The organism is Aeromonas encheleia, assembly GCF_900637545.1.
Taxonomy (GTDB): Bacteria; Pseudomonadota; Gammaproteobacteria; order Enterobacterales; family Aeromonadaceae; genus Aeromonas; species Aeromonas encheleia.
On sequence record NZ_LR134376.1, the window covers coordinates 3,892,724 to 3,948,312 of the forward strand.

General features: G+C 64.5%; 53 protein-coding genes (2 of these 53 running past the window's edge). 25 read left to right on the top strand and 28 right to left on the bottom strand.

All coding sequences use genetic code 11. From position 1 onward, the window contains the following. From nudC to EL255_RS17985, 3 genes are all read right to left on the bottom strand, one after another. Positions 1-390, bottom strand: the beginning of a protein-coding gene (gene nudC / locus EL255_RS17975; protein ID WP_042653077.1) for an NAD(+) diphosphatase. 396 nt of this gene lie to the left of the window's left edge; only the first 390 of its 786 coding nucleotides appear in the window; its start codon is at positions 388-390; its stop codon lies off the left edge, out of view. Positions 391-543: 153 nt separating this feature from the next. Next, positions 544-1,149, bottom strand: a complete 606-nt coding sequence (locus EL255_RS17980; protein WP_042653078.1) for a TIGR04211 family SH3 domain-containing protein — start codon at positions 1,147-1,149, stop codon at positions 544-546. Between the two features lie 151 nt (positions 1,150-1,300). Continuing rightward, a complete protein-coding gene (locus EL255_RS17985; RefSeq protein ID WP_042653079.1) occupies positions 1,301-2,053 on the bottom strand; it encodes a potassium channel family protein in 753 nt (250 codons plus the stop codon). Between the two features lie 99 nt (positions 2,054-2,152). Between EL255_RS17985 and EL255_RS17990 the strand changes: the two genes are divergently transcribed. From EL255_RS17990 to glnE, 3 genes are all read left to right on the top strand, one after another. After that, positions 2,153-3,403 (top strand): methyl-accepting chemotaxis protein, encoded by a 1,251-nt coding sequence (locus EL255_RS17990; RefSeq protein WP_042653080.1) that lies wholly within the window; start codon positions 2,153-2,155, stop codon positions 3,401-3,403. A 206-nt stretch (positions 3,404-3,609) separates the two neighbouring features. After that, entirely contained in the window at positions 3,610-4,056 is a 447-nt protein-coding gene (locus tag EL255_RS17995) for a GNAT family N-acetyltransferase (protein WP_042653081.1), read from the top strand. Positions 4,057-4,200: 144 nt separating this feature from the next. Then, the gene (gene glnE / locus EL255_RS18000) at positions 4,201-7,077 is read left to right on the top strand and encodes a bifunctional [glutamate--ammonia ligase]-adenylyl-L-tyrosine phosphorylase/[glutamate--ammonia-ligase] adenylyltransferase (protein ID WP_042653082.1); all 2,877 of its coding nucleotides are present in this window, start codon (positions 4,201-4,203) and stop codon (positions 7,075-7,077) included. A gap of 61 nt (positions 7,078-7,138) precedes the next feature. On the opposite strand, the gene EL255_RS18005 is transcribed toward glnE, so the two are convergent. Further along, positions 7,139-7,873 (bottom strand): SDR family oxidoreductase, encoded by a 735-nt coding sequence (locus tag EL255_RS18005; RefSeq protein ID WP_042653083.1) that lies wholly within the window; start codon positions 7,871-7,873, stop codon positions 7,139-7,141. 321 nt (positions 7,874-8,194) lie between these two features. Between EL255_RS18005 and EL255_RS18010 the strand changes: the two genes are divergently transcribed. Continuing rightward, positions 8,195-8,422, top strand: coding sequence for a hypothetical protein (locus EL255_RS18010; RefSeq protein WP_042653084.1), 228 nt, complete (start codon positions 8,195-8,197; stop codon positions 8,420-8,422). Positions 8,423-8,584: 162 nt separating this feature from the next. Here EL255_RS18010 and EL255_RS18015 read toward each other — a convergent pair whose 3' ends face one another. After that, positions 8,585-10,759, bottom strand: a complete 2,175-nt coding sequence (locus EL255_RS18015) for an AsmA family protein (protein ID WP_042653085.1) — start codon at positions 10,757-10,759, stop codon at positions 8,585-8,587. A 150-nt stretch (positions 10,760-10,909) separates the two neighbouring features. Further along, positions 10,910-13,063: a prolyl oligopeptidase family serine peptidase gene (locus tag EL255_RS18020; protein ID WP_042653086.1), complete on the bottom strand. Its 2,154-nt coding sequence runs from the start codon at positions 13,061-13,063 to the stop codon at positions 10,910-10,912. A 229-nt stretch (positions 13,064-13,292) separates the two neighbouring features. Between EL255_RS18020 and EL255_RS18025 the strand changes: the two genes are divergently transcribed. The 10 genes from EL255_RS18025 (at position 13,293) to EL255_RS18075 (ending at position 21,015) form a co-directional block, all read left to right on the top strand. Then, positions 13,293-14,504, top strand: coding sequence for a threonine synthase (locus EL255_RS18025; RefSeq protein ID WP_042653087.1), 1,212 nt, complete (start codon positions 13,293-13,295; stop codon positions 14,502-14,504). Next, positions 14,501-15,166, top strand: coding sequence for an amino acid ABC transporter permease (locus EL255_RS18030; RefSeq protein WP_042653088.1), 666 nt, complete (start codon positions 14,501-14,503; stop codon positions 15,164-15,166). The genes EL255_RS18025 and EL255_RS18030 overlap by 4 nt, the downstream gene beginning before the upstream one ends. A gap of 199 nt (positions 15,167-15,365) precedes the next feature. Then, on the top strand, positions 15,366-16,028 hold the full coding sequence (locus EL255_RS18035) for an amino acid ABC transporter permease (protein ID WP_042653313.1): 663 nt from the start codon (positions 15,366-15,368) through the stop codon (positions 16,026-16,028). Next, positions 16,025-16,786, top strand: coding sequence for an amino acid ABC transporter ATP-binding protein (locus EL255_RS18040; RefSeq protein WP_042653089.1), 762 nt, complete (start codon positions 16,025-16,027; stop codon positions 16,784-16,786). Before EL255_RS18035 ends, EL255_RS18040 begins: the two co-directional genes overlap by 4 nt. Next, on the top strand, positions 16,783-17,619 hold the full coding sequence (locus EL255_RS18045) for a transporter substrate-binding domain-containing protein (protein ID WP_042653090.1): 837 nt from the start codon (positions 16,783-16,785) through the stop codon (positions 17,617-17,619). The genes EL255_RS18040 and EL255_RS18045 overlap by 4 nt, the downstream gene beginning before the upstream one ends. Positions 17,620-17,827: 208 nt before the next feature. Further along, positions 17,828-19,078: an MgtC/SapB family protein gene (locus tag EL255_RS18050; protein WP_042653091.1), complete on the top strand. Its 1,251-nt coding sequence runs from the start codon at positions 17,828-17,830 to the stop codon at positions 19,076-19,078. A gap of 84 nt (positions 19,079-19,162) precedes the next feature. Next, a complete protein-coding gene (locus EL255_RS18055) occupies positions 19,163-19,753 on the top strand; it encodes a sugar O-acetyltransferase (protein ID WP_042653092.1) in 591 nt (196 codons plus the stop codon). Positions 19,754-19,859: 106 nt separating this feature from the next. Then, positions 19,860-20,201: a DUF1294 domain-containing protein gene (locus EL255_RS18065; RefSeq protein WP_042653093.1), complete on the top strand. Its 342-nt coding sequence runs from the start codon at positions 19,860-19,862 to the stop codon at positions 20,199-20,201. Positions 20,202-20,303: 102 nt separating this feature from the next. Further along, positions 20,304-20,516 carry a hypothetical protein gene (locus EL255_RS18070; RefSeq protein WP_042653094.1) on the top strand — a complete coding sequence of 71 codons (213 nt, stop codon included), beginning with the start codon at positions 20,304-20,306 and terminating at the stop codon, positions 20,514-20,516. Positions 20,517-20,553: 37 nt separating this feature from the next. Further along, complete coding sequence (locus EL255_RS18075; protein WP_042653095.1) at positions 20,554-21,015, top strand: GNAT family N-acetyltransferase; 462 nt, start codon at positions 20,554-20,556, stop codon at positions 21,013-21,015. Between the two features lie 146 nt (positions 21,016-21,161). On the opposite strand, the gene EL255_RS18080 is transcribed toward EL255_RS18075, so the two are convergent. The 6 genes from EL255_RS18080 to argC all read right to left on the bottom strand — a co-directional run bounded on the left by EL255_RS18080 (position 21,162) and on the right by argC (position 27,561). Next, positions 21,162-21,797: an FMN-binding negative transcriptional regulator gene (locus tag EL255_RS18080; RefSeq protein ID WP_042653096.1), complete on the bottom strand. Its 636-nt coding sequence runs from the start codon at positions 21,795-21,797 to the stop codon at positions 21,162-21,164. A 145-nt stretch (positions 21,798-21,942) separates the two neighbouring features. Next, a complete protein-coding gene (gene argH / locus EL255_RS18085; protein ID WP_042653097.1) occupies positions 21,943-23,325 on the bottom strand; it encodes an argininosuccinate lyase in 1,383 nt (460 codons plus the stop codon). A 197-nt stretch (positions 23,326-23,522) separates the two neighbouring features. Further along, complete coding sequence (locus tag EL255_RS18090; protein WP_042653098.1) at positions 23,523-24,758, bottom strand: argininosuccinate synthase; 1,236 nt, start codon at positions 24,756-24,758, stop codon at positions 23,523-23,525. A gap of 55 nt (positions 24,759-24,813) precedes the next feature. Next, positions 24,814-25,725 carry an ornithine carbamoyltransferase gene (locus EL255_RS18095; RefSeq protein WP_042653099.1) on the bottom strand — a complete coding sequence of 304 codons (912 nt, stop codon included), beginning with the start codon at positions 25,723-25,725 and terminating at the stop codon, positions 24,814-24,816. A 25-nt stretch (positions 25,726-25,750) separates the two neighbouring features. After that, positions 25,751-26,530: an acetylglutamate kinase gene (gene argB / locus EL255_RS18100; protein WP_042653100.1), complete on the bottom strand. Its 780-nt coding sequence runs from the start codon at positions 26,528-26,530 to the stop codon at positions 25,751-25,753. A gap of 23 nt (positions 26,531-26,553) precedes the next feature. After that, positions 26,554-27,561: an N-acetyl-gamma-glutamyl-phosphate reductase gene (argC, locus tag EL255_RS18105; protein ID WP_042653101.1), complete on the bottom strand. Its 1,008-nt coding sequence runs from the start codon at positions 27,559-27,561 to the stop codon at positions 26,554-26,556. A gap of 261 nt (positions 27,562-27,822) precedes the next feature. On the opposite strand from argC, the gene argE reads away from it, so the two are divergent. Beyond that, complete coding sequence (argE, locus tag EL255_RS18110) at positions 27,823-28,968, top strand: acetylornithine deacetylase (protein ID WP_042653102.1); 1,146 nt, start codon at positions 27,823-27,825, stop codon at positions 28,966-28,968. A gap of 215 nt (positions 28,969-29,183) precedes the next feature. Beyond that, positions 29,184-31,817 (top strand): phosphoenolpyruvate carboxylase, encoded by a 2,634-nt coding sequence (gene ppc / locus EL255_RS18115; protein WP_042653103.1) that lies wholly within the window; start codon positions 29,184-29,186, stop codon positions 31,815-31,817. 301 nt (positions 31,818-32,118) lie between these two features. Here ppc and EL255_RS18125 read toward each other — a convergent pair whose 3' ends face one another. Continuing rightward, positions 32,119-33,045, bottom strand: a complete 927-nt coding sequence (locus tag EL255_RS18125; protein ID WP_084228320.1) for a DUF2971 domain-containing protein — start codon at positions 33,043-33,045, stop codon at positions 32,119-32,121. Positions 33,046-33,375: 330 nt separating this feature from the next. Here EL255_RS18125 and ybaK point away from each other — a divergent pair, with 330 nt between their 5' ends. Next, on the top strand, positions 33,376-33,840 hold the full coding sequence (ybaK, locus tag EL255_RS18130; protein ID WP_033128898.1) for a Cys-tRNA(Pro) deacylase: 465 nt from the start codon (positions 33,376-33,378) through the stop codon (positions 33,838-33,840). A 137-nt stretch (positions 33,841-33,977) separates the two neighbouring features. On the opposite strand, the gene EL255_RS18135 is transcribed toward ybaK, so the two are convergent. Genes EL255_RS18135 through EL255_RS18145 form a run of 3 tightly spaced genes read right to left on the bottom strand, consistent with a single transcriptional unit; the run spans position 33,978 to position 35,624 of the window. Then, positions 33,978-34,718, bottom strand: coding sequence for a GNAT family N-acetyltransferase (locus EL255_RS18135; RefSeq protein WP_084228321.1), 741 nt, complete (start codon positions 34,716-34,718; stop codon positions 33,978-33,980). Beyond that, a complete protein-coding gene (locus tag EL255_RS18140) occupies positions 34,708-35,145 on the bottom strand; it encodes a rhodanese-like domain-containing protein (RefSeq protein ID WP_042653106.1) in 438 nt (145 codons plus the stop codon). Before EL255_RS18140 ends, EL255_RS18135 begins: the two co-directional genes overlap by 11 nt. Continuing rightward, on the bottom strand, positions 35,142-35,624 hold the full coding sequence (locus EL255_RS18145; RefSeq protein ID WP_042653107.1) for an OsmC family protein: 483 nt from the start codon (positions 35,622-35,624) through the stop codon (positions 35,142-35,144). The genes EL255_RS18140 and EL255_RS18145 overlap by 4 nt, the downstream gene beginning before the upstream one ends. 134 nt (positions 35,625-35,758) lie before the next feature. Here EL255_RS18145 and pdxR point away from each other — a divergent pair, with 134 nt between their 5' ends. Further along, a complete protein-coding gene (gene pdxR, locus EL255_RS18150; protein WP_042653108.1) occupies positions 35,759-37,183 on the top strand; it encodes a MocR-like pyridoxine biosynthesis transcription factor PdxR in 1,425 nt (474 codons plus the stop codon). A 4-nt stretch (positions 37,184-37,187) separates the two neighbouring features. Here the strand turns inward: pdxR and EL255_RS18155 are convergent, their stop codons facing one another. Next, entirely contained in the window at positions 37,188-38,066 is an 879-nt protein-coding gene (locus EL255_RS18155; RefSeq protein ID WP_042653109.1) for a LysR family transcriptional regulator, read from the bottom strand. 125 nt (positions 38,067-38,191) lie between these two features. On the opposite strand from EL255_RS18155, the gene EL255_RS18160 reads away from it, so the two are divergent. Together EL255_RS18160 and EL255_RS18165 are read left to right on the top strand one after the other, a co-directional pair. Beyond that, positions 38,192-38,593, top strand: coding sequence for a CidA/LrgA family protein (locus EL255_RS18160; protein WP_042653110.1), 402 nt, complete (start codon positions 38,192-38,194; stop codon positions 38,591-38,593). Further along, positions 38,586-39,275, top strand: coding sequence for an LrgB family protein (locus tag EL255_RS18165; RefSeq protein WP_042653111.1), 690 nt, complete (start codon positions 38,586-38,588; stop codon positions 39,273-39,275). Before EL255_RS18160 ends, EL255_RS18165 begins: the two co-directional genes overlap by 8 nt. Positions 39,276-39,344: 69 nt before the next feature. Here the strand turns inward: EL255_RS18165 and EL255_RS18170 are convergent, their stop codons facing one another. Further along, positions 39,345-41,798, bottom strand: a complete 2,454-nt coding sequence (locus tag EL255_RS18170) for a bifunctional aspartate kinase/homoserine dehydrogenase II (protein ID WP_042653112.1) — start codon at positions 41,796-41,798, stop codon at positions 39,345-39,347. Positions 41,799-41,848: 50 nt separating this feature from the next. Next, positions 41,849-43,012: a cystathionine gamma-synthase gene (metB, locus tag EL255_RS18175; protein ID WP_042653113.1), complete on the bottom strand. Its 1,164-nt coding sequence runs from the start codon at positions 43,010-43,012 to the stop codon at positions 41,849-41,851. A gap of 221 nt (positions 43,013-43,233) precedes the next feature. Between metB and metJ the strand changes: the two genes are divergently transcribed. The 3 genes from metJ (at position 43,234) to EL255_RS18190 (ending at position 44,770) form a co-directional block, all read left to right on the top strand. Next, positions 43,234-43,557: a met regulon transcriptional regulator MetJ gene (metJ, locus tag EL255_RS18180; RefSeq protein WP_033128908.1), complete on the top strand. Its 324-nt coding sequence runs from the start codon at positions 43,234-43,236 to the stop codon at positions 43,555-43,557. Between the two features lie 36 nt (positions 43,558-43,593). Beyond that, positions 43,594-44,352 (top strand): AraC family transcriptional regulator, encoded by a 759-nt coding sequence (locus tag EL255_RS18185; protein ID WP_042653114.1) that lies wholly within the window; start codon positions 43,594-43,596, stop codon positions 44,350-44,352. Positions 44,353-44,431: 79 nt separating this feature from the next. Continuing rightward, positions 44,432-44,770: a tRNA-binding protein gene (locus EL255_RS18190; protein ID WP_042653115.1), complete on the top strand. Its 339-nt coding sequence runs from the start codon at positions 44,432-44,434 to the stop codon at positions 44,768-44,770. 79 nt (positions 44,771-44,849) lie between these two features. Here the strand turns inward: EL255_RS18190 and EL255_RS18195 are convergent, their stop codons facing one another. The 3 genes from EL255_RS18195 to nudE all read right to left on the bottom strand — a co-directional run bounded on the left by EL255_RS18195 (position 44,850) and on the right by nudE (position 47,993). Continuing rightward, a complete protein-coding gene (locus EL255_RS18195; RefSeq protein WP_042653116.1) occupies positions 44,850-46,118 on the bottom strand; it encodes an aromatic amino acid transport family protein in 1,269 nt (422 codons plus the stop codon). 412 nt (positions 46,119-46,530) lie between these two features. Then, positions 46,531-47,343: a 3'(2'),5'-bisphosphate nucleotidase CysQ gene (cysQ, locus tag EL255_RS18200; protein ID WP_042653117.1), complete on the bottom strand. Its 813-nt coding sequence runs from the start codon at positions 47,341-47,343 to the stop codon at positions 46,531-46,533. Between the two features lie 35 nt (positions 47,344-47,378). Beyond that, positions 47,379-47,993 (bottom strand): ADP compounds hydrolase NudE, encoded by a 615-nt coding sequence (nudE, locus tag EL255_RS18205; RefSeq protein WP_042653118.1) that lies wholly within the window; start codon positions 47,991-47,993, stop codon positions 47,379-47,381. A 153-nt stretch (positions 47,994-48,146) separates the two neighbouring features. Here nudE and yrfG point away from each other — a divergent pair, with 153 nt between their 5' ends. Continuing rightward, positions 48,147-48,815, top strand: a complete 669-nt coding sequence (gene yrfG, locus EL255_RS18210; protein ID WP_042653119.1) for a GMP/IMP nucleotidase — start codon at positions 48,147-48,149, stop codon at positions 48,813-48,815. A 69-nt stretch (positions 48,816-48,884) separates the two neighbouring features. Here the strand turns inward: yrfG and tyrS are convergent, their stop codons facing one another. Next, the gene (tyrS, locus tag EL255_RS18215) at positions 48,885-50,144 is read right to left on the bottom strand and encodes a tyrosine--tRNA ligase (protein ID WP_042653120.1); all 1,260 of its coding nucleotides are present in this window, start codon (positions 50,142-50,144) and stop codon (positions 48,885-48,887) included. A gap of 143 nt (positions 50,145-50,287) precedes the next feature. Between tyrS and EL255_RS18220 the strand changes: the two genes are divergently transcribed. After that, positions 50,288-51,139 carry a helix-turn-helix transcriptional regulator gene (locus EL255_RS18220; RefSeq protein ID WP_042653121.1) on the top strand — a complete coding sequence of 284 codons (852 nt, stop codon included), beginning with the start codon at positions 50,288-50,290 and terminating at the stop codon, positions 51,137-51,139. Between the two features lie 50 nt (positions 51,140-51,189). Here EL255_RS18220 and exeN read toward each other — a convergent pair whose 3' ends face one another. The 5 genes from exeN to exeJ all read right to left on the bottom strand — a co-directional run. Next, the gene (exeN, locus tag EL255_RS18225; protein ID WP_042653122.1) at positions 51,190-51,948 is read right to left on the bottom strand and encodes a GspN family type II secretion system protein ExeN; all 759 of its coding nucleotides are present in this window, start codon (positions 51,946-51,948) and stop codon (positions 51,190-51,192) included. A 201-nt stretch (positions 51,949-52,149) separates the two neighbouring features. Further along, the gene (exeM, locus tag EL255_RS18230; protein WP_042653123.1) at positions 52,150-52,641 is read right to left on the bottom strand and encodes a GspM family type II secretion system protein ExeM; all 492 of its coding nucleotides are present in this window, start codon (positions 52,639-52,641) and stop codon (positions 52,150-52,152) included. Continuing rightward, positions 52,638-53,822 (bottom strand): GspL family type II secretion system protein ExeL, encoded by a 1,185-nt coding sequence (gene exeL, locus EL255_RS18235; RefSeq protein WP_126623407.1) that lies wholly within the window; start codon positions 53,820-53,822, stop codon positions 52,638-52,640. The genes exeM and exeL overlap by 4 nt, the downstream gene beginning before the upstream one ends. Before the next feature lie 156 nt (positions 53,823-53,978). Then, positions 53,979-54,989, bottom strand: a complete 1,011-nt coding sequence (exeK, locus tag EL255_RS18240) for a GspK family T2SS minor pseudopilin variant ExeK (protein WP_170176018.1) — start codon at positions 54,987-54,989, stop codon at positions 53,979-53,981. After that, positions 54,979-55,589, bottom strand: the 3' portion of a protein-coding gene (gene exeJ / locus EL255_RS18245; RefSeq protein WP_042653126.1) for a GspJ family T2SS minor pseudopilin variant ExeJ. The gene runs 43 nt beyond the window's last position; only the last 611 of its 654 coding nucleotides appear in the window; its start codon lies beyond the right edge, outside the window; it ends in the stop codon at positions 54,979-54,981. The genes exeK and exeJ overlap by 11 nt, the downstream gene beginning before the upstream one ends.

Genomic DNA, 55,589 nt, shown 5'->3' on the forward strand with positions numbered 1-55,589 from the left:
CGGGTAGACGACGTGGCCCTGCCGGCACACCTGTGCCCACTCCCCCGCCTTGGGGGCCATGGGGGTGCCGCACTCGCCGCAGAAGCGGTGGCTGCGACGGAAGGTGGCCAGCTGCCAGGCGCGGCCCGCGAGACGAAAGCCCTCCTCATCCCCCGCCACCATCAGCTGGCGCAGCGGCATCATGGCCGATGGCTCGCCCTCGGCCTCCGCCCCCAGATCCAGCAGATGGCAGGGCAGATCGTCCCATTGGTCGAAGCGCTCGAACGGGGCCTCATGCAGGTGGGCGGGGAGCTGGGCACGGGGGCCCTGTGGGATCTGCCCCTGTTCATCCAGCAGGACGAGATGATCGCCCCCCAGCACGAACCAGCGGGCCTGTTCGGTTAATGGCATGAGATGAAAGCTCTTGTTGAGATGGTGGTGCAGGGCACAGACAAGTGAGGCTCATCTTACGACCGGGCGGCCGTCGTGGCGACCAGATTGCCACCGCCATGCACAAAAAAAGGGCCGCCATGGCGACCCCTCTCATCCAACCGGCACAGCCGATCAGTTCATCCAGCGCTCGCTGCTCTTGCGACGACGCGGCAGCATGGGCAATAAGATACCAAGCAGGATGCCACCCCCCACCATGGCACCACCGCGGATGAACCAGTCCATCTGCATGTCGTGCTCCTGGTTGTCATAGCTCTGAGTCAGGGCGTCATTCTGCTCCTTGAGACTGCTCATCTCGGCGCTCTGGCTGCCGAGCTGGGTCTTCAGGCTGGCGATCTCCTTGGTCTGTTCGGCGATCTTGCCATCCTTCTCGGCGAAGCGTCGCTCGTTGTCGCCATTGAGGTTCAGCAGGCGGGCCTTGGCCTCTTCCAGCGCGGTTTCAACCTGGGGCAGACGCTCACGCAGGCTGATGTCGGCTTGCAGTTCGCTGTTTTTGATCCAGCCCTCGCGGCCACGGTCGTCTACCACCTGGGTAAAACCGGCCGCATTGTTCACCGCCTTGACCTCCAGCGGTTCACCGGCCTTGACGCTGCCGAGGATCCGGTACTGGGTGCCAGGACCGTTGTGGATAAAGGTAAAGATGTTGTCTGAAACATAACGGGTATCGGCCAGGGCCTGTTGGGCACACAAGCAGATCAAAATCCCGAGAAGGGCGCGCATGGTCGATCGATTCTCTTCGTTGAGTTAGGTGACAGGCCGAATGTTAAGCTGCTGGCGGGTCAAAGGACAAGCAAAGAAAAGCGCCTCCCCCCTCGCCGTGAGGCAGGTCGCCCCTTCCCCCGTTTGCCACGCGACCATTCCAGACGCCGGGCTACTTCTGTTTCAGTGCCTGCACCTCTTCCCGCAGTGCCTTGAGCTCCTGCAGCAACAGCGCCTGCTGTTCAGTCTGCTGGTGCCGCCACTTTGCGGTGTCATCGTTGGTCTTGCCGGGATGGACGAACAGGCTGGCCATGAAGCCGCTGAGGGCACCAAACAGGCCCACCCCGAACAGGATCAGCAGGCTGGCGACGAAACGCCCCTCTTCAGTCCTCGGCACCAGATCGCCGTAACCCACGGTAGAGAGCGTCACCAGCGTCCACCAGAAGGCGTCATAGGGTGTCTGGATCAGGCTGCCCGGCTTGTCCGCCTCTACCCAGAACATGACGCAGGACCCCACCCCCAGCAGCAGGAAGAACAGAAACAGGATGCCGGAGAGGGTGGTCTCGTTGCGCTCGCGCCGAAACATGCCGAGCAGATCCGGCCTGTCCCGCAGCAGCTGATAGACCCGCCACAGCTGGATCAGCCGCGCCCAGCGCAGCTGTTCCACCATGGGCAGGCTGCCGGGCAGGTAGAACCAGTTCGCCTTGAAGAAGGCCATCCGATCGGGGGCACGAACCCAGCCATAGGCGAAATGGGCGAGGAAGAAGTAACAGATCAGGCTGTCGATGTCATAGAACAGCTGCAGAGTCATCGGGCTCCACGAACCATGCCCCCACCAGCGGGCACAGACCAGAGCGACGGAGATCACCGACAGAAACGCCATCAGCAGATCCATGGCGCGCAGGTGAGTTAAGTGATGTTGCATGCATTTTCCTACTTTAGGCACGGAGCTAAGTAATAAAAGTGAAGATAATGCCGATAGTCATGATGACAAAGGGAAAATGGACCCTAGAAGGAGAAAACTATGCAGTTAAATTCGCTGGAACGGCGCATGAGCAACATTCGACTGGTGCCCAAGGTGGTGCTGCTCATGGTGTTCAGCACGCTGCTGTTGCTGGCCAAGCTCTGGTTCGATGCCAGCAATCTGGAGGCCACCCTGCTCGGCGAGGGGATCGAGGCCGCCAAGGCCAACGACATCGCCGATCGCCTGCTCTGGAGCGGCCTGATGGAGACCGCGCTGATGGGGGTCATCTTCGTCGTCCTGCTGCTGACCGGCTCCCGCCTCATGGTCAAGCAGGTGCACTACCTGGTGGGACTGCTTGAGCGGTTCGCTCGCAAGGATCTCAGCCACAGCGTCTTGCTCAAGTCCCGCGACGAGTTCGGCGACATCGCCAAGGCGGTCGCCCACTCCCAGGAGAACCTCAAGCAGGTGTTCGGCACCCAGCGCGTCGCCTGCAAGGAGCTCAACGACATCGCCTCCCAGGTCACCCTGTGCATGGAGGAGGCCAACGAGGCGATCAGCGAGGAGTTCGTCCAGATAGAACAGCTGGCCAGTGCCATGAACCAGATGGTCGGCGCCATTCGCGAGGTGGCCAATCATGCGGAGCAAGCCTCCCACGCCACCGCCGACGCCAGCCTGCTGGCCGAGGAGGGCAGTCGCTGCGTGGCGGCTACCGTCAGCACCATAGACACCCTGTCCGGCAACATCCAGCGCTCCTCCGCCGTGGTCAACGAGGTCGAGCACGGCGTCGATCGCATCGGCTCGGTGGTGGACACCATCCGCGGCATCTCGGAGCAGACCAACCTGCTGGCGCTCAACGCCGCCATCGAGGCCGCCCGTGCCGGCGAGGCGGGTCGCGGCTTCGCCGTGGTCGCCTCAGAGGTGCGCGAGCTGGCCAACAGAGCCCAGGCCGCCACCGTCGAGATCCAGAAGATGATCGAGCAGCTGCAGGGCAACGCCCGCCAGGCCGTCGGCCTTATGAGCGAGAGCGTTCAGCAGGCCGACAAGGGGGTGGCGCAGGTGACCCAGGCCGGCGATCAGCTCGCCACCATAGTGCAGCGGGTACGGGGGGTGGCAGACATGAACCGCCAGATCGCCGCCGCCTCCGAGCAACAGAGCGCCGTCGCCGAGGAGATGAGCGCCAACCTGGAGCAGGTCAAGCAGGTGGTGGAAGGATCCGTGGTGGTGCTGCGGGAGCTGCAGGAGGCCTCCGAACTGGTGGAGCACCACAGCCAGACCCTGGACACCCATATCCAGGCCTTCAAGCTGGCCTGATGGCATCAACCTGGTACGCACAAGGGCCCCGTCAGGGGCCTTTCTTATTGATATCACAGCAAGGTGTCAGAAAGGGGGAAGGACCACAGCTAGACCCTGGACATCCATGCCACCCAGGCCTTCAAGCTGGCCTGATGCCGTGATTTGAGTAAACTGGGAGGCCCCGCGAGGGGCCTTTCTTATTCATGTCACGGCAAGGAGCCAGGATGCAGACAGCACAACACTCTTCCCAACTGGAGATCAGCGACGACAAGGGGCGGCTCGACGTGTCGCTGATCCACCAGTTCCTGTCCGAGGAGGCCTACTGGTGCCTCGGCATTCCGCGCTCGACCCTGCAGCGCGCCATCAACCACTCCCTCTGCTTCGGCGGTTATCTGGCGGGCCAGCAGGTGGCCTTCGCCCGGGTCATCACCGACAGGGCCACCTTCGGCTACCTGGCGGATGTGTTCGTGCTGCCCGAGCATCGTGGCCAGGGCCACAGCAAGGCGCTGATCGCCGCCATCCTGGCTCACCCCGAGCTGCAGGGGCTGCGCCGCCTGAGCCTGGCCACCTCGGATGCCCAGGGCCTCTATGCCGGCTTTGGCTTCAAGCCACCGCGCACCCCGGCCAGCCTGATGGAAATCTACGATCCCGAGATCTATCGGCGCCCCTGAGCCCCTGCCGCGCCGGCAGCCCATTTTTCCCCGCGGGATCATGCTTCTCGCCCCCAGCCTGTGACGGGCCGGCGTGGCAATGGTAGATTGGCTGCCGGCGTTTTCATTCCCTCTGCAGATCCGTTAACCACAAGGACGGCAACCGTGGCCCAGCATTCACCTTCTCTCCCCTCTGCTCTGCCCCCCATTTTGCAAGATCAGGCCCTGCGCCAGTGGCAACGGCTGCTCGATCTGGCCCCCGTTTATGGCGATCTGCCCGCGGTGGAGCAGCAGACCCTGCTGACCCTGCTCGGCCTCTCCGACTTTGTCTCCGACTGCCTCATCAAGCAGCCGGAGCTGCTGGCACAGACCCTCGCCTCCGGAGATCTGGCGCGCGGCGAGCGCTGGCCCGCCTACCAGCCCGAGCTGGCGGCGCTGCTGGCCGAAGTCCATGACGAGGAGACCCTCAAGCGCGTGCTGCGCCAGTTCAGACGCAGCCGCATGCTGGTGATCGCCTGGCGCGAGCTGCTGGGTCAGGCCGAGGTAGAGGAGAGCTTTATCCATCTGACCAAGCTGGCGGATGCCCTCATCTGCGGCGCCCGTGACTGGCTCTACGCCAGGCAGTGCGTTGAGCTCGGCACCCCCATGGATGGCAATGGCGATCCCCAGCCGCTGCTGATCCTCGGCATGGGCAAGCTGGGGGGCGGCGAGCTGAACTTCAGCTCCGACATCGATCTCATCTTCACCTTCCCGGAGAACGGCTACACGGTCGGCGGACGGCGCGAGCTGGCCAATCAGCAGTTCTTCATCAAGCTCGGCCAGCGGCTGATCAATGCCCTGCACCAACCCACCCAGGATGGTCAGGTGTTCAGGGTCGACATGCGGCTGCGCCCGTTCGGCGAGGCGGGGCCGCTGGCCATCTCCTTCGCCGCCATGGAGGATTACTACCAGCACCACGGCCGCAACTGGGAACGCTACGCCATGGTCAAGGCGCGGGTGCTCGGCGCCCAGTGTGAGCAGGCCCAGGCCCTCACCGAGCTGCTGCGCCCCTTCGTGTTTCGCCGCTACATCGACTTCGGCGTCATCGACGGCCTGCGCCAGATGAAGGCGATGATCGCCGCCGAGGTGCGCCGCAAGGGGCTGGAGGGCAACATCAAGCTCGGCTCCGGCGGCATCCGCGAGGTGGAGTTCATCGCCCAGGCGCTGCAGCTCATCCGCGGTGGCCGCGAACCCGCCCTGCGGGTGTGCCACCTGCCCGAGGCGCTGGCCGCCATCGCCCAGAGCGGGGCACTCGAGGAGACCCGCTGTCAGCGGTTGCTGGAGGCTTACCGCTTCCTGCGCCGGGTCGAGAACATACTGCAGGAGATCGGCGATCAGCAGACCCAGACCCTGCCCACCGAGCAGCGGGATCGGCTGCGGCTGATCACGGCCATGGGCCTTGATGACTGGCAAGCCTTCATGGCCCGGCTGGACGAGGAGATGGCCGCGGTCCATCAGGAATTCGTCGCCGTGGTGGGGGAAGAGAAGGAGGCCCCGGCCCACCTGGAGCAGCTCTGGCTCGATCTGTGGCGCACCGAGCTCGATGCGGGCGAGCTGGAGCAACTGCTGACCGCCCAGGGGGTCGAGGATCCGACCCCGCTCTGCGCCGCTCTGCTGCGTTTCAAGGAGGAGTACCGGCGCCGCCAGGTCGGTCCCCAGGGGCGGATCGCCCTGGACTGGCTGATGCCGGAGCTGCTGCGACTGGTGGTGGCGAGCCAGGCGCCGGCCCGGCTGTTCGAGCGGGTCTGCACCCTGCTGACCCGCATCTTCACCCGCAGCGCCTACCTGCAACTGCTGGCGGAGAACCCCGCCGCCCTGCGCCAGCTGGTGCGGCTGTGTGACGCCAGCCACTTGGTGAGCGAACAGCTCGCCCGCTACCCCATCTTGCTGGACGAGCTGCTCGATCCCCAGCACCTCTACCACCCGACCCCGCTGGATCAGTACAAGCCCCAGCTGCGCCAGTTCCTGCTGCGCATCCCCGAGGAGGACGTGGAGCAGCAGATGGAGGCGCTGCGCCAGTTCAAGCAGGTGCAGCTGCTACGCATCGTCGCCGCCGACATCGCCGGCGCCCTGCCGCTGATGAAGGTGAGCGATCACCTCACCTGGCTGGCGGAGGCGATCACCGAGGAGGTGGTCAATCAGGCCTGGCTGCAGATGAGCGAACGCTACGGCGTGCCGCCCGAGGTGACGGCGAGCGGCCAGCGCGGCTTCGCGGTGGTGGCCTACGGCAAGCTCGGCGGCATCGAGCTCGGCTACGGCTCGGATCTGGATCTGGTGTTCCTGCACGGCGGCGATCCCAACCGCTACACCGATGGGCCCAAGTCCATCGACAGCCGCCAGTTCTACCTGCGCCTGGCCCAGCGCATCCTGCACCTGTTCAGCACCCGCACCCCGTCCGGCATCCTGTACGAGATCGATATGCGACTGCGCCCCTCCGGCGACGCCGGCCTGCTGGTCTCGTCCCTGGCCGCCTACGAGCAGTACCAGCAGAACGACGCCTGGACCTGGGAGCACCAGGCGCTGGTGCGGGCCCGCCCCATCTACGGCGACGACGTCATCCAGGCCGAGTTTGGCCGGGTGCGCCGCGCCGTGCTCGCCAAGGAGCGCGATCTCCCTACCCTGGCCAGGGAGGTGCGCGAGATGCGCCACAAGATGCGGGATCACCTGCTCAAGGCCGGCGAGGGGGAGTTCGATCTCAAACAGTCCCCCGGCGGCATGGTGGACATCGAGTTCATCGCCCAGTATCTGGTGCTGGCCCATGCCAACGGCGAGCCGGACGCGTTGACCCGCTGGTCCGATAACGTGCGCATCTTCGATGAGTGCGTGCTGGCGGGGGTGCTCAGCCTGGAGCAGGCCGAGGGGTTGAAGCAGGCCTACCTGGAGATCCGCAACCTCGGCCATCGCCTCAACCTGTCGGAGATCTCCCGCAAGGTGGGGGACGACCAGCTGCTGCCCGAGCGCGGCCATGTGCTGGCCGTCTGGCAGCAGCTGCTGGGGGAATGAGTAGCCAGGGAAGTAATGAGAAGGGGCGCCGCAGCGCCCCTTCTGCTTGCGTGGCCTGCCCCTATCGTCCACCGGCCAGATCGATAAAGGTGCCGGTGGCATAGGAGGCCTCGTCCGACAACAGCCAGGCGATGGCGGCGGCCACCTCGGCCGGCTGGCCGCCCCGCTGCAGCGGGATCTGGTTCTTCACCCGCTCCACTCGGCCGGGCTCGCCCCCATCAGCATGCATCTCGGTATGGATGAAGCCGGGCCGCACCCCGTTGACCCGGATCCCCTGCGCCGCCACCTCCAGCGACAGGCCTTTGGTCAACACGTCGATGGCCCCCTTGGAGGCGGCATAGTCGACATATTCCCCCGCGGCGCCGAGGCGGGCGGCGGCCGAGGAGACATTGACGATGGCGCAGCCCCTGGCCATGCGGCGCACCGCCTCGCGGCAGCAGAGGAAATAGCTGGTCACATTGGTGGTCAGGGTCTTGTTGATGCGCTCGGCACTCATCTCCAGCACCTTCATCTGTGGCTGCAAGATGCCGGCGTTGTTCACCAGATGGGTGATGACGCCCAGTCTCGCGTCCATCTCATCGAACAGCCGCACCACCTCGGCCTCGACGCTGACGTCCGCCTGCACGGCGATGCAATCCACCCCGTGGCGGGCCTGGAGCTCGGCCACCAGCGCCTCGGCCGCCGCCCGCTGCTGCCGGTAGTTGATGCAGAGCCGGTAGCCCTGCCCCGCCAGATGATGGGCCGTCGCCGCCCCTATGCCCCTGCTGCCACCGGTGATCAATGCGTTCCTGTTCATCGCGCCTCCTTGCCCATCGCTGTTGCTGGCCCCCGATACTACCCCATGGCCGGACAACTGCAACGGCCACCCGGACCAGGTCGCGCGCCGCTCAAAAAAGAGGCATTGCCCATGAATGGAAAAGGCCGTGGCGCCGGTCTTGTTGAATACGCGTCGTCAATGCCGTCCGGGATGATCCGGTTGCCCAACCGGATCGTAAACAGGATCCGTGAGTCACAGCCTCCGTGAGCGCAATGTCGGAGGTCCGCTCCTCACCAAGATGACGTCACACGGACACTCGACCAAGACTGGCCGGGTGCCGGAATGTCCAAGGAGTAGAAGATGCATGCAACCGGTAACACCATCAGCCGTCTGACTGGCGCCGCCCTGGCAATGGCGGCCGTTTTCCTGTCTGGCGCGGCGATGGCCGCCAACACGGGGCAACATGGCGAAGATCAGGTCCAGTGCTCGATGGCAAGCAGCTGCAAGGGTCAGAGTGCCTGCGAAGACCAGAGCGTTCGCAGCATGACCCGGGAAGAGTGCAACTCCAAGGGGGGCAAGGTCCGTTAAGCGGACGACGCCGTTCTTGTCATGGCCGACACCCGCTCAGGGTGCCGGCCTGTTTTTTTATGGCCATTTCCCCCTGGGCCTCACTCTCCCTTATCGGGTAAACCGCGCCAAACAAAACGGGCCCGATGGGCCCGTTGTCATGAGGATCACAGCTGACGCTGTTTACTTGAACAGCCCCTTGAGCAGCTGATCCGCCACCCCCTTGATCTGCTCATCGTCGGCCTTGTCCCCCAGCAGCTTCTTGAGACCGCGTTCGGCCTCCTTGCGCGCCTTGTCCTCCAGCACCTTGTTGCTGCTGAGCAGCTCCTTCACGTCCAGCCGGTAGCTGGGGGCCTGCCAGTGGCCGCCGATGCGCACCGGTATGGTGACGTCATTGAGCTCATCCACCGTCTTGCCGCCCTGGCCCTTGCTGCTCTCGACGATAGAGGTGAGGAACAGGAAATCGAGGCTCTCGGGCACCAGCGCGCTCTGGCCCTGGCCCTTCACCCGCAGGGCGGGGGCGGAGAGCTGGATGTCATCGCTGCTGGCCACGCCGTTCGCTATCTGGAAGCTGGCGCTGAGGTCGCTGAAGTCGGTCTTGCGCACCTCCTTCACCTGCTCGGCCCGCTGTCCCTTCAGGGTCGCCCTCGCCTCGCGGATCATCTCAGCCAAGTTGATGCCGTGCAGGGCGCCGTCGCTCATCTTGAGGCTGATCTTGCCCTGCATCTGTTTGCGCAACGCCAGTTGCGACAGCCCGGTGCCCTGCACCTGCACGTCGAGATCGCCCTTGCCTTCCAGCAGATCGCTCTGGGCCAGGGTCTGCAGCAGCGGGCGCACGTTCACCCCCAGCACCCGCTTGTGGGCCTGATAGCTGACGGGCTGCTGACGGGCATCGATCACCCCGTTGGCGCTCACCCGGCCACCGGCCACCCCGGCGTTGAACTGTTTGAGATCGAGCCGCCCGCCCGCCAGCACCAGCTGCAGGTCGACGGCGCTGAGATCCAGCCCCCGCACCCGCAGGCTGCCCAGTTGCAGCCGGCCGGCCAGATCGAGCTGCCTGAGGGCGCTCAGGTCCGGCTCCACCGCCGAGAGCGCCTGATCCACCTTGGCGGGGGCTGCCTTGTCGGCCGCGACCGGGGCAGCCGGAGCCGTCGTTGCAAGAGCAGATGCCGTCTTGGCCGGGGTCGCTTTGCCAAGCCAGGCGTCGAGATCCAGCTTGTCACCCTTGAGATCGAACTCGATCCTCGGCAGGGCCCCGAGCTGCACCACGGACTCGCCGCTCAGCAGTGCCTCATCGGCGCTCACCACCAGCTTGCTCAGGCTGACCCTCTGCTTGTCCAGCTCGGCGCGGGCGAAGCCCGCCAGCTTGAGGTTCATCTGCGGGCGTGGCAGGGCGTCGCCCTTGAGATTGGCCGAGAGCACCGCATCCGACAGCTCCACCAGCTTGAGATTCTTGTCGAGCCGCGCCTTGAGGGTTCCCTCCAGCGCACCGGTCAGGGCCGGTTTGTCCCCTTCCCCCTGGCCGCCGTTCAGGCTCACGCTGAGGCTGCTCCACTCCCCCAGCGCCAGTCGATCGGCCTTGAGGGTGAAGCTATCCAGTCGCCGGCCCGGCTCGCTGAGACTGCCGCTCAGGGTCAGATCCTTGAGCGCGCTGGCCAGCGTATCCCGGGCCGGCTTGAGCTCCCCCTGCCCCTTGAGATCGAAGGCGAGTTGGCCCTGACTCCCCTTGGCGGCAAGGGTCACCGGCACCCACTGCCCCAGGGTCAGCTTGCCCAGGCTGAGATCGAGGCGATCGAGGCGGGAGACTGTGCCCTTGCGATCGTCCCGCACCAGGGCGCTGGCCTGCTCCAGCACCACCCCCTGCAGATCGATCTGCCAGGGCTGGCCGTCGCTCGCGGGGGCCGGCGTGGCAGGGGCCTTGCTCTCGCCGCCTTGGGCGGCAGCCTTGTCAGACGGCGCCGCGGCATCCTTGATCAGGCCGCTCAGGTTGGAGCTGCCATCGGCCTTGGTCTGGATGAATAAATGGGCGCCATTCAGGGTCACGGCCCCTATCTCCAGCCGGTGGGAGAGCAGCGGCAGCAAGGCGACCGAGGCGTCCCCCTGCTCGAAGCGGATGAGATCCGGCTCGGCAAAGCCCGCCGGGTTGCGCAGCGCCACCTTCTCGAGGGAGAGGCCGAGGCTGGGCCAGAAACGCCAGCCGATGTCCCCCTCCATCACCAGCTCGCGGCCGGTGTTCTTCCTGACCTGCTCCGCCAGCTGGGGCTTGAACTGGTTGGGGTCAACCAGCGAAATCAGGGCGGCGATGGCCACCACGGCGGCCAGTGCCAACCCCAACAGTATGTAGATGATCTTCTTCACGACGAACTCCTCAATGCAGATCCTGTGGCTGACTATACCATCGGCGGCGCGGTGCAGGCTGTACCGGCCCCAAAACGGGCAACCGGCGAGACAGGGATGGTCGCGCCCGCCAGCCTCCATCATAAAAAAAGGGCCCCGCGGGGCCCAGTGTCAGGGAGTGACCGGCAACTGCCGGTAGCCCATCTCATAGAGAGTGAAGGCGTAGAGATCCGCACTCTGCTCGATCAACTTGGTCACCGGGGTGCCCGCGCCGTGGCCGGCGTTGGTCTCGATGCGGATGAGCTGGGGATGGGGCCCGCCGTTGTCGGCCTGCAGGGTGGCGGCAAACTTGAAGGAGTGGGCCGGCACCACCCGATCGTCGTGATCCGCCGTGGTCACCAGGGTCGAGGGGTAGCTCACCCCCTCGCGCAGGTTGTGCAGCGGCGAGTAGCCCTTCAGGTAGTCGAACATGGCCTCGCTGTCGGCGCTGGTGCCGTAGTCATAGGCCCAGCCCGCCCCGGCGGTGAAGCTGTGGTAGCGCAACATGTCGAGCACCCCCACCGCCGGCAGGGCGACCCGCACCAGATCCGGGCGCTGGGTCATGACGGCGCCCACCAGCAGGCCGCCGTTGGAGCCGCCCCGGATGGCCAGCCTGTCGGTGCTGGTGTAGCCCTCGGCCTTCAAATACTCTGCCGCCGCGATGAAGTCGTCGAACACGTTCTGCTTGTTCTGCCGGGTGCCCGCCAGATGCCAGGCCTGGCCGTACTCGCCGCCGCCGCGCAGGTTGGCCACCGCGTAGACGCCCCCCAGATCCAGCCAGTTCGCCACCGAGACGCTGAAGCTCGGGGTCAGGCTCACATCGAAACCGCCGTAGCCATAGAGGATGGTGGGATTGCTGCCATCCAGCCTGAGCCCCTTGCGGTAGCTGATGATGAGCGGCACCCGGGTGCCATCCTTGCTCTGGTAGAAGCGCTGCTCGGAGACGTAGTCCTCCGGCTTGAAGGGCGCCGCCGAGGCGCGATGCAGGCTGATGGCCCCGCTCCCGGGCTCGAACTGGTAGAGGGTCGGCGGCTGGGCGTAGTTCTCGAAGCCGAAGTAGAGCTCGGGATCGCCCCGCTTGCCGTTGAAGCCGCTGACGCTGCCGAGCCCAGGCAACGCTATCTCCCGTACTCGCTTGCCGTCATAGTCGAACTGCTCGACCCGGGCGGTGGCGTCCCGCATGTACTCCGCAAACAGGTAGCCGGCGCCGCTGTGCACCCTCAGCACCTGCGGGCGCTCGGGGATGAGGTCACGCCAGTGGACGGGGCCGGGATTGGCGGCATCCACCGTCACCAGCCGGCCGTTGGGTGCCCCCCGGTTGGTCAGCAGGTAGAGCGTGCTGCCCCGGTTGTCCACCAGATTCACATCCGCCTCCAGATCCCCCTGCACCGTCAGCAGCGGGGCGCTGTCCTGGCTCAGATCCTTCACATAGAGCCGGTTGCCGGAGGTGGAGTCCGCCGCCGAGATGAGCAGGTAGCGATCGTCCTCGGTCACCCGTGCCCCCACGTAGCGGTGCTGCTGGGCCGGGATGGCGCCGAACACCAGCCGATCCTCTTCCTGCGCCGTGCCGAGGCGATGGAAGTAGAGCTTGTGCCGATCCGTCCTAGCCGACAGCTCGCTGCCATCGGGCTTGTCATAGCTCGAATAGAAGAAGCCCTCGTCGCCGAGCCAGCTGATGCCGCTGAACTTCACATCCCTGAGGGGCGTCTCCAGCGGCTGCTTGCTCTCCACGTCCATCAGGTGGATCTCGCGCCAGTCGCTGCCGGCCAGCGACAGGGAATAGGCCAGGGTCTTGCCATCCCGGGAGAAGCTCAGCTTATCCAGCGCCGTGGTGCCGTCGGGGCTCAGGGTATTGGGATCGAGGAACACCTCGGCCGGTTTGCCCGCCTGCTGGCGCCACAGCACGTTCTGATTCTGCAGGCCGTCGTTCTTGAAGAAGTAGTGATAGCGCCCCTCGCGAAACGGCGCCCCCTCCTTGGCGTAGTTCCAGGAGGCCGCCAGCTTGGCCTTGATCGCCTCCCGGAACGGAATGCGGGCGAGATAATCCTGAGTCACGGCGTTCTGGGCCCTGACCCAGGCCTCGGTCTCGGGGCTGCGATCGTCCTCCAGCCAGCGATAGGGATCGGCCACGGCCTGACCGAAGTAGTGATCCACTTGCTCGCCCTGGCGGGTGACGGGGTACTGAAGGCGTTCTTTCCCTGACATGACATCCTCTCGGGTTGGGTCCGACTGGCCGCTGCAGGCACTCAGCAGTGACAGGGCCAGCAGGCTGACAATGGATCGCATCGATGCTAATTCCTGCGGTTCGGGTGAGGCGGGCAGGTTAGCAAAGAGTGCCGGATGGCCCAACCCCCCAGCGGGTGCTCGGCCCGCCACCATGCCAGAGCCCCTCGTTTCGAGCGGAGTCATATGAATTTTTTCGCTTAGGTTAGCCGCTTTATTTTGTTCGTTATCCGGCACTTGGGTCACAGGATGGCATCACCGACCGACCACTGCGACCCGCTCAGGATAACCCATGCCATACAGCTATCTCTCACATCTGCGCTGCAGCAAGACCGGCGAGATCTTTGATGCCGACCAGCCCCAGCAACTGAGCCGGGTGGGGGCACCGCTGCTGGCCAGCTACGATCTCGAGGCCCTGAAGAAGGCCTGGCATCCGGCCGCCCTGCTGGGGCGCCCCGCCAGCCTGTGGCGCTATCACGAGCTGCTGCCGGTGCGCGACCCCGCCCAGGTGGTGACCCTGGGGGAAGGGCTCACCCCGCTGCTGCCGCTGCCCACCCTGGGCAAGCAGATCGGCATCCCGGATCTCTGGATGAAGGATGAGAGCATCATCCCCACCGGCTCCTTCAAGGCCCGCGGCGCCGCGGTCGGCGTCTCCCGCGCCCGCGAGCTCGGCGTCACCCATTTCGCCATGCCCACCAACGGCAATGCCGGCGCGGCCTGGGCGCTCTACGGCGCCCGTGCCGGCCTGCGCAGCACCATAGTCATGCCCCAGGCGGCCCCCACCATCACCCGCTTGGAGACGTCGCTGGCCGGGGCCCGCCTCTACCTGGTGGACGGCCTCATCAGCGATGCCGGCCGTCAGGTGGCCCAGGCGGTGGCGGAGCAGTCCCTGTTCGACGCCTCCACCCTGAAGGAGCCCTACCGCATCGAGGGCAAGAAGACCATGGGGCTGGAGATCGCCGAGCAGCTCGGCTGGACGCTGCCGGACGTGATCCTCTACCCCACCGGCGGCGGGGTCGGCCTCATCGGCATCTACAAGGCGCTGTGGGAATTGCAGGAGCTGGGCTGGGTCAAGGGTGACCTGCCCAGGTTGGTGGCGGTGCAGGCGAGCGGCTGCGCCCCCATAGTCCAGGCCTGGCAGCAGGGGGCCAGCGAGTCGAGCTTCTGGCCCGACTCCCAGACCCTGGCCTTCGGCATCAATGTGCCCAAGGCGCTGGGGGATTTTCTGGTGCTCGACGCCCTCTATCGCACCCAGGGCTGCGCCATCGCGGTGGACGACAGGGCCATCCAGGCGGAGATCCGCCAGCTCGCCTCCCAGGAGGGCAGCTTCGTCTGCCCGGAAGGGGCGGCCGCCTTTGCCGCCGCCCGCCAGTTGCGGGAGGCGGGCTGGATCCAGGGGGGCGAGCGGGTGGTGGTGCTCAACACCGGCGCCGGCATCAAGTACCCGGACGCCATCACTGTGCTGCCCCAGCGGCTGCGATCCGACGGGAGGATCCCCGCATGACCTTCGACTGGGCCTTCATCCTCGGCACCCTTCCGGCCTTCGGCACATCGGTCTGGGTCACCCTGCAGCTCGGCGCCCTCGTCATCCTCACCTCGCTGGGGGTGGCCCTGCTCAACCTGACGCTGCTCAGCCTGAACAGGCCCTGGCTGAACAGGGTGATCCGCACCTATGTGGAGCTGGCCCGCAACACCCCGTTGCTGATCCAGCTGTTCTTCCTCTACTTCGGGCTGCCGGCGCTCGGCCTGTCGCTGTCCGGTTTCGCCACCGCGGTGATCGCCATGACCTTCCTCGGCGGCGGCTACCTGACCGAGGCGCTGCGGGCCGGGGTGCAGGCGGTGCCTCAGGGCCAGCTGGAGGCGGGCCAGGCCATAGGCCTCTCCCGCTGGCAGCTGCTGCGCCATGTGCAGCTGCCTCAGGCCTGGCTCGCCAGCCTGCCGGCGCTGTTTGCAAACTTCATCTTCCTGCTGAAAGAGACGACCGTGGCCTCCGCGGTGGCGGTGCCGGAGCTGCTCTACACCACCAAGAACTACATCGCCCTCTACTACAAGACCTACGAGATGCTGGCGGTGCTGACCCTGATGTGCGTGCTGATCTTCCTGCCGCTGTCCCTCGCCCTGCGTGTGTTGGAGAGGAGGCTGCAACATGGTCAGTTCGGTCACTGAGTCGCTGATGCAGGCGCGGATCCCGATATGGACACTGATCTTTCTGCCATTGCCATCGTCCACCCTGCACGCATGGGAAAGGAGGGTTCAATATGGTCAGTTCGGTCACTGAGTCGCTGATGCAGGCGCGGATCCCGATATGGACACTGATCTTTCTGCCGCTGCCGTCACCCGCACGTATTGGAAAGGAGGGAGCATGATGGCCACTCCGGTTTCTGAGTTGCTGGGCCAGGCCTTGCCCCTGATGGCGGTGGGCGCGGGCCAGACCCTCGCCATCTCATTGCTCGCCATCCTGTTTGCCACCCTCGGCGGCCTGGGTTACGGCGTGCTGGCGCAGCAAGGGGGCAAGCTGACCCAGGGTGTATTGCGGCTGTATCTCGAGCTGTTTCGGGTGGTGCCCGTGCTGGTGTGGCTCTATCTCTTCTTCTTCGGGCTGCCCATCGTCTTCGGCCTCGACATCCCGGCCTTCTGGTGCGCCGTGCTGGTGCTCTCCCTCTGGGGCGCCAGCGAGGTGGGGGAAGTGGTGCGCGGCGGGCTGGGATCCTTGGCCCGTGGTCAGCAGGAGGCCGGGCTGGCGCTGGGCCTCTCCCGCTGGCAGCTCTATCGCCATGTGCTACTGCCCCAGGCGCTGCAGCGGCTGACGCCGCCGACCATCAACATCCATACCCGCATCATCAAGACCAGCTCGCTGGCGGTGCTGATCGGGGTGGTGGAGGTGATCAAGGTGGGCCAGCAGATCATCGAGCGCACTTATGCCTCGCTGCTCATCTACGGTCTGCTGTTTCTGTTCTTCTTATCGGTCTGCTATCCGCTCTCGCTGGCCTCGCGCCGGCTGGAACAAAAATGGGGTAATGCGGTATGACGCCTCTGCTTGAACTGGGTTCTGTCAGCAAACAATTTGGCCAGCGGCTGGTGCTGGACAGGGTCAGCCTCAGGGTGGCCGCCGGGGAGGTGATCGTCATCCTGGGGCCGAGCGGCTGCGGCAAGAGCACCCTGCTGCGCACCCTCAACGGGCTCGAGCCCATCCAGGGTGGCGAGATCCGCTTCGACGGCCAGCGGCTGGACGCAAGCACCGACTGGCAGCGAGTGCGCCAGCGCATCGGCATGGTGTTCCAGAGCTATCACCTCTTCCCCAACCTGACGGTGCTGGAGAACGTGCTGCTCGGGCCCATCCAGGTGCAGCAACGGGAGCGGGGGGAGGCCCTGCTGCAGGCGGAGCAGCTATTGACCCGCATCGGCCTGTGGCAGCGGCGCCACGCCTATCCGCGCGAGCTCTCCGGCGGTCAGCAGCAGCGCATCGCCATAGTGCGGGCCCTGTGCATGAATCCCCAGGTGATGCTGTTTGACGAGGTCACCGCCGCCCTCGATCCCGAGATGGTGCAGGAGGTGTTGGAGGTGATCCGCGATCTCGCCGGCAGCGGCATGACCCTGCTCATCGTCACCCACGAGCTGGCGTTCGCCCGGGCGGTGGCGGATCGCATCCTCTTCATGGAGGAGGGCCAGATCCTGGAGCAGGCCCCTCCCCGCCAGTTCTTCGACAACCCCAGGAGCCCGCGTGCGCGCCAGTTCCTCGCCAAGTTTTCCTATACCGATGTCATCAAACGAAAGGAGTCAGCATGAAAAAAATCACCTCGGTGCTAATGAGCGCCCTGATCGGGCTCGGCCTCGCCAGCGGCGCCGCCCAGGCGGCGGACGGTTCCCTCGACAAGATCAAAGCGCGGGACAAGCTGATCGTCGGCGTCTTCACCGACAAGCCGCCCTTCGGCTACGTGGATGAGCAGGGGCGCTACGTGGGCTTCGATACCGACCTCGGCCGCCGCTTCGCCAAGGATCTGCTGGGGGACGAGAACAAGATCGAGTTCGTGGCGGTCGAGCCCGCCAGCCGCATCCCCTTCCTGCAGAGCGACAAGGTGGATCTGATCCTCGCCAACATGACGGTGACCCCGGAGCGGCGCGAGGTGGTGGACTTCACCAACCCGAACCTCAAGGTCGCGGTGCAGGTGCTGGTACCTGAAGGGAGCCCGGCCAAGGGGCTGGACGATCTGGCGAGCAAGACCCTGATCGTCACCACGGGCACCACGGCCGACATCTGGCTGACCCGCAATCACCCGGACTGGAAGCTGCTCAAGTTCGAGAAGAACAGCGAATCCCTGCAAGCCCTGGCCCAGGGCCGGGGCGATGCCTACGCCCAGGACAATCTGGTCTTGTTCAGCTGGGCCAAGGAAAACCCCGGCTACCGGGTGCTGCCCCAGAAGCTGGGCTCGGAAGACCCGATAGCGCCGGCGGTGAAGAAGGGCAATGTCGAGCTGCGTGACTGGGTCAACGATCGCCTCGCCAAGCTGGGGGAAGAGAAGTACCTGCTCAAGCTCTACGACCAGTATGTGCGCGACAAGTTGAGCGCCGACACCAATCCCAACGACGTGATAGTGGAAGGAGGCAAGTGGCAGGGCTAAGCCTGCCATGAGGAAGTGCTGAGTGTGAAGTCCAGGTTCCGTTGGTCCGCAAACCGCAAGGTTTGGTTTTCAGGCGTCCCCTTAGGGTGGCGCCTTTTTTTTGCCTGTGGGAAAGCGGCGACCCGCGCGCCCGCTCTGTGAGCCGGCTCCCCCTGCACCGGCGCGGCCTGTGCCATCCTGACATGGACAGCAATGAGAGGAGAGCAGCATGTGGATCGAGGCCGAACCCGTCTACGGCGCCCTGGTGTCACTGGCCATCGGCCTCATCATAGGGCTGGAGCGCGGCTGGCAGGTACGCCAGCTGGGGGACAACCAGCGCATCGCCGGGATGCGCACCTACGGCCTCATCGGCCTGCTCGGCGGTGTCTGCGCCCTGCTGCTGCCGGGCCTGGGCCCCTGGCTGCCGCTGCTCGGCCTGCTGGCGGTGGTGGCAGGCTGCGGCCTCTCGGTCTGGCTGGCCCAGCGCTGGCAGGGGGAGTTTGGCCTCACCAGCTCGGTGGCCATGGTGCTCACCTACCTGCTGGGGCTGATGTCGGTGTTGCTCAGTCCGCGCGAGGCGGTGGCCTGCGCCGTGCTGGCGGCCCTGCTGATGGGGCTCAAGGGCAAGATCCAGCAGGGCATGCTGTTTTTGAGCGAGGCCGAGTTCCACGCCACCCTGCGCTTCCTGCTCATCTCCCTGGTGCTGCTGCCGGTGCTGCCCGACGTCGAGATGGGCCCCCTCAACGCCTTCAACCCCTTCAAGATCTGGCTGATGGTGGTGGTGATCGCCGGCATCTCCTTCTCGGGCCACTTCGCGGTGCGCCTGCTCGGCACCCGCGCCGGGCTGGTGCTCACCAGCATGCTGGCGGGGCTCGCCTCCTCCACCGCCCTCACCCTGCAGTTTGCCCGCCTCAACAAGGCGCAGCCCGGGCTGGAGCGGCTGCTGGCCACCGGCATACTGCTGGCAGGCGCCACCATGTGGCTGCGCCTGCTGGTGCTGGTGCTGCTGATCCACAACGAGCTGGCGCTGCGCCTAGCCCTCCCCCTGCTGCTGCTGGCCGCCACCGTCTACGCCTTCGCGTTCTGGTTCTGGCGCCAGCGCGAGGAGATGAGCGACAACCCGGTGCAGCCGGAGACCAGCAATCCGCTGGATCTCGCGACCGCCATCAAGTTCGGCCTGCTGTTGGCGCTGATCGGCTTCATGGCCACACTGCTGCAGAGCAGGGTGGGCGACTCCGGGGTCTATTTGCTGGCGCTGGTGTCCGGCATCACCGACGTGGACGCCATCACCCTCTCCCTCTCCCAGCTCGCCCACAAGGATCTGGCGCTGGAGGTGGCGGCTAGAGGCATCCTGCTGGCCGGCCTGGTCAACTCCCTGGTGAAGGGGCTGCTGGCCCTGGTGATAGGAGGGCGCCGGCTGGGGATGCGGGTCATGCTGCCCTACCTGGTCTCGGCGCTGCTGATCCTGCCCCTGCTCTGAGCGGCCAAACCTGGCCAAGGGCTCCTGACGGCCCCCGCCAACAGGGGTATACTGGCGCCTCTTGGCACAGGAGGAGAGACGAGCATGGCAAGCGATTGGGACAAGGTACTGGCGGGCGGCGCCCTGGACAGCCAGAGCGAGGAGATAGCGAACGACCGCATTCGCGGCCAGGCCCTGCTGGCCAGCCTCAACGCCACCCCGGCGGGGGATCATGAGACGCGCCAGCGCCTGTGCGGTGAGCTGTTCGGCCAGTGCCCAAGCTCCTGCTGGATAAGCTCCCCCTTCATCTGCGAGTTCGGCCGCAACATCCATCTGGGCGAGAAGACCTTCTTCAACTTCAACGTCACCATACTGGACGTCGGCGAGGTGCACATCGGCAACAACGTGCTGCTGGCCCCGAACGTGCAGATCTACACCGCCACCCACAGCATGAACCACCTGGAGCGCCGCGACTGGACCGCCTACAACAAGCCGGTCCACATCGGCGATGACTGCTGGATCGGGGGCGGCGCCATCATCTGCCCCGGCGTCACCATAGGGCCACGCTCCATCATAGGGGCCGGCGCCGTGGTGACCCGCGACATTCCCGCGGATTCGCTGGCCGTGGGTAACCCGGCGCGGGTGATCCGCACCCTGAGCCAGGACGAGCCAAGGGATCCGGAGGCCATCCAATGAACCGACCGAGCGACATCCCCCCACCCGGCTCCCTGGCCGTGGGCAGCCCGGCGCGAGTGATCCGCACCCTCAACCCGGATGAGAGCCGGGATCCGGCGCTGCTGTCATGATGCTGCTGGCCCTGCTGCCTCTGATCGGTACCGCCTGGCTCGGCATCCAGGACGCCAACTGGTGGCCGCTGGCCCTGGTCACCACCATGAGCCTGCTCACCGCGCTCGCCTACGCCCACGACAAGCGCCAGGCCATCCGTGGCGGCTGGCGCATCCCGGAATCCCGCCTGCACCTGCTGGAGCTGCTCGGCGGCTGGCCCGGCGCCCTGGTCGCCCGTCACTGGCTGCGCCACAAGACCCAGAAGGGCAGCTACCGGTTGGTGTTCTGGTTTATCGTGCTGCTGCACCTCACCCTGTGGGGGCTCTGGGTCGGCCGGCCGCTCTGGCAGGGGATCTGAGCGGGCAGCCCCCTGGCAATGCCCGCGCGGGCATTGCCGCCAAGGGATCGCTATGAGACAACAAGGCCAGCGGGTTATCCCGCTCAGCGCAAGGAGGCACTTATGACCATGTGGACAGGCATAGTCCTGATCGTCTTTATCAGCGTGCTGTTTGGCTACCTCGGCAAACGCGCCCGCTACCAGCTGGGGGATGCCCGCATCACGGATCGCCTCGGCAAGCAGGATCTCGTCATCAAGCAGCTACAGGAGCGGGTCGCCAACCTGGAGGCCATCGTGTTGGAGCAGGAGAAGCTCAAGCCATTCAGGGAGCTTTGAGCCGGGCACCCAGTCTCCGTTATCCAGAGAGGAAACAATGAAAATCCGACGATTCAACATCGGGGATGAAGCCGCGTTATTTAAGGTTTTTTTATCGGCAGTGCATGAAGTTGCATCGGCAGACTACACAGCGGAGCAAATTCAGGCATGGGCGCCCGAGGATATTTCCCCGACACTGTGGGCTGACCATGTCAGGACATTACACCCCTTTGTCGCTGAAATTGATGGTGACATCGCCGGGTATGCTGACGTTCAGCCCAATGGCTATATCGACCACTTTTTCGTGTCTGGCTCTCATGCACGACAAGGGGTCGGCACCCGCTTGATGATGTGCCTTCATGAAGAGGCCAGGTTATTGGGTATTGGCGAACTGACGGCTGATGTGAGCAAGACGGCGGAACCCTTCTTCGCACTACATGGCTTTCATGTGGAGGAGAGAAGGTATCCAGTCCGCCGCAGCGTCATGATCCCCAATGCATTGATGCGCAAGAAATTGTAGTCCAGGCAGCCAGCCCCATAGCTGGTCGCGGAATGGAAGCTATGGCGCCAGCCACCTGGCCAATGATGCTCTGAACGGACACACCATCAACAACGGCAACCCATGGGTTGCCGTTTTGCTATCTCTCCACATAGTGGAATTTATCGCTATCGCGGCGAGAGTGGTGACTGTTGCATCGCCGCTGCCAGCGCCGTCTGGCCCTTGGCCTGCAAAGCATCGACGGCCCCCAGCCGGTCGCCCTCCTCCTTGTTCTGACTCAGCTTGAACTTGCCCACCAGCTGGCTGACCTCGATCTCTATGCCCACCACGGCCTGTACCATGGCCTCGATATAGTCTCTCGGCGCATCCGCCATCTTCCAGGGCGCGGGCTCGGCAGCCTCATGGACCCGGGTCAGGCTCGCCAGCAGGCGGCGCACGAAGCGGGCATCGTCCCGCACCCGGATACGGCCGTGGGCATGGACTACGGCATAGTTCCAGGTCGGCACCTGCTGGTGATGTGCCTGCTTGCTCGGATACCAGCTGGGGGAGACATAGCCGTCGACCGCCTTGAAGATCACCAGCACCTCGTCCCCCTCCTTCACCTCCTGCCAGAGCGGGTTGTTGCGCGCCACATGGGCGCGCAAGACGCCATGTTCCCCCTCCCCGGCATCGAACTCGAACGGCAGGTGATTGGCATCCAGCCCCAGCTCGCCACAGGTGATCAGGGCCCCCAGCGGATGGGCCCGCATCAGCTCATGCAGCGCCTCGGGTTCGGTAACGCCGAAGTGGGATGGCAGGTACATGCAGACTCCTTGTGCTGTGGTGGTGCGTCCGTGCAAGGGCACCAGGCTGGATGCCCATTCTCACCCGTTCGAAGGCGACGCGCGATAGCCCAACGAGGAATAAAAAAGAGGGCCTGGGCCCTCTCTTTCTCATCCAGGTCTGCCGTCAGCTGCGCTTGGCCAGCCAGGCTTCGGCGGTGCCGAGAGCCGCATCCACCAGCTCGCGGGCGACGCCGCCCTTGGCGACCCGCTTGGCCAGGGTCGCCTCCAGCTCCAGGTTGGGATAGACATCCTCGCCGACCACCGGGCTGAAGCGCTGGAACTCGCCGAGGGAGAGCTCCTCCAGCGGCTTCTTCACCGCTATGGCATGGACCACCACCTCACCGACGATATGGTGCGCCTCGCGGAACGGGATCCCCTTGGCCACCAGATAGTCCGCCAGCTCGGTGGCGTTGGCGTAGCCGCCCTGCGCCGCCGCCTTGGTGCGCTCGACGTTCACCTTGAGATCGATCAGCACCAGCGCCGCCATGTCGAGGCAGTCGTGCCAGGTGTCGAGGGCGTCGAACAGCCCCTCTTTGTCTTCCTGCATGTCCTTGTTGTAGGCCAGCGGCAGCGCCTTGAGGCTCATCAGCATGCCCATCTGGGCGCCGACCACCCGGCCTGTCTTGCCACGAATGAGCTCAAGCGCATCCGGGTTCTTCTTCTGGGGCATCAGGGAGGAGCCGGAGGTGACCGCATCGGACAGCTCGACGAAGCCCGCCTCGCCGGTGTTGTAGAAGATGAGGTCTTCGGCGAAGCGCGACAGATGGGTCATGGAGAGCGACGCCACATGCATCAGCTCCACCACGTGATCCCGGTCCGACACCGAATCCAGGCTGTTGCGGGTCGCGCCGGTGAAGCCCATGTCCAGCGCCAGCGCCTCGCGGTCGATGGCGTAGGCAGTGCCCGCCAGGGCGCCACAGCCGAGCGGGCTGGTGTCGAGCCGTTTCAGTGCATCCTGCAGACGGGAGTGATCCCGCTCCAGCATCTCCACATAGGCCAGCGCCCAGTGGGCGAAGGTAACCGGCTGGGCCCGCTGCAGGTGGGTGTAACCGGGCAGCACCGCGGCCTGGTTGGCACGCGCTGAGGCCACCAGCCCCTGTTGCAGGGCGGTGATGGAGGCGAGCAGCAGCTCACCCTGCGCCTTGCACCAGAGCTTGAGATCGGTGGCGACCTGATCGTTGCGCGAGCGGCCGGTGTGCAACTTCTTGCCCAGGGTGCCGACGGCATCGATGAGCTTGCCCTCGACCCAGGAGTGGATGTCTTCGGCATCCGAGCTCAGGATCTGCTGGGGATCCTGCTGCACCGAGGCGAGCAGCACCTCCATCGCCTGCTGCAACTGCGCCTGCTCATCGGCGGTCAAGACGCCCACTTTCACCAGCGCCTTGGCCCAGGCCATGGAGCCCTGGATATCCTGCTCCGCCAAGCGGTAATCGAAGCGCAGCGAATCGTTGAATTGCTTGAATCTGCTGTCTGCTCCCTGACTGAAGCGTCCACCCCAAAGTGCCATACTGCTCTCCTTGAATGCGTTGCCGGCGACGCCTGTGCGCCTGCCGAACTTGAAATCTGGCCTTGTTTATCTGCGAGCCTGTTATCTCACAGACGCGGCCAAGGCGCTGCCGCTGTCATCACAACCCGCTGCTTACCCGCCTGTTATAAGTGAGGGGGCCAAGCCCCCTCACCGGTATCAGCGAGTCAAGCCAGGGCTCAACCGTGGGTGTGATCACCACCGATCGCCTGCTGTTGCTCCTTCATGGCACGGATCCGGCTGGCCAGGGTGTAGAGACGGATGAAGCCTTCGGCGTGGCTCTGGTCGTACACCTCGTCGGCGCCGAAGGTGGCGAAGTCTTCGGAGTAGAGGCTGTTCGGCGACTTCTTCTGCACCGCGCTGACCTGGCCCTTGTACATCTTCAGCACCACTTCACCGTCGAGATCCTCGGCGATGGCGTTGGCGGAGGCGACAATGGCCTTGCACAGCGGGGTGAACCAGCGACCGTCATAGACCAGGTGGGAGAATTCGGCACCCAGCTTCTCGCGCCAGGCGCGAGTCGGTCTGTCCAGCACCAGCTCTTCCACGGCGCGCAGCGCGGCGACCATGACGGTGCCACCCGGGGTCTCGTAGCAGCCACGGGACTTCATGCCCACCATGCGGTTCTCGGTGATGTCGATGCGGCCCACGCCGTGCTTGCCGGCACGCTCGTTCAGGGTGGTCAGGATCTGGTGCGGGGTCAGCGGCTGGTCGTCAACGGCGACCACTTCACCCTGAGCCACGGTCAGCTTGACGTATTCCGGCTCGTTCGGTGCCTGCTCGGCCGGCACAGTCCACTGCCAGACCGCCTCGGACGGCTCGTTCCAGGTGCTCTCCAGCTCGCCACCCTCGGTGGAGATGTGCCAGGCGTTGGCATCACGGCTGTAGATCTTCTTCAGGGTCGCCTTGCAGGGGATGTCGCGGGCTTCCAGATAGGCCAGCAGATCTTCCCGGGAGCGCATGTCCCACAGACGCCAGGGGGCGATCACCTTCAGCTGCGGGGCCAGGGCGGCCACGGCGCCTTCGAAACGCACCTGATCGTTGCCCTTGCCGGTACAGCCGTGGGAGATGGCGTCGGCACCTTCCGCCAGGGCCGCTTCCACCATCGCCTTGGCAATGATGGGACGGGCCATGGAGGTGCCCAGCAGGTAGGTGCCTTCGTAGACGGCACCGGTCTTCAGGGTCGGGTAGACGTACTCTTTGACGAACTCTTCGCGCAAGTCCTTGACGATGCACTTGGTGGCACCGGAGGCAATGGCTTTCTGCTCGATCCCGTCCAGATCGTCACGCTCCTGACCGACGTCGGCGACGAAGGCGATGATTTCCGCATCGTAGTTCTCTTTCAGCCAGGGAATAATGGCCGAGGTATCCAGTCCGCCCGAGTAAGCCAGTACGATCTTGTTGATTCCGCTCATTTACTTCTCTCCATGATGATTCGATAAGGTGTTTGATTCAGGGTCGGTCGCCGGCTTATTTGTGACCCAGCAGGGTCAGCAGCACGGCATTCTGGATATGCATACGGTTTTCTGCCTCATCCATGATGAGGGAGGCTGGTCCGTCCATGACCTCCGAGGTGATCTCCAGCTCCCGGTGCGCCGGCTGGCAATGCAGCACATGCTGGATGCCGGTGCGGTCGAGCAGGGCCTGGTTGATCTGATAAGGCATGAAGATATCTTTTACCTGCTCCATTGGTGTGCTGTCACCCATGGAGACCCAGGTATCGGTGTAAACCACGTCAAAACCTTCGATGGCGCCCACGTCATCGCTGATGTGGATGTGCGAACCGGACTGGGCCGCCAGCGCCTGGGCCTGCAGGAAGATCTGGGTATCCGGGCCGTGGCCCTTGGGGCAGACCAGGGTCACGTCGGTGCCCAGGGTGGCCCCCAGCAGCAGCAGGGAGTGGCTGACGTTGTTGCCATCGCCGAGGTAGGCGAGCTTCACCTTCGACAGATCCGCATACTGCTCGCTGATGGTCATGAAGTCCGCCAGCCCCTGGCAGGGGTGGTAGAGGTTGCACAGGCTGTTCACCACAGGCACGGAGCCATGTTCGGCCAGCTCGACCAGGGTCTGGTGATCGAACACCCGGGCGACGATGGCGTCACACCAGCGCGACAGGTTGGCGGCGAAGTCCTTCACCGACTCGCGCTTGCCGAGCGCGCCGTTCTGTTGATCCAGGTAGACGCTGTGGCCACCGAGGCGGGCGATGCCGATGTCGAAGGTGACGCGAGTGCGCAGGGAGGGTTTCTCGAACAGGGTGACCACGCTCTTGCCCGCCAGCGCCTGACCGTACTTTTTCGGATCCGCCTTGACCGCCTTGCCCAGCGCGATCAGCGCCAGGACCTGGGATTTGTTCAGATCGCTATCTTTCAGAAGATGTTGCATCGGATGTTCCTTTTTCCGGCCAGGGTTAGAGGGTGACTTGGGTGCCGACCGCACCGCCGGCCAGCAGCTTGAGCAGTTGATCCTGATAGCGCCAGCTGGCGACGCAGACCGGCTTGCCCAGGGTCTCGGCGGCGTGCAGCGCGGCCTTCACCTTGACCGCCATGCCGTCGCTGATCACCCCCTTCTCCATCAGATCCAGCGCGGTCGCCTTGTTCAGCTGCGGCACCAGCTTGCCCTTGCCATCCAGGATGCCGCTCACGTCGGACAACATCACCAGATCGGCGCCGAGCGCCTCGGCAATCGCCGTGGCCGCCTGATCCGCGTTGACGTTCATCAGCTGGCCGGCGGCGGTGATGCCGATGGAGCTCACCACCGGCAGGAAGCCCTGACCGAGGATGCCCTGCACCAGCGCCGGGTTGCCCGGCTGGCAATCACCCACGGCGCCGAGATCCGGGTCGAGCTGGGTCACCTGGCACAGGCCGCCGTCGGCCAGACAGAGCCCCACCGCCGGGATGCCGGTGGCAATGGCCTTGGCCATCATCATCTTGTTGGCGGTCCCCGCCAGGGCGCCGGCGATGAAGGGGATCTGCTCGAAGGGGGTGACCCGCAGGCCGTTCTTCTTGGTGGAGGTCAGCCCCAGGCCCTTGAGCAGGTCGTCCACCAGGCAGCCGCCGCCGTGCACCAGCACCAGGGGCCTATGCTGCTCATCCAAGAAGCTTTTGAGGGTGGCGAACAGGGCGGTCAGCGCCTCGTCATTCTCGATCAGCGCCCCACCTAACTTGATTACCAGCGTCTGCTTGTCCATCTTCTCGATCCTTCCTTAAAGCGTTAAATCAGGCCGGTGGCCGGTTCAAAACCAAACTTGATATTTATGCACTGGATGGCCTGGGAGGCGGCCCCCTTGAGCAGGTTGTCGATGGCGGAAACCACCACCAGCATGTTGCCCTGCTGCTGCCAGGCGATGTCGCAATAGGGGGTGCTCGCCACGCCGCGGATGGAGGGCATCTGGCCGGTGAGACGCACCAGCGGCTTGCCCTCGTAGGCCTTGAGGTAGGCCTGATCCACCTGGGTCGCCGTCACACCGTCCGCCAGCTGCACATAGATGGTGGCCAGTATGCCGCGCACATAGTTGCCGAGGTGGGGCTGGAACAGCACCTCCTTGCCCAGGTGGTGGCTGATCTCCGGCTGGTGTCTGTGATTGAAGGTGCCGTAAGGATTCAGGCTCACCTCGCAGAAGCTGGTGTTGATGGCGGCCTTGCGACCGGCCCCGGAGACCCCGGAGACCGCATTGATGATGGGCTGCCACCCCTTGGCAATGAGGCCAGCCTGCTGCAGCGGCTTGAGGGCGCACAGGGAGGCGGTCGGGTAGCAACCGGGCACCGCAATCAGCTGGGCGGCTTTGATGGCATCGACATTCCACTCAGCCAGACCGTAGGCGGCCTGCTCCAGCCACTGCTCGCTCTGGTGGGTGAAGCCGTAGAAGGAGGAGTAGAACCCCTGATCCTTGACCCGGAACGCGCCGGAGAGATCGAATACAGGCAACCCCTTGGCCAGGAACTTGGGCGCCAGCTCGGCACTCACCTCGTGGGCGGTGGCCAGCAGCACCAGATCGGCCTGGGTCAGGATCCGGGTCATGCCGTCATCGTCCAGCGGCAGCAGCGGCTGATCCAGCGCACCGACCCACTGGGGATGGAGGGAAGAGAAACGCTTGTGCGCATCCTGGCTGCCGGCCGACACATAGAGGCCGAACAGCTTGAGTTGTGGATGGTTCTGGACCAGTGCGGCCAGTTCGGCTCCCGCGTAGCCACTGGCACCGACGATAACGGTGTTAAGCATTGTTGAATATTCCAAGTCTGAGTTCGAAGTTCACAGCATGGTGCTGCGGTGCAAGGGGTGAGCTATCGCCCCTTTGATGCAACGAGTGCGGAGGGGCAAATCAGGCGGGTGTGTGTCGTCGGTTATAGATCAGGTGACAGAACATTAACTTTCCCTTACAACTAGAAGCCTTGTCGATGAGCACTCTAAAAGAATATTCATGCACTCACTTTGCATTTGTATTTTCTAACAGAAACATTCCGGGGACGCAAGGAGCAGCTGATGGCCAATCTGGATTTTTTTTCACTTTATAAGAATATTATTGCGATTCCCTCTATCAGCAGCACGGATCCCCGCTGGGATCAGAGCAACGAGGCGGTGATCCGGCTGCTGGCCGACTGGTTCGGCCAGCTCGGCTTCCACTGCGAGGTGACGGCGCTGCCGGAGCTGCCCGGCAAGTTCAACCTGGTGGCCAGCATAGGCCAGGGAGAAGGGGGTCTGCTGCTGGCGGGCCACACCGATACGGTGCCCTTCGATGAGGGGGGCTGGAGCAAGGATCCCTTCAAGGTGACCGAGGAGGGCAACCGCCTGTATGGGCTCGGCACCATCGACATGAAGGGCTTCTTCGCCTTCATCGTCGAGGCGCTCAAAGAGATCGACCTGACCACCCTCAGCAAGCCGCTGCGCATCCTGGCCACCGCCGACGAGGAGACCACCATGGCGGGCGCCCGCGCCATCGCCGCGGCGGCCGAGCTGAAACCGGACTACGCGGTGATCGGCGAGCCGACCGGGCTGATGCCGGTGGTGGCCCACAAGGGCCACATGTCCGAGGCAATCCGCATCACGGGCAAGAGCGGCCACAGCTCGGATCCCGCCAACGGCGTCAATGCGCTGGAGATCATGCACCAGGCCATGGGTCAGGTGCTAAAGCTTCAGCAGAGCCTGAAGGAGAAGTACGCCGACCACAGATTCGCGGTGCCGCAGCCCACCCTCAATCTGGGCTACATCCAGGGGGGAGACAGCCCTAACCGCATCTGTGGCTGTTGCGAGCTGCACATCGACATGAGGCCCACCCCGCAGGTGGGGCCGGACGAACTGATGGGCATGCTCAAGGAGGCGCTCGCCCCCATCGAAATTCATCAGCCGGGCTGCCTGCACCTGCAACACCTGCACGAGCCGATCCCCGCCTACGCCTGCGCCGATGATTCCGTGCTGGTGCGCGAGGCCGAGAAGGCGAGCGGCCGCGCCGCCGAATCCGTGAACTACTGCACCGAGGCCCCCTTTATCCAGCAATTGGGATGCCAGACAATAGTGATGGGCCCCGGTCATATCGCTCAGGCGCACCAACCGGACGAGTATCTGGATCTGTCGTTCGTCAAGCCGACCACGGCGGTGCTGCAGCACCTGATCCGGCGTTTCTGCCTCTGAATCGAGGGGAATGTAAGTAAGTTACATGACATGGCGCCCAGGGACAGGTGAGGGAAATACATGTTCTGAATCGGCCTGTTATTTGACCTTGCGCAGACAATCCGAGTAGATTGTCCCCCTAAGATGACGGAGCATATGTTGTAATCACACAACAATAAGTGAGGCTGCCTCTCACCCCGGAAGGTAAGGAGGCACCAACAAAATAAGGATGTGGAATGAACGAAAAGTACGCCGCGCTACGCGCCAACGTAGGCATGCTGGGCCAACTGCTGGGCAAGTCCATCAAGGATCATCAGGGACAGGCCTTCCTCGACAAGATCGAGACCATTCGTCAGCTGGCCAAGTCCTCCCGCAAGGGCAACGAGGCAGACCGTGAGTCGCTGCTCGAGACCCTGCGCACCCTCTCCGATGACGAGCTGCTGCCGGTCGCCCGTGCCTTCAGCCAGTTCCTCAATCTGGCCAACGTGGCGGAACAGTTCCACACCATCTCCCGCCGCAGCGAAGAGCAGGAAAGCACCCCGGATCCGCTGGAGCAGATGTTTGCCAAGCTCAAGGCCTCCAACCTGTCGCAGGAGGCCATCATCCAGGCCGTGCGCGAGCTGGATATCGATCTGGTGCTAACCGCCCACCCGACCGAGGTGACCCGTCGCACCCTGATCCACAAGCACGTGCAGCTCAACGACTGCCTGGAAGCGCTGGAACTGTCCGATCTGCTGCCCCGCGAGCGGGACAAGATCCTCAACCGCATCGAACAGCTGGTCAATCAGGCCTGGCACACCAACGAGATCCGCGAACAGCGCCCAACCCCGGTGGACGAGGCCAAGTGGGGCTTCGCCGTGGTGGAAAACAGCCTCTGGCCCGCCATTCCCGAATTCATGCGCACCCTGGACGAGCGTCTGCAGCAGCACCTCGGCGTGCGACTGCCGCTGGATGCCGCGCCGGTCAAGTTCACCTCCTGGATGGGCGGCGACCGTGACGGCAACCCCTTCGTCACCGCCAAGGTGACCGCCGAGGTGCTGGAGCTGGGCCGCTGGATGGCGGTGAACCTGTTCTACAAAGACATCAAGGAGCTCACCTCCGAGCTCTCCATGTCCGACTGCACCGACGCCCTGCGCGAGCAAGTGGGCGATCACCCCGAGCCCTACCGCGCCCTGGTGCGCGAGCTGCGCGAACAGCTGCGCGAGACCCAGGAATTCCTCACCGCCAAGGTGCAGGGTCAGGTCAGCGAGAGCCGGGATCTGGTCAAGACCACGGCCCAGCTGCGCGAGCCGCTGGAGCTCTGCTACCACTCCCTGCATGCCTGCGGCATGGGCAACATCGCCGACGGCATGCTGCTGGACGTGCTGCGCAAGCTGGCCTGCTTCGGCATCCATCTGGTCAAGCTCGACATCCGTCAGGACGGCGAGCGCCACGGCCAGGTCTTCTCCGAACTGACCCGTTACCTCGGCATGGGCGACTACGCCGAGTGGAGCGAAGACGACAAGCAGGCCTTCCTGCTCAATGAGCTGAACTCCCGCCGCCCGCTGATCCCCACCGACTGGGAGCCGAGCGCCGAGACCCGCGAGACCATAGACACCTGTCGGGTCATCGCCGAGCACGACCCCGATGCGTTCGGCATCTACATCATCTCCATGGCCGGCGCCCCCTCCGACGTCCTGGCGGTGCAACTGCTGCTGAAGGAAGCTGGTTGCAAGTTCCGCATGCCGGTGGCGCCACTGTTCGAGACCCAGGAAGATCTGATGGCGGGCACCGCCGTGATGGAGCGCCTGCTGTCGGTGGACTGGTATCGCGGTTACATCCAGGGCCGTCAGTACGTGATGATCGGCTACTCGGATTCCGCCAAGGACGCGGGCATGATGGCCGCCGGCTGGGCCCAGTACGCCGCCATGGAATCCCTGGTGGCACTGGCCGAGGCCAACAACCTGCGCCTCACCCTGTTCCACGGCCGTGGTGGCACCGTCGGTCGCGGCGGCGCCCCCGCCCATCAGGCGATCCTGTCCCAACCGCCGGGATCCCTGCGCGGTGGCCTGCGAGTGACCGAGCAGGGCGAGATGATCCGCTTCAAGTTCGGCCTGCCCAAGGTCGCCATCCACAGCCTGAATCTCTACACCAGCGCGGTGCTGGAAGGGAACCTGCTGCCACCGCCCAAGCCGAAAGAGAGCTGGCGCGCCGTGATCGAACAGGTGGCCGAGGCCTCCTGCGAGCACTATCGCTCCATAGTGCGCGGTCATCCTGACTTCGTGCCCTACTTCCGTGCCGCCACCCCGGAGATGGAGCTCGGCAAGCTGCCGCTCGGCTCCCGTCCCGCCAAGCGCAAGCCCAACGGCGGCGTCGAGAGCCTGCGCGCCATCCCCTGGATCTTCGCCTGGACCCAGAACCGGCTGATGCTGCCGGCCTGGCTCGGCGCCCACAAGGGGCTGCAGCAGGCCATAGATGGCGGCCACAAGAGCGTGCTGGACGAGATGAGCCGCCAGTGGCCCTTCTTCCGCACCCGCCTCGAGATGCTGGAGATGGTGTTCCTCAAGGCCGACCTCTGGCTGGCGGAGTACTACGACACCCGTCTGGTGCCGCAGGAGCTGTGGACCCTCGGCAAGCAGCTGCGTCAGGAGCTCTCCGACTCCATCCAGGTGGTGCTGGAGCTGCGCCCGCAGGGCGACCTGCTCGACGACCAGCCCTGGATCAAGGAGTCCATCAAGCTGCGCAACCCCTACACGGATCCCCTCAACGTGCTGCAGGTCGAGCTGCTGGGCCGCTCGCGCAACCACGCCGAGACCCTGCACCCCGAGCTGGATCAGGCGCTGATGGTCACCATCGCCGGCATAGCCGCAGGCATGCGTAACACGGGTTGATAGGCGGGCTACCAAGCTCCCCTTCCTGAGTAAAAAGGGCGCCATCATATTGGCGCCCTTTTAATTTCCACGAATTGCACCACAAGGGAAGCGAGGACGCCGTCCTCAAAGGGGTTTCGCCCGCTCTTCGGGCCGGAGCGAGTGACATCTTGAAGGCCCAAGAAATCACCAAGAAGGCCTTCCCCCGCTTATTCACACTTAAACAATACGATGAGAGGGGGCTGAATATGTCTCTTCTAGTGCAGTTCGTTAGGCATGTCTTAATTTTTTACCCAGTATGATATTCATTAAAAAATATCCTTTAGGCTGTCTCATAAAAAAGATTAGTGTATTGAAAGTCTAATAAAAAATGACTTTTGCTCAAACTAGCCTTGTAGCAGGGTATTTTGTTGTTAAGCAGTTCTCTAAGTGTGGTTTTATCAGCATCTGAGAACCTACAGCCAATAAATACACCTGTAATACAGTTTCTGGGGATTTGAAATACGAATATTGATGTAGGAAGAGCGGAAACAGATGATATAAGCTCATTAAGTACTGTTTCACTCGGACTGAATCTCATTTCCTCCATGTCATCAGTAGAGCTGCCATCTTTGGCTCTTGAGTCCATAAGTTTGCATTTTTCCATATCAACAAACAACTTAACTTTACCTCTATATTTCTTGGCTTGTAGCAACTCCATCTCGCTATCATCGTAAAATTCTTTCATTTGTTCGTATGTGCTTATATCCACAACAAAACAATCAGAATTACTGACTTTTGTTAAAATTCGATGTTCCTTCTCATATATCCAGTCATCACTTTTTGTTAGTAGACTTTTTTTAGGTGAAAAACTATGCGACAACATATCTTGTCGTTCTCTGTTATATAGAACTCGCTCAATGGAATTGTTGGTGCTTAACCTTTTGTTGAAGTGGTCTTTTAGTTTTTTATAGTTAAATTCAACAACAATTCCTTTATGCTCATCTGCATAATGAGACCACATTAATAAGTTGTTATAGGTTTCTGTGAAAGATATTACGCCAGTATCATCAAATTCTTCATCAGTAGAATATGCGGATATTTGCTGAAAGAAGTCATCTCTAATCTCATCCTCTGATATTTTATCAAGAGCATCTTGGCTAGGGTTAAACTCGAATGGATCATTAAGAGCACACCGTTGACTTACTCTTAGGCTTGGTTTTTTGAAAAACTCTGGCCGAAACTTCATGTATTTATATATTTTATCCATAAACATCTATCCATTTTTATTACAAGAACACTTGTCTCTATGCAATTTTCAGCAGAGCATCAAAAAATGAAATAGCCATGCTCTGAGTGTAAGCACTCATAGGGAGGAAAGTGATGGGATCGAATCTGTACAAAATGTGCTCCTGCCACATCATTGGGCGAGTTCATATCAAGGGGTACAAGCAATAACCGTTTGGACTCAAGTCGGTCAAGTTCTCTAGAGCTCAGCGACAAGCGATAACGACATTCTGGCAACCAAATGCCCTATGGCTTGCATCCCCCACCACGCAGGAGCAAACTATTTGGCCTTGCTTAGGCTCAAGGAATCCTTATGACCCCCGCTATCAATCTGCTGAAAAAGCTCAAGATCCCCCACAAGCTCTACCCCTATGAGTGCGAGGCCCACGATGATTTCGGCAAGCATGCCGCGACTCAGCTCGGCCTGCCGGAGGCTCAGGTGTTCAAGACCCTGATCGCCCATCACGACAAGCAGGCGGTGGTGGCCATAGTGCCGTCATCGGGCCTGTGCAGCCTGAAGCAGCTCGCCAAGGCGGCGGGGCTGAAGAAGGTGGAGATGATGAAGCCGGCGGAGGCCGAGAAGCTGACCGGTTACAAGGTGGGGGGCATCAGCCCGCTGGCCCAGAAGAAGTTGCTGCCAACAGTGCTGGACGACTCCGCCATGGCGTTTGACGAGATCCTGGTGAGCGGCGGCAAGCGCGGCCTCTCGGTCGGGGTGGCGCCGCAAGACATGCTTCGCCTTCTGAAGTGGATCGCCGCGCCCATCGGTGAACACTAAGGGACGAGCACCATGACTAAGCAGTAGCGTGAATAGAAGAGGCCCCGCATCCGGGGCCTCTTTCGTTTTGTCGATCGGCGGGTTCGAGTCACGTCATCGGACCTAGGATATGGCGGCCCGACAACCCGCTGCCCGCGTCACTCCCCCTCGGGGTGGCAGGCGGCGGTCAGATCCGAGAGCCGCAGCCGCTGGCGCCCTGCCCCATCGAAGTTGTCATCCGCCAGCCAGCGCTCGAAGCAGCCTTGCAGGGCGGGCCATTCCCCATCGATCACCGAGAACCAGGCGGTATCCCGATTGCGGCCCTTGTCCACCCGCGCCTGACGGAAGGTCCCCTCGTAGCTGAAGCCGAGCCGCAGCGCCGCCTGGCGCGAGGGCCAGTTGAAATCGTTGCACTTCCACTCGTAGCGACGGTAGCCCAGCGCAAAGGCATTGGCCATCATCAGCGCCATGGCTGCGGTAGAGAGGCGGGTACGCTGCATGGCCGGCGAGAAGTGCAGCCAGCCCACCTCTATGCTGCCCGCGGCGGGATCGATGCGCAGGTAGCTGGCGAGCCCTAGCGCCTTGCCGCTCGCCTCGTCGACAATGGCATAGAACTGGGGATCGGCCTTGGCGGCGACCCCTCGCAGCCAAGCCAGCATGGCCGCCTCATCCGCGAAGGGACCGCTGGTGAGATAGGTCCACATGGCCCCATCATCGGCGCCGAACGCCTGCCAGAGCGAGGCGCAGTGGCTCTCAGGGTCCAGCGGCTCCAGCCGGCAGCCCCAGCCGCTCATGATCACCTTGGGGGGAAACTCGGCGCCCGCCCAATCAGCCACCTCGGCCCCCAGGGGTTGATTGAATTCGTTGGTGATTTGAGTCGTCACTCGATTAGCAGCCACAGGCGATCCCCCCCTCTTGCAACACACCGGCCTCGCCGCCGGTGGCGACGGCGAAGCCGTCCTGCCGCCACCAGTGCAGGCCACCGATCAGCTCCTTGACCCGAAAGCCCAGCGCCGCCAGCTTATAAGCCCCCTGGGTCGAGCCGTTGCAGCCGATGCCGTCGCAGTAACAGACATAGACCTTGTCTCGCGCCAGCCCGGCCGTGGTGGCAGGACTCATGGTGCTGTGGGGGAAGGAGATGGCCCCCGGGATATGGCCCTTCCCATAGTGATCGAAGGAGCGGGTGTCGATGACGACGATGCCGGGCTCACCGGCCAGCAGATCGACGGCGAGATCGGCCGGATCGGTGCGAAACGCCAGCTGGGCCTCGAAGAAGGCGCTGGCCTCCTGCGGGCTGGCCACCCCGGTGCTCAATACATGACTCATACGGACTCCTGATATAGCGCGACTTCTGTGGTGATCTCGGTTCTCACCGAGTTGGCGATGAAACACTGCTCGTGGGCCTGATGGTGCAGTCGCTCCAGCTCGGCCAGGCCAGGCTGGCGCTCCCCGCCAAACTGCACCCTGGGGCGCAGGGTGACCCTGGTGATCGACTGGCGGCCCCGCTCGTCCGCCTCCATGAGCCCCCAGGCCTGATCCCGATAGCTTTCCACCAGATAGCGCTCCCTGGCCGCCAGCCAGAGGAAGGTCAGCATGTGGCAGCTGGAGAGCGAGGCGACGAAAGCCTCCTCCGGATCGACGTTCTCCGCCACCGAGAAGGGCAAGGGCACCACATGGGGGGAGGAGGAGGCGGGCACCCTGACGCCGCCGTCAAACTCCCACTCATGGGCCCGACTGTAACGCTGATCGACGAAGGCCTCGCCGGCCCCCCGTTGCCAGCTGATGAGGGCACTGAACTCTGACATCCCGACTCCTTGTGGTGGTTGCACTCCATTCTCTGACCCTCAATGTAGCGTCATAATGGCCTTGCCACGCCGACCAATTTTGCCAATATAGGCAGACCAATTTTGCGGGCACAGTGCCCCACCCGGAGGCCCTCATGACCGCCCTGCCCACCCTGTTTGCCGACCAGCAACAGAACGATCTGCCACTGCATGAGCAGCTGGTGCGTACCCTGCGGGAAGCCATCCTGGCCGGTCACCTGCCCCAGCACAGCCGGCTGCCCGCCAGCCGCATGCTGGCCCGGGATCTCGGCGTCTCCCGCAGCACGGTAGAGCTTGCCTACGGCCGGCTGGAGGCGGAGGGCTATCTGGTGCGCAAGGTGGGGGCCGGCAGCTTCGTCGCCCTGGCGGCAGTGCGCCCCGCCCCCAGGCCGCCCCAGTCGGCGGCCGGGCTGTCGCGCCGCGGCCAGGAGATGGCGGCGGGCGGGGCCTGCCATAACGCGCCCCAGGTGGGTGACTCCTTCGCCTCCAGCCAGCCGGATCCGCGCCTCTTCCCCCAGGCGCTCTGGGGGCGGCTGATGCAGCAACAGTGGCGCCAGCGCGCCAGCGACTGGATGAACTACGGGGATCCACAGGGCTTGGCTCCCCTTCGCGCCGCCATCAGCAGCTATCTGGTGCAGTCGCGGGGGGTGGTGTGCGAGCCGGATCAGATCCTGATCCTCACCAGCTCCCAGCAGGGCATCTTGCTGGCGACCCAGCTGCTCATCGATGCCGGCGACAGCGTCTGGGTGGAGGATCCCGGCTACCCGGGTGCGCGCACCGCGCTGGAGAGTGCCGGCGCCCGCGTCCATCCGGTGCCGGTTGACGAGGAGGGTCTCAACCCGGCGGGGGAACATCCGCGGCCAAGGCTCATCTACTGCACCCCGGCCCATCAGTATCCCCTCGGCGTGCCCATGAGCCTGCCGCGGCGGATGGCGTTGCTGGCCGAGGCCGAGCGGCACGGGGCCTGGATTTTGGAAGACGATTACGATGGGGAATATCAGTACGATCAGCGCCCGCTGCCCGCCCTGCAGGGGCTGGATGGTCAGGGGCGGGTCCTCTATGTTGGCACCTTCAGCAAGGTGCTGTTTGGTTCCTTGCGCCTCGCCTACCTGGTGCTGCCGCGCCCCCTGATGGAGTCCTTCAGCCGGGCCCGCGCCGCCTTCGACGGTCACAGCAACCAGCTGCAGCAGGCGGTCACCGCAGACTTCATCCGCGCCGGCCACTTCGCCACCCACCTGCGCCAGAGTCGTCTGCTCTACCAGAGCCGGCGGGATCTGCTGCTGAGCGAACTGGCCGAGCACTGCCCCCTGCTCACCCCCATCCACAGCGGCGCCGGGCTGCAGTGCGCCGTGCTGCTGCCGCCGGGCGGCGAGGCCCGCTGGACCGACGCCGCCAACGCCCTGGGGCTGGGCCTGCGCCCCCTCGGCCAGTTCTACCTCGGCGAGCCCGGGCTGGAGGGCTGGCTGCTCGGCTTTGGCTGCCTCGACAACCAGACCCTGCGCAGACTATGTCGCCAGCTGGGCGCCCTGCTGCGCAGTTGAGTGTTCAGCCGCGGCTCTCGCGGCACAGGGCCAGCCAGGCCTCGGCGGTGCGGGAGAGGTAGCGCCGGCTCGGCCAGATCACCCCGAGCCGCCAGCTCAGCTCCGGCAGCAGGGGGCGCAACACCAGCCCGTCCGGGGTCAGCCGCCGGCAGATGGGCTCGGGCAGGAAGGCGACCCCCATGCCGCTGCGCACCATGGCGGTGAGAAAGTCCCACTGGCTGCTGCGCGCCGCCACCTGGGGCACGAAGCCCGCCTGCTGGCAGGCCTGCTCCAGCCGCTCGCTCAGGGTGAAGGCCTGGGTGTAGAGCAGGAAGGGCTCCTCCTGCAGATCCTCCAACCGGATTTCGGCGCGCTCGCGCCAGCGCGGCAGGTCCGGCAGCACCACCTGGATCGGGTAGCAATCCAGCTCCAGCGCGCTGAGGGCGCCCCCCTCCCTGGTCGGCAACATGGTGATGGCGAGATCCAGCTCCCCCTCCAGCACCGCCTGCTCGATGCGACGGCCGCCATATTCGACGATGGAGAGCTCCACCCTGGGGTAGCGGCTGCGGTAGGTGCGGATCAGATCCGCATAGACGTGGCCCACCATGGGCGGGATGCCGAGCGCGAGGCGCCCGTGCTGCAGGCTCTGCAGATCGGCGAGCTCCGCCTCCAGCTGCTGCATCTGGGCCAGGATCAGCTGGCCACGGGCAAACAGCACCTGGCCGCTGTCGGTCAGGGTGAAGCTGTGTCCCTCCCGGTTGAGCAGGGGCTGACCCAGCTCCTCCTCCATGTTGCGGATCATCTTGCTGATGGTGGGCTGGGTGACAAACAGCTTCTCGGAGGCGCGGGTAAAGCTCTGCTCCCGCACCAGTTCGACAAAGTAACGCAGGGCTCGGATATCCATGGGACGCTCGTCGGAGGGGTTCGCTAAATAATGCCAATTTGGCATATTTTTCATAATTTAAATTCATTTCTTGCAGGTTTAGCCCGCCCTTATACTGTGACCAGGTTCACAAAAAGACGCCCATCATGAAAGCCTTCTGCCTTCGCTGGCTACAAACTCCCTTCCAAATCGCCCTGCTGGCCGCCATCTGGCTGCTGGCCGACACCGCGGTGCGCACCTTCAATCTGCCCCTGCCCGCCAACCTCACCGGCATGTTGCTGTTGCTGGTCTGCATCCTGCTCGGGGTGGTCAAGGCACAGTGGTTCAGCGCCGGTGCCCGCTGGCTGCTGGCGGAGATGCTGCTGTTCTTCGTGCCCGCCGTGGTGGCCGTGGTCAACTATCAGGATCTGCTGCTGCAGGAGGGGTGGCGCATCATGCTGGTGCTGGTGATAAGCACTGTGCTGGTGCTCGGCACCACGGCCCTGGTGGTGGACAGGGTCTATCGGCTCGAACTGAAGCTGGCCCGCCGGAGCCGCCGCCATGTCTGACACCCTGCTCGGCCTGCTCTGCTTCGCCCTCACCCTGCTGTTCTACTACGCCAGCAAGTGGCTCTATGGCCGCAAACGCATACTGCCACTGATGCCGCTGCTGCTGGCGCCGGCCCTGCTGGTGGCGGTGGTGATGCTGTTCCACATCCCCTATCAGGACTACATGGCCGAGTCGCACTGGCTGCTGTGGCTGCTGGGCCCGGCCACCGTCGCCTTCGCGGTGCCGGTCTACGAGAACCGCCAGCTGATGCGCCGCCACTGGCTCTCCCTGTCGGTAGGGGTGCTCGCCTCCGTGCTCATGGCGGTGGGCAGCACTGTGCTGCTGGCGCGCTGGCTGCACCTCTCAGAGCTACTGCAGCGCAGCATGGCCATGAGATCCATCACCACCCCCTTCGCGGTGGAGGCGACCCGCTCGGTCGGCGGCAATGCCGATCTCACCGCCCTGTTCGTGGTGCTGACCGGGGTGATCGGCATGGCGGTCGGGGAGAGCGTGCTGACGGTGCTCGCCATCCGCAGCCGGCTCGGCAAGGGGGCCGGCTTCGGTGCTTCGGCCCACGGTGCGGGCACCGCCAGGGCCTATCAGATGGGCAACGAGGAGGGGGTGGTCTCCAGCATGGTGATGATGATCGCCGGCATGGCGACGGTGCTGCTGGCCCCCCTGCTGGGCAAGGTGTTCTGGTAATACATTGCGACCACCCAACGAGAAGAGGCGCCCCAGGGCGCCTCTTCTTTTGTTTTATCGACTAGCCCCTCAGAGGCTGGCGCAGATCTGCCAGAGATCGTACTGGATGGCCGCCGCCGTCACCTCGCGCCCCGCCCCCGGCCCCTGAATGACCAGCGGGTTGGTGCGATAGCTGTCGCTCTCGATGGCGAACACGTTGTCGCAGGGCAAGAGGTTTGCGAACGGATGGTGCGGCTCCAGGGTCTCAAGCCCGACCCGCGCCTTGCCGTCATGCTCGAAGCGGGCGACGTAGCGCAGCACCTTGCCGACTCGGCGGGCCCCCTCGAACGCGCTCTGGATGGGCTCATCCAGTTCCTTTAGCCTGTCCATGAACTGATCCGTGCTGGCCTTGCGCAGGGCCACAGGCACCAGGTTCTCCAGCTCGATGTCGGCGGAGTCGAGCTCGAAGCCCGCCTCCCGCGCCAGGATCAGCAGCTTGCGGCGCACGTCCTGGCCGGAGAGATCCTCGCGGGGATCCGGCTCGGTCAGGCCGTGCTGCCAGGCCTCGTCCACCAGCTCGGAGAAGGGGCGGCTGCCATCGTACTGCTGGAACAGCCAGGAGAGGGTGCCGGAGAAGATACCGGAGACCCCCTGGATGCGATCGCCGCTCTGGCGCAGCATCTGGATGCTGGACTGGATGGGCAGACCGGCGCCGACGGTGGCGTTGTAGCGCCACTGCACCTGGTGATCGCGGCAAGTCTGCTTGATGCGCTGGTAGAACTCGCTCTCGGCGGCGCCGGCAAACTTGTTGGCGGCGATGATGTGGCAACCGAGCTGGGCGAAGTCAGGGTAATAGCGGCTCACCGTCTCGCTGGCGGTGAGATCGAGCGCGATCAGGCTGTCAAAACCATGTTGCTCGAGCTGGCCCAGCAGTTCGGGCCAGATCAGCGGCCTGGGATTGAAGTTGTCCCGCACCTTGAGCGGATCCAGCCCCTCCTCGTCCAGCACGCCCCCTTGCGAGTTGAACACCCCGTACAGGGTCAGGGTCAGGTTGAGCTCGTGCTCGAGCCGTGCCTTCTCGCGGCCATAGAGGCTCAGCCAGTGGCCACCGATGTTGCCCTTGCCAAACAGCACCAGGCCGACCCGGGTCGGGCGGCTGAACAGGGCGCCGTGCAGGGCGATGAGCAGCGGCTCCAGCACCACCTGGCGCAGCACCGCCACCAGGCTCAGGCCGTCTCTGGCCACCTGCACGAACTCCAGCGGCTGATCCGCCAGCAGCTGATAGAAGCGGTGACACTGCTCGGCGTTGTCGGTCACCCCGGCGCCGACCAGGGCCACCAGGCTGTAGCCCTCTTTCTGGATGAGACCGGTAAAGTTGCCCTGCAACTGGAAGTCGCGCAGGATCTCGAACGCCCCTTCTGCTACTTCGAGCGTGTAGGCGAGGCGCAGCACCCGCCGATCCGGCTGGCGCTGCAGGGTGAGCGGGTTGAGGCGATGGCGGGCCAGATGCGCCTCGATGGTGGCCACCGTCTGCTCATAGCTGGTCTGGGGCAGCACCTTGAGTTCGATCAGCGCTATCTGATCCACCGAGGAGACGATGCGCGCCCCGCCGGAGCGCGGCGCCCGGCGCAGTATGTGGGTACAACCCTCGTCCGGGTTGTAGCTGCAGCGCAGGGTGAGGCGCTGGCGGCTGTCGGCCACCGGCTGCAGGGTGCGCGAGTGCAGCACCGGGGAACCGAGGCGAGCCAGCTCGTTGGCCTCGGCCAGGCTCAGGCGCTCCAGCAGGCGCGCCTCCTTCACCCGGCGCGGATCCGCGCTGTAGACCCCGGCCACGTCGCTCCAGATGGTGGTGGATTCGCCGTCCGCCAGCGCCGCCAGCAGGCTGGCGCTGTAGTCGGAGCCGTTGCGGCCGAGCAGCAGGGATCTTCCTTCCATGTCCGCGGCGATAAAGCCGGTCACCACGATGCGGCCAGTATGCTCGGCGAGGCGCGCCTTGAGCAGCTCGCTGGAGATGGCGGTATCCACCTTGACCAGGGCGCCGTCCTCGGCACGCAGGAAGCTGCGGGCATCGAGCCAGATGGCGGGCTCACCGCGGCTGCTGAGCAGGGCGGCCAGCAGGCGCGCCGACCACACCTCGCCGAAGGCGAGCAGGCCGTTGCGGGCGAAGCGATCGAACTGTCCCTCCAGGGTCTTGCCGATGAACTGCATGTCATCGGCCAGCTGCCGGCTCAGGTCGAGCTGCCACTCCCCCTCCAGCAGGCCGTCGATCAGGCTCTGCTGATAGGCTTGCAACGCCGAGATCGCCTCACCGGCGGCTTCGTCCCCCTCCTCGGCCAGCTCCACCAGCTGGATCAGACGGTTGGTGGTCTTGCCGGCGGCGGAGACCACGACCAGCTCCTGACCGCCGACCTGCTGCTCGACGATGGTGGCGACCCGGCGATAGCAGACCGGATCCGCCAGGCTGCTGCCCCCAAACTTGTGCACATGACGCCGCTTCAACCCTGTCTGTACCGCCACCGCGCTCTCTCCTTGCTGCTGTTCCATTACTTCACCGCCTGTTCCGTTTTATTCTGTCTTTGCTGTCTGCGGCCGGGTCATTGCCCGGCCAGCTGCGCCTTGGCAAACGCCTGGGCCAGATCGGCCACCAGATCGTCGCCGTGTTCTATGCCTACCGAGAGGCGCAGCAGTTGGGCGCTGATGCCCGCCGCCTGTTGGGCCGCCGGGGTCATGGCCCTGTGGGTCATGCTGGCCGGATGGGCCACCAGGCTCTCCACCCCACCGAGGGACTCGGCCACCGAGAACAGGCTGAGTGCCCCGAGGAAGACGCGCAGCCCCGCCTCGTCGCAGTCGAGCTCAAAACTTAGCATGGCGCCGAAGCCGGACTGTTGACGGCGCGCAATCTCGTGACCCGGATGACTCGGCAGGCTGGGGTGGTAGATCTGTTTGACCAGCGGCTGCTGCTGCAGGAAGGCGAGGATGCGATCCGTGTTCTCCTGATGGGTGCGCAGCCTGGGGGCCAGGGTGCGCAACCCGCGCAGGGTGAGGTAGGAATCGAAGGCCCCGCTGGTCAGGCCGAGGCAGTTGGCCCACCACACCAGGGAGTCGGCGAGCGCGGGCTCCTTGGCGATGGCGACGCCACCCACCACGTCGGAGTGACCGTTGATGTACTTGGTGGTGGAGTGCACCACCACGTCCGCCCCCAGCGCCAGCGGTTGCTGCAGCAGGGGGGAGAGGAAGGTGTTGTCCACCACCACCTGGGCGCCCACCTCGTGGGCGGCGGCGGCGATGGCGGCCACATCCACCACCCGCAGCAACGGGTTGGAGGGGGTCTCGACCCACACCAGCGCCGGCTGCTGCGCCAGCGCCGCGGCCAGGGCGGCGGCATCCCCCTGATCGACGAACTGCACCCGGTAGTGGCCCTTGGCCGCCAGATATTCGAACAGGCGCCAGGTGCCGCCGTAGCAGTCGTGGGGGGCCAGCAGCAGATCACCCGCCTTGAGCAGGGCCGTGGTCACCAGATGCACGGCGCCCATGCCGGTGCCGGTCACCACGGCGCCCGCCCCCCCTTCCAGCGCCGCCAGCGCGTCCGCCAGGTTGGAGCGGGTCGGGTTGCCGGAGCGGGCATAATCGTATTGACGGGGCTCGCCGAAGTCGGCAAAGGTGTAGTTGCTGGAGAGGTAAATGGGCGGCACCACGGCGCCGTGCTGTGTGTCTGTCTCAATCCCGGTGCGTACCGCCAGGGTGGCCTTGTGGGTCATCTCACTCTCCTTGATCTGTCTCTGGACGATGGCCGCCTTGACTCTGCCACACCCGTTCCCGCCATGGCCGGCCCTATCGCCAGCCCATGGTGAACCACCTTACGCCAGCACAAAAAAGCCGTCAACACTTCCAGACGTCTAAATGGCTTTGCTGTTGGATTGCCATTGAATTCCTTAAGGGTTAAAATCCGCGCTCACGGCCAAATGAGAACAGGTGAATCATGGGTACAGAGTGGAACGGCGACTACGTCAGCCCCTATGCGGAACACGGTAAGAAGAGTGAACAGGTCAAGAAGATTACCGTCTCGATCCCGCTCAAGGTGCTGAAGGTGTTGACCGATGAGCGCACCCGTCGCCAGGTGAACAACCTGCGTCATGCGACCAACAGCGAGCTGCTCTGTGAGGCCTTCCTGCACGCGTTTACCGGCCAGCCACTGCCCGGTGACGATGACTTGCGCAAGGATCATCCGGACAGCGTCCCTGCCGAGGCGCGCGCCATCATGGAAGCGCTGGGCAAAGAGATCGAAGATTTCGACGTCGAATAATCCTCTCAGCCTATGCCAAAGAGCGATCTTTCTTCGATGACGCGGCCCCGGGCCGCGTCATTGCCATCTGCCCCGCCCCCCTTCAGCCTGCGCCGCTACCAGAGCGACATCAGCAGCCACAGCCACGACTTCGCCCAACTGGTGATCCCCCTCGATGGCCCCATCGAGATCGAGGTGCAAGGTCAGGGCCGCCGCCTCTCGCCTGGTTTTGCCTGCGTGATAACCCCCGGTGAGCGCCACGACTTCGCGGCCGATCCGGCACTCTCCTTCCTGGTACAAGAGAGCTCCTGGCTACCGGAAGCGCTCGCAGGCCAGCCCTTTATCGAGCTGGATGAGCCCCAACGTCACTATCTCGCCTTCCTGCACCGGATGGTGACCGCGGGGCGGCAGGTGGCGGGCATGGAGCAGGTCTGGCTCGGGCTGCTGGCCGAGTCACGGGGCATGGACCCGGCCATGGCGACCCGCATCGCCCCCCGCATCGCGAGGGTGCAGCGCCATATCGAGACCCACCTCGCCGAGCCGCTCACCAATCAACAGCTCGCCAACCTCGCCTGCCTCGGCCTGAGCCAGTTCAAGCACGCCTTTCGCCAGCAGCTCGGCATCAGCGTCTCCCACTATGTCAGGAGCCGGCGTATGGCGCTGGCGCGCACCCTGTTGAGCCAGAGCGCCCTGCCCATCGGCGAGATAGCCTGCCGCTGCGGTTATCAGGATCAGGGCGCCTTCGCCGAGCGCTTCCTGGCCGAGACCGGGCTGACCCCGTCGCGCTGGCGTCAGCAAAACGGCCAACTGCCGTAACGCACCGGCTCTGCGCCGAAGACAAGCCATGGCGAGATCGGGCATGCTGGCTGACATGGACGACACGCGAGGAGAGCAGATGCAGACCATAAGCTGGCAAGAGTTCGAGATGGTGGAGCTGAGGGTGGGCACCCTGGTGCGGGTCGAGCCCTTCCCCGAGGCGCGCAAGCCCGCCTACAAGGTGTGGGCCGATTTTGGGCCCGAGCTCGGGGTGCGCAAGAGCAGCGCCCAGATCACGGATCTCTACCAAGCGGAAGAGCTGGTGGGGCGCCAGATAGTCGCGGTGGTGAACTTCCCGCCCAAGCAGATAGGTCCCGTCCAGTCGGAGTTTCTGCTGACCGGCTTCTACCGGGCCGACGGCGCCGTGGTGATGGCCATCCCGGAGCAGGCGGTGGAGAACGGCGCCAAGCTGGGCTGAGCGCGCAATCAGAATGCAAAGAGGCGACCCCGGGGTCGCCTCTTTGCATTGATGGGCCTAGCGCGAGGCGCTGTGCCCCTTACTTCAGCAGGCTGAAGATCAGCGCCGACACCGCCAAGGAGCCGGTCAGCAGGATGAAGCCGTTCACCCAGCCCTGACGGAAGCGAGCCAGCGCCTCGACCCGGTAGATGGCCACCACCGGCATGATGAACAGGATCATGGCGATGACCGGGCCGGAGAGGGTCTCCATCAGGCCGAGGATGCCCGGGTTGAGCACCGCCGCCCCCCAGATGGCGAAGAACATCAGCGCTATGCCGAGCCTGTCCGCCTTCGCAATCGACAGGCCGGTGGGCTTGGCGATCAGGCTCTTGAGGCTCTCCCGCGCTCCCAGGAAGTGGCCGAGGAAGGAGGAGCTGATGGCGATGAAGGCGATGAGCGGTCCCAGGGTGATGATCACCGGGTTGTCGGTGATGTTGGCGAGATAGGAGAGCACCGAGACGTTCTGGGCCTTGGCCTCGGCCAGCTGCAGCGGGGAGAGGCTCAGCACACAGGAGAAGACGAAGAACAGCACGAAGCCCACCAGCATGACGGTGGTGTTGCGCAGGATCAGGCCGCTCTTGGCCTCCGCCTGCTCGCCATATTCACGGCGCTGCACGTTGGCGAAGCCGGAGATGGCGGCGGCGTGGCTGAAGGCGAAGACGGTCACCGGCAGCGCCAGCCAGACGGTGTTGAGGAAGCCGGCGCCGTCGAAGGCGGTCACCTCCGGCCAGTGCCACTGGGGGATCAGGTAGCAGGAGAGCGCCGCCAGGATGGCCGCCAGCGGGTAGACCATGAAGGCGAAGGCCCGCAGCATCGCCTTCTCGCCGGCCATCATCACCGCGATCATGGCAAACACCAGCAGGCCGGAGAGCATCACCCGGTTCGGGGTCGCCATGCCGAGCTGGTTGACCATGAAGCTCTCCACCGTGTTGGTCAGCCCCACCCCGTAGATGAGCAAAATAGGGAAGATGGAGAGGAAGTAGAGCGCCGAGATGAGGCGGCCGGCCATCTTGCCGAAGTGCTCCTCCGCCACCTCGGTGAAGTCGGCCTGGGGACGGGAGGAGGACAACACGAAGCGGGCCAGCCCGCGGTGCGCCAGGAAGGTCATGGGGCCGGCCAGCACGGCTACTATGAGCAGGGGCCAGATCCCGCCGAGACCCAGATTGATGGGCAGGAACAGGATGCCCGCGCCGACAGCGGTGCCAAACAGGCTGATCACCCAGTGGGTGTCATGACGGCGCCAGCTGCTGGTGGCGATGGCTGGCTGGGAACCAGACAGCTCCTTGGTAACCTCTGCAGATAAACTCATCGATAATTCACTTATGGTCAGTATTTTAATCTGCACATATTGTGGTTTATCCGAATTTAATTCTCAAAACGCGGCACTGAAACATATCACTACCATTACGGGCTCGGGCCAGTGAGATTGGGAACAGGATCTGGATCACGGAATCCTGTAAAACTACAAATTGGAAATTTTGCGATATATAGAACCAAAATAAGATCCATATCCATTTTTTTATTTTGACCAAACTTGAGTTTGCAGGATTACCTGAAAAATATGCCAATTCTCATGGCGCCCTTGTGATGATCCACTGTTATCTTCGCGATTTGATAGCGGATATCCCTGCTCATCACGGATATAACCAGCGGATCACACCAAACAATCAGGCGACCCCGAGGTCGCCTGATTGCTGATCAGCGGTGATTTTTCAGCCGGCTCAGTGCGCCAGTATCTTGCCCCAGTCGAGATCCGGATCCCCCATCACGATGAAGTCAGGGTTCTCCAGCGACTCAGTTTCGTTGTAGCTCAGCGGCTGCAGGGTCAGGCTGAGGATGCGGCCACCGGCCGCCTCGACGATGCACTGGGCGGCGGCGGTGTCCCACTCGCCGGTGGGGCCGAGCCGCACATAGCAGTCGGCGGCCCCCTCCGCCACCAGGCAGGACTTGAGGGAGCTGGAGCCGAGCGGGATCAGCTCGTAGTTGAGAGCCGGGTTGAGACGGCGGGTCAGCCTCTCCAGCTTCTGGCGTCGGCTGATGGCCACCACCAGCGCATCCGGCAGGTCGTGTTCATGGTGCATGGCGCTGATGGGATAGATCTCGCCCCCCACCTCCTTGAAGGCGCCGTGGCCGCGCACAGCCCAATAGAGCACGTCGGATTCCGGGGCGTAGATGACGCCGAGCACAGGCACGTTGTCCCGCACCAGGGCGATCAGGGTGGCGAAGTCGCCGCTGCCGGCGATGAACTCGCCGGTGCCGTCGAGGGGATCTACCAGCCAGTACTGCCGCCAGTTGGATCGCTGGCTGAAGGGCACATCGGCCGCCTCTTCGGTCAGCACGGGAACATGGGGAGTGAGCGCCGACAGCGCCCCCTTGAGGTAGGCATCGGCAGCAAGATCGGCACTGGTGACCGGGGTCGCATCCTCCTTCAGCTGACGCTCGAACTGACCGCCGTGATAGATTTCGTGAAGGATCCGACCCGCTTCACGGGCGATCTCCTTGACCCCAGGCACCCAGGCCAACAACTCCTGCATCTTGCTACCCTCTGTTTTTATTACCCTTTATACCCTTATGGGCGCTTCTTCTCCTGCTCCGCCAGCCACTTCTTGGCCAGCAGCAGGGCACTGATGCTGCGCGACTCGGTGAAGTCGGGGCGCGCCAGCAATTCGTCGATGCGGTTGAGCGGCCAGGGGATAACCTCGAGCGGCTCCGGCTCGTCGCCGATGCGCTGCTCGGGGAAGAGATCCCGGGCCAACAAGATATCCATCCGGCTGGAGAAGTAGCCGGGGGCCAGCGACACCTGCTTGAGGGGGATCAGGCTGTGGGCGCCGAAGCCCGCCTCCTCCATCAGCTCCCGGTTGCCCGCCTCTAAGGCATTCTCACCCGGATCGATCAGCCCCTTGGGGAAGCCGAGCTCGTAAGAGTGGGTGCCCGCCGCGTATTCGCGCACCAGCAGCAGGGTGTGCGCGTCGAACAGCGGCACCACCATGACGGCGCCTCTGTTGCCACCGCGCATCCGCTCGTAGACCCGCTCCTCGCCGTTGGAGAATTTCAGATGCAGGGACTCCACCTTGAACAGGCGGCTCTCGGCCACGATCTCGGCGCTGAGGATGACGGGTTTGCGCTTGTCCTGATCCATCATCTCGGCCTCGAGTCGCTCGGGTTTGCTCTTGTTATGATCCATCGTCGGGCGCTGATTGCCGGTTAAAAAATAGTGCTTCAAGAGTAAACGACTCCCACCCCGAACACCACGGGGCAAGGCGGGGAAAGATGCCGGAAAAATGCGTTATAGTGGCGCTCCTTTTTCAGCGCCCTGCGTGACACCAAGAGACCTTTCATGCCGACCCCACTGCCCTGGCACCAGATAGATACCGTTCTGCTCGATATGGATGGCACCCTGATCGATCTCCATTTTGACAGCCACCTCTGGCAGCAGCTGGTGCCACAGCGTTACGCCGAGCGTCTCGGGTTGCCGCTGGCCGAGGCCAAGGCACAAATGGATGCCCACGCTCAGGCGGTCAGCGGCACCCTCGACTGGTACTGCGTGGATTACTGGAGCCGGACTCTGGGGCTGGACATCCGTGCCCTCAAGCAGGAGATCCTGGAGAAGATCCAGTGGCGACCCAATGCCATCCCCTTCCTGGCCGCCCTGCGCGCGGCGGGCAAGCAGCTGGTGCTGTTCACCAACGCCCACCCCGCCAGCCTCTCGGTCAAGGAGGCGCGGCTCGGACTGGGCGCGCACCTGGATCTGATGGTCAGCACCCACGAGCTGGGCTGGTCGAAGGAGAGTCAGCAATGCTGGCAGGCGCTGGCCGAGCGGCTGGCGTTCGATCCGGCTCGCACCCTGTTCGTCGATGACAGCGAGCGGATCCTGCGGGCCGCCGCCGACTACGGCATCGCCCATAGGCTCGCCATCCAGAACCCGGACAGCCGCCAACCCGAGCAGCAGATCACCGCCTTCCCGGCGATCAGGGATTACGCCGAGCTGCTGCCGCTGGCGGTCTGAATCTGCCGGCGATCACGTAGCAACAAGGGCTGCCCAGGCGGCCCTTGTCATGCTCGCGCCGCTGTCGCCTCAGTCCAGCCACTCCACCAGCTGATACTGCTTCTTGCCACGGCGCAGCAGCAGGTAACGACCAAACAACCGCTCGCCCTGAGCCAGCCGCTCATCCTGCCTGAGCGCCCCGTTGAGGCTGATGGCCCCCGCCGCCAGCAGCTCGCGGGCGATGCGGCGGGAGCCGGCCAGGCCGCATGTTACCAGCAGGCTGATCAGATCCTGCGCCCCCTCCACCCGACAACTCGGCATGCCATCCTGCGCCAGCTGGGCAAGATCGCTCTCCCCCAGGCGGGCCACCTCGCCACAAAACAGCAGCTCGCCGATGCGCCGCGCCGCCGCCAGCGCCCCCTTGCCGTGTACCAGCTCGGTCAGCTCGTCCGCCAGCACCTGCTGCGCCCGCTTGCGCCCCTCCCGCCTGGCGTCTTCCGCCTCCAGCGCCTCGATGGCCGCGAGCGGCATCAGGCTGTAGTAGCGCAGGAAGCGGTAGACATCCTCATCCGCGGTGCCTAGCCAGAACTGATGGAAGGCGTAGGGCGAGGTGAGCGCCGGATCCAGCCAGATTGCGCCCCCCTCGGTCTTGCCGAACTTGGTACCATCCGCCTTGGTGATGAGCGGCAGCGTCATGCCATAGACCTGGGCCCGGTGCAGGCGGCGGGTGAGATCCATGCCGCCGGTGATGTTGCCCCACTGATCGTTGCCGCCGATCTGCAGGGTGCAGCCGAGCCGCTCGTGCAGCACGGCGAAGTCCTGGGACTGCAGCAGCGCGTAGGCGAACTCGGTGAAGGAGATGCCCTGCTCCGGGCGAGCCAGCCGCTGGCGCACCGATTCCCGCGCCAGCATGGCGTTGACCGAGAAGTGCTTGCCGATGTCGCGCAGAAAATCGAGGGCCGACATCTGCCCCGTCCAGTCGGCGTTGTTGACCAGTTTGGGCGTCACCAACCCGTCGCCGGCGGGCAACAGCGCCTCTATCTGGGCCGACAGGCTGGCGACCCAGCCCTGCACCGTCTCGCCGCTGTTGAGGCTGCGCTCGCTCGCCTTGAAGCTGGGATCGCCGATGAGGCCGGTGGCGCCGCCCACCAGCGCCACCGGAATGTGACCGGCGAGCTGGAAGCGGCGCAGCATCAACAGCGGCACCAGATGACCGATGTGCAGGCTGCCGGCGGTGGGGCAATAGAGGGTGCGCGGCACGGCCAGATGATCGCGCAGGGCGACGGGGTCGGAATTCTGGGCGACAAGCCCGCGCTGGCTCAGCTCGTCCAGCAGATGGGGGTTGAACATGGGGTCTCCAACGACAGAGGAAAAGCCGCCATCCTCGCCGTTCGACGTGAGCGCGACCATGTCCCCCAGGGGACAGTTTTGTCACCACCGTGCTAGCATGCCAGCCGAATGGGGCCGCGTGGCCCCCTGCCTCGGAGCCACCCATGACCTGCGCCGCCCTCACCACAGATCTGACCGCCGTCGTCGATGCCCTGCACGGCAGCGCCTTCCCGGCAGCGCTGGTGCACCTCATCCAGCACCAGGTGGCGTTCGACTGCGCCCTGCTGCTCGGGGTTGGCCAGCGCCCCCTCTATCTCTATGACAACCTGAGCCATCAGCGGGAGCTGCTGTTCGACCGCTATCTCACCGGCCACTTCGGCCAGGATCCCTTTATGCAGGCGCTGGCGCGCGGGTTAAGTGCCGGGGTCTGGACCCTGGCGGAGCTGTCCAACGGAGCCCTAGATCCGGACTATCGCCGGCGCTTCTATCAGGCCACCGGCTGGCAGGAGGAGGTAGGGCTGATCCTGCCGATACGCGAAGGGCTGACGCTGATGCTGTTCCTGGGCCGACTCGGCAAGCGCCACGCCCTGCGCCCGAGCGAGCGGGCCAGGCTGGAGGAGCTGTTTCCGCTGATCCACTCCCTCTGCCGCCAGCACTGGCAGCAGCCCCAGCCCCTGCTGGCGGAGAGTGCCGCCAAGAGTGTTGCGACAAGTGCCGCCGACGGGGATGGAACTGGACCGGACGGCGCCACCCTCAAGGCGGCCATTACCCGGGCGATGGCCAGCGTCGGCGGGGATCTGCTGACCCGCCGGGAGCGGCAGGTCGCCGGCCTGCTGCTGCAGGGGCTGGATACCGAGGCCATCGCCGCCGAGCTCGGCATTGGCAGCGGCACGGTGAAGAATCATCGCAAGCACCTCTACGCCAAGCTGCGGCTCGGCTCCCGGGCCGAGCTGTTCGGCTTCTTTCTAAATCACCTGATCACCACGCCGGGACAGGGCCAGATGCCGGCCCCATAACGACATCACCCCGCCGGGGCGGGGTGATGATGGTCAACAGTGACGCTGGCTCAGATCCGGCCCTGATAACGCAGCGGGAAGCGCCCCTGGCCGTCGGGCTGGCCGAGGAAGGGCAGCCCCTGCTTCATCTGATCCGGCAGCTCGGGGCCCGGCTTGAGCGTGCCCTGGAACAGGTACTGGCGATTGGCCTGCAGCTCCAGCTTGCCCAGCACCTGTACCGCCTCCGAGCCCTGCTTGATCTCGGCCACCAGCCGGGAGTCGAGACAGGTCAGCTTGACCTCAGGATCCCCCAACTGCAGCTTGCCGGCCGGGGTATCCGCCTCGGCGCCGTACCAGTGCAGGTTGCCGTAGAGCTCCTCGCACCAGGGATTGCCCTGGGCGAACTGATCGACCTTCAGCTGCAGCTGACCCACCGCCGTCAGGGGGAAGGGTGACCGCATGGGCACCCGCTCCAGCACCCAGGGCGCGGGGGCGTTGAGGATGATGTCACGGCCGAAGGCCGCACCGTTCCAGCCGATCACCCCCTGCCCGTTGAGGCCAGAGCGATCGCCGAAGCGCAGGGAGAGCTCGGGGGCGAGGCGCAGCAGCGACCAGCCATTGAGATCCCAGCGCAGCTGGGTGAGCGACTCGCTGGCGTATTGCAGGCGGGCCACCTGGCCACTCCAGAGGGTGCCGCTCACCCCCTCCAGCCGCACCTGATTGGCCGGCAGGGGCAGATAACGGACCACCAGGGTGGCAGGCAGCTGCGCCAGCAGGAACCCGAGATAGGTCAGCAGGAACAGGCTGGCAATCAGAACTCTTTGCTTCATTGGAAACGACTCGATGGCAAGGGGTTGACCTTGACCCGCCCCGGCACCAGACCGGGACTGGCCATCAGAAACGGGCCGGCAATCAGGACAGCCAGTATCATAGAGGGCGACTCAGTTGCAGGCATCTGACCTTGACCAGGCCCGGTGCCAGATTACCGAGAGAGGCCATCAGAAACAGGCCGACAATCAGAACAGCTAGCGTCATAGAGGGCGACTCAGCTGCAGGCGTCTGACCTTGACCAGGCCCGGCGCCAGATTTTCACGGGCCACCTCGATGATCTGCACCTGCACCCCGTGCTGATCGGAGAGGGTCGCCAGCCAGAGCAGCAAGTCATCGAAGGGAACCGTATCGATCCACACCTGCAGCTCCTGCCCCTGGGGTTGCAGCCGGGCTATCTTGATCTTCTGGTTGAAGGCGGTGCGGTTCACCACCCCGTCCAGGGTGCCGCTGGTGTCGATCTGGCGGCCGCTGCCGGCCTGCATCGCCAGCACATCCTGCCCCTTCTCCTTCAACCAGGCCAGGGTTTGCTGCTGGTTGATCACCTGCCGCTCACGCTCGGCGATGCGGTTGGCCACCGGCTGCCAGATGAGCCAGTAGCAGAGCCCGATCAGGAAGATACCGCCCCCCACGGCCACCAGCCGCTGCTCGCGGGTGCTGATGCCACGCCACCAGCCTTGCAGTTTGTCCATCATGATGATTTACCCTTGAGTACCAGTGCCCCTTCGACCTTGCCCTCGGTGCTGCGCACCTCCCCTTGCTGCACCTCGAAACGCTTGCCCGCCAGCTCGCGGAAGCGCTCTATCTCGGTGAAACCGGGGGCGGTGACCTGCAACCTCAGCTCGCCACGCGCCGCGTCGAAGCGCAGCACCTCGGGCTTGAGGCCGGGCACCTCGGCGAACACCGGGGCCAGCTCGGTCAGCAGCAGCAAGACCCCATCCTGCGGGGCCTGCCCCATCAGCTTGAGGTGCTGGGCCATCTGGCTGCGGACGTTGACGATGCGGGTCTCCCCCGGGAAGATCCGGGTATAGACCTGCCGGATCTCGGCCTTGAGCGCCTTGTCCTGCTCCGCCAGCTGATAGAGATGCACCCCGCGCTGGGTCAGCGCCACCAGCAGCAGCAGCCCCGCCACCACGGCCACCTTGCGCCACTGCAGCCAGTAACGGGAGTATTCGGTCTGGGGTCGATAGGGCCCCTGCAACAGGTTGGCCTGGCAGCCGAGCGCTCCCTTGGCCAGCAGCAGCATGGGCAGCTCGGGATCCGCAGCCAGCCAGTTGGCGGCCGGGATGGCGGGCGCCGGGGTATGGGTGTGGATGGTGACGGGCTCGGCCTGGGCCGCCAGCAGCATGGCCAGCAGCGACTCCTCAGCCACTATGCCCTGGCAGGGGCCCTGGCGCAGCAGCCACTCCTCCCCCAGTTGCAAGGCCGACCACCCATCGCTGGCGAGCGGCAGTGCCAGCACATCCGGCAGCAGTTGCAGGCTGGTGAGCCCCGCCTGCTGCAGCCAGTCGAGCCAGCCCTGCATCTTCACCTTGTCCACCGCCATCAGGTCCACGTCGTGGCCCTGATGAGCCAGCACCACCAGATGCAGCGCCTCCACATCGGAGGCGATCTGCTCCTCCAGCAGGTATGGCAGGGCCGCCGCGGCCTGACGGTTGTATTTACCCGGCAGGCTGACCCGCCGGAAGATGAGATCGCTGCCCGGCACCAGGGTCACCACGGGGCGGCCACCGGCCCGCTCGCGCAGCTCCCCCAGTCCATGGGCGGATGCCAGGGTGCCGGAGGCGATGATCTCCTGCTCCTGAGTCGACCAGACCAACCAGTGCACCGGCTGCTGCGCATTGGTCCCCAGACGGATGACCAGACTCTCGCTCACAAATAGTTCTCCTGCCATGCCCGCCGGCATCCTTGTCGATGGGCGGGGCCGCAGCCTAGGGCTGCAGTCCAGATTAGGGACGGGCAGACGGCGGCCTGTGGCCACCGTCTGCCCTGTTATGTCGCATTGTCATTGCCGCCAGGGCACGACGGCCTGCTATTCGGCGCCGTTGTTCAGACGGCGCAGCATCACCAGCTTGTTGTCCTTGCCGCGCTGGAATACCGTCTCCAGCCGGGCCCGTGCATCACCCACCTCGGCCAGCAGGCTGGCCTCGAAGTAATTGCTCTTGATGACCAGTGCGGCGTCGAGTCCAGGGATGGTGCTCGATAGCACCTGGAGTTGATCCGTCAGCTCCTTCTTCTCCTTCCAGCCCTTCTGGGGGCGGCCGCTCAGCGCCTGCCTGGCCTCATCTATCCCGATCCTGCCCTGGTAGAGGCCGACCAGCAGTGCCGCCCGCGCCGGCTTGATGGTGTTGATGTTCACCTCCAGCTTGTCATTGGGCAGGGCGCAGACATAGGGCGCCAGCCTCGCATAGAGCGCGCCGCTCACCCCGCGCACGGCCCGCAATTCATCCGTACTCAGCAGCCACTGGTTGGCCGTCAGATAAGGGGGGTTGAGCCCCTCGTAATAGGCATCCTCGGCCCCCTGGCTGGACACCAGCTGGGTGTCCTTGTCGGTCCAGTCACGGATGGCATCGGTGAGCTGCACCGCCTCGTATTCGTCGACCTCCAGCTCCGCCAGCAGCGCCCGGAATACCTTGGCCGGGTAAGGCTGCTTCTCCAGATCGTCGCCGTCCTCCCCGTCTTTCTTCGGTACGCTCAGGCTGTTGAGGTTGAAGCAGGATTGCAGATCCCGCACCCGGCCGGACAGGGTGCCGTCATCCACCGGGAAGACGCCATCCTCGCGGGCCCAGTTCTGACCCAGGTTCACCACCTCTGGGTCGTCCTTGAAGTCCTGGTTGAGCACCTTGATCACCAGCGCCTCGGCCGACATGGCATACCACCAGGCCTGCTTGCCGGTGGTGAGGTTGCTGGTGCGGCGCAGCTCGAGCTGCAGCCGGCCGCTCATGTTGCTGGCGATAATCACCATCACCGACAGGATGAGCAGCACCACCAGCAGCGCCATGCCCCCCTGCCGACCGGGGCGGGATCGACGGTTAGCGCCCATTTTCCGCCCTCTGGCCACCGGCCCCGATCAGGAACTGACGGCGAATGGTGCCGTAATCTTCCAGCTCCAGCTCTACCGCCAGCCCATAGGGCAGCAGATCGCGCTGGGTCCACTCCTCCTTCCAGACCCCGCCGTCATAGAAATAGATCCGCAGCGCCGTCACCCGCGTCAGCACCGGCTGGATGCGCGGCTCTGTGCCGATCGAAGGATCCGGGTAGAGGTAGCTCAGCCGCTCCAGGGTCTGATCCTTGAGCCGCCAGCCCACCCGCTGCAGCCCGGAGCGCGGCAGTATGCCGTCCGGGTTGAGCCAGCCGCCGCGAATGAAGGCCATGCCCCAGTCGTCGCTCTGCTGGCCGAAACGGGACGCCGCCAACAACACCTTGTTGTTCTCCCCCTCGCTGCGACCGCTGCGGGGCACCATCTGGCTGACATCCCGCTCCAGCAGGCCGAACGCCAGCTGCAGCTCGGCCAGCCGGGTCTCCTTCTTCTTGGCTACCTCGTCGCTGGTGAGTACCCCCTGCAGCACCTGATAAGCCCCCATGCTCAGGCTGGCGAAGATGGCGATGGCCACCAGCATCTCCAACAGGGTGAAGCCAGTCT

What these genes read in the sequence shown, in the direction of transcription:
- EL255_RS17980 (WP_042653078.1), bottom strand. Translation starts at nt 1,149, where the DNA reads ATGCGCGCCCTTCTCGGGATTTTGATCTGCTTGTGTGCCCAACAGGCC.
- EL255_RS17985 (WP_042653079.1), bottom strand. Translation starts at nt 2,053, where the DNA reads ATGCAACATCACTTAACTCACCTGCGCGCCATGGATCTGCTGATGGCG.
- EL255_RS17990 (WP_042653080.1), top strand. Translation starts at nt 2,153, where the DNA reads ATGCAGTTAAATTCGCTGGAACGGCGCATGAGCAACATTCGACTGGTG.
- EL255_RS17995 (WP_042653081.1), top strand. Translation starts at nt 3,610, where the DNA reads ATGCAGACAGCACAACACTCTTCCCAACTGGAGATCAGCGACGACAAG.
- EL255_RS18005 (WP_042653083.1), bottom strand. Translation starts at nt 7,873, where the DNA reads ATGAACAGGAACGCATTGATCACCGGTGGCAGCAGGGGCATAGGGGCG.
- EL255_RS18010 (WP_042653084.1), top strand. Translation starts at nt 8,195, where the DNA reads ATGCATGCAACCGGTAACACCATCAGCCGTCTGACTGGCGCCGCCCTG.
- EL255_RS18020 (WP_042653086.1), bottom strand. Translation starts at nt 13,063, where the DNA reads ATGCGATCCATTGTCAGCCTGCTGGCCCTGTCACTGCTGAGTGCCTGC.
- EL255_RS18025 (WP_042653087.1), top strand. Translation starts at nt 13,293, where the DNA reads ATGCCATACAGCTATCTCTCACATCTGCGCTGCAGCAAGACCGGCGAG.
- EL255_RS18030 (WP_042653088.1), top strand. Translation starts at nt 14,501, where the DNA reads ATGACCTTCGACTGGGCCTTCATCCTCGGCACCCTTCCGGCCTTCGGC.
- EL255_RS18035 (WP_042653313.1), top strand. Translation starts at nt 15,366, where the DNA reads ATGGCCACTCCGGTTTCTGAGTTGCTGGGCCAGGCCTTGCCCCTGATG.
- EL255_RS18040 (WP_042653089.1), top strand. Translation starts at nt 16,025, where the DNA reads ATGACGCCTCTGCTTGAACTGGGTTCTGTCAGCAAACAATTTGGCCAG.
- EL255_RS18045 (WP_042653090.1), top strand. Translation starts at nt 16,783, where the DNA reads ATGAAAAAAATCACCTCGGTGCTAATGAGCGCCCTGATCGGGCTCGGC.
- EL255_RS18050 (WP_042653091.1), top strand. Translation starts at nt 17,828, where the DNA reads ATGTGGATCGAGGCCGAACCCGTCTACGGCGCCCTGGTGTCACTGGCC.
- EL255_RS18055 (WP_042653092.1), top strand. Translation starts at nt 19,163, where the DNA reads ATGGCAAGCGATTGGGACAAGGTACTGGCGGGCGGCGCCCTGGACAGC.
- EL255_RS18065 (WP_042653093.1), top strand. Translation starts at nt 19,860, where the DNA reads ATGATGCTGCTGGCCCTGCTGCCTCTGATCGGTACCGCCTGGCTCGGC.
- EL255_RS18070 (WP_042653094.1), top strand. Translation starts at nt 20,304, where the DNA reads ATGACCATGTGGACAGGCATAGTCCTGATCGTCTTTATCAGCGTGCTG.
- EL255_RS18075 (WP_042653095.1), top strand. Translation starts at nt 20,554, where the DNA reads ATGAAAATCCGACGATTCAACATCGGGGATGAAGCCGCGTTATTTAAG.
- EL255_RS18080 (WP_042653096.1), bottom strand. Translation starts at nt 21,797, where the DNA reads ATGTACCTGCCATCCCACTTCGGCGTTACCGAACCCGAGGCGCTGCAT.
- argH (WP_042653097.1), bottom strand. Translation starts at nt 23,325, where the DNA reads ATGGCACTTTGGGGTGGACGCTTCAGTCAGGGAGCAGACAGCAGATTC.
- EL255_RS18090 (WP_042653098.1), bottom strand. Translation starts at nt 24,758, where the DNA reads ATGAGCGGAATCAACAAGATCGTACTGGCTTACTCGGGCGGACTGGAT.
- EL255_RS18095 (WP_042653099.1), bottom strand. Translation starts at nt 25,725, where the DNA reads ATGCAACATCTTCTGAAAGATAGCGATCTGAACAAATCCCAGGTCCTG.
- argB (WP_042653100.1), bottom strand. Translation starts at nt 26,530, where the DNA reads ATGGACAAGCAGACGCTGGTAATCAAGTTAGGTGGGGCGCTGATCGAG.
- argC (WP_042653101.1), bottom strand. Translation starts at nt 27,561, where the DNA reads ATGCTTAACACCGTTATCGTCGGTGCCAGTGGCTACGCGGGAGCCGAA.
- argE (WP_042653102.1), top strand. Translation starts at nt 27,823, where the DNA reads ATGGCCAATCTGGATTTTTTTTCACTTTATAAGAATATTATTGCGATT.
- ppc (WP_042653103.1), top strand. Translation starts at nt 29,184, where the DNA reads ATGAACGAAAAGTACGCCGCGCTACGCGCCAACGTAGGCATGCTGGGC.
- EL255_RS18125 (WP_084228320.1), bottom strand. Translation starts at nt 33,045, where the DNA reads ATGGATAAAATATATAAATACATGAAGTTTCGGCCAGAGTTTTTCAAA.
- ybaK (WP_033128898.1), top strand. Translation starts at nt 33,376, where the DNA reads ATGACCCCCGCTATCAATCTGCTGAAAAAGCTCAAGATCCCCCACAAG.
- EL255_RS18140 (WP_042653106.1), bottom strand. Translation starts at nt 35,145, where the DNA reads ATGAGTCATGTATTGAGCACCGGGGTGGCCAGCCCGCAGGAGGCCAGC.
- EL255_RS18145 (WP_042653107.1), bottom strand. Translation starts at nt 35,624, where the DNA reads ATGTCAGAGTTCAGTGCCCTCATCAGCTGGCAACGGGGGGCCGGCGAG.
- pdxR (WP_042653108.1), top strand. Translation starts at nt 35,759, where the DNA reads ATGACCGCCCTGCCCACCCTGTTTGCCGACCAGCAACAGAACGATCTG.
- EL255_RS18155 (WP_042653109.1), bottom strand. Translation starts at nt 38,066, where the DNA reads ATGGATATCCGAGCCCTGCGTTACTTTGTCGAACTGGTGCGGGAGCAG.
- EL255_RS18160 (WP_042653110.1), top strand. Translation starts at nt 38,192, where the DNA reads ATGAAAGCCTTCTGCCTTCGCTGGCTACAAACTCCCTTCCAAATCGCC.
- EL255_RS18165 (WP_042653111.1), top strand. Translation starts at nt 38,586, where the DNA reads ATGTCTGACACCCTGCTCGGCCTGCTCTGCTTCGCCCTCACCCTGCTG.
- EL255_RS18170 (WP_042653112.1), bottom strand. Translation starts at nt 41,798, where the DNA reads ATGGAACAGCAGCAAGGAGAGAGCGCGGTGGCGGTACAGACAGGGTTG.
- metB (WP_042653113.1), bottom strand. Translation starts at nt 43,012, where the DNA reads ATGACCCACAAGGCCACCCTGGCGGTACGCACCGGGATTGAGACAGAC.
- metJ (WP_033128908.1), top strand. Translation starts at nt 43,234, where the DNA reads ATGGGTACAGAGTGGAACGGCGACTACGTCAGCCCCTATGCGGAACAC.
- EL255_RS18185 (WP_042653114.1), top strand. Translation starts at nt 43,594, where the DNA reads ATGACGCGGCCCCGGGCCGCGTCATTGCCATCTGCCCCGCCCCCCTTC.
- EL255_RS18190 (WP_042653115.1), top strand. Translation starts at nt 44,432, where the DNA reads ATGCAGACCATAAGCTGGCAAGAGTTCGAGATGGTGGAGCTGAGGGTG.
- EL255_RS18195 (WP_042653116.1), bottom strand. Translation starts at nt 46,118, where the DNA reads ATGAGTTTATCTGCAGAGGTTACCAAGGAGCTGTCTGGTTCCCAGCCA.
- cysQ (WP_042653117.1), bottom strand. Translation starts at nt 47,343, where the DNA reads ATGCAGGAGTTGTTGGCCTGGGTGCCTGGGGTCAAGGAGATCGCCCGT.
- nudE (WP_042653118.1), bottom strand. Translation starts at nt 47,993, where the DNA reads ATGGATCATAACAAGAGCAAACCCGAGCGACTCGAGGCCGAGATGATG.
- yrfG (WP_042653119.1), top strand. Translation starts at nt 48,147, where the DNA reads ATGCCGACCCCACTGCCCTGGCACCAGATAGATACCGTTCTGCTCGAT.
- tyrS (WP_042653120.1), bottom strand. Translation starts at nt 50,144, where the DNA reads ATGTTCAACCCCCATCTGCTGGACGAGCTGAGCCAGCGCGGGCTTGTC.
- EL255_RS18220 (WP_042653121.1), top strand. Translation starts at nt 50,288, where the DNA reads ATGACCTGCGCCGCCCTCACCACAGATCTGACCGCCGTCGTCGATGCC.
- exeN (WP_042653122.1), bottom strand. Translation starts at nt 51,948, where the DNA reads ATGAAGCAAAGAGTTCTGATTGCCAGCCTGTTCCTGCTGACCTATCTC.
- exeM (WP_042653123.1), bottom strand. Translation starts at nt 52,641, where the DNA reads ATGATGGACAAACTGCAAGGCTGGTGGCGTGGCATCAGCACCCGCGAG.
- exeK (WP_170176018.1), bottom strand. Translation starts at nt 54,989, where the DNA reads ATGGGCGCTAACCGTCGATCCCGCCCCGGTCGGCAGGGGGGCATGGCG.